Origin of the sequence: Sulfitobacter sp. AS92 (assembly GCF_038900015.1) — a bacterium.
Lineage (GTDB): Bacteria > Pseudomonadota > Alphaproteobacteria > Rhodobacterales > Rhodobacteraceae > Sulfitobacter.
In genome coordinates, this window is sequence record NZ_JBBMQL010000019.1 from 1 (window position 1) to 52,816 (window position 52,816).

General features: G+C 58.1%; 47 protein-coding genes. 37 read left to right on the top strand and 10 right to left on the bottom strand.

Annotation, left to right across the window (positions count from 1 at the left end):
- Together WNY61_RS18905 and WNY61_RS18910 are read left to right on the top strand one after the other, a co-directional pair.
- A partial coding sequence (locus WNY61_RS18905; protein ID WP_342852992.1) for a transposase occupies positions 1 to 194 on the top strand: 194 nt, incomplete at its 5' end.
- A gap of 731 nt (positions 195 to 925) precedes the next feature.
- Positions 926 to 1,114: a hypothetical protein gene (locus WNY61_RS18910; RefSeq protein ID WP_342852993.1), complete on the top strand. Its 189-nt coding sequence runs from the start codon at positions 926 to 928 to the stop codon at positions 1,112 to 1,114.
- 44 nt (positions 1,115 to 1,158) lie between these two features.
- Here the strand turns inward: WNY61_RS18910 and hydA are convergent, their stop codons facing one another.
- Positions 1,159 to 2,595 (bottom strand): dihydropyrimidinase, encoded by a 1,437-nt coding sequence (gene hydA / locus WNY61_RS18915; protein WP_342852994.1) that lies wholly within the window; start codon positions 2,593 to 2,595, stop codon positions 1,159 to 1,161.
- An 80-nt stretch (positions 2,596 to 2,675) separates the two neighbouring features.
- On the opposite strand from hydA, the gene WNY61_RS18920 reads away from it, so the two are divergent.
- The 27 genes from WNY61_RS18920 (at position 2,676) to urtE (ending at position 34,836) form a co-directional block, all read left to right on the top strand.
- On the top strand, positions 2,676 to 3,323 hold the full coding sequence (locus WNY61_RS18920) for a GntR family transcriptional regulator (RefSeq protein WP_342852995.1): 648 nt from the start codon (positions 2,676 to 2,678) through the stop codon (positions 3,321 to 3,323).
- Positions 3,324 to 3,417: 94 nt separating this feature from the next.
- A complete protein-coding gene (locus tag WNY61_RS18925; RefSeq protein WP_342852996.1) occupies positions 3,418 to 3,810 on the top strand; it encodes a VOC family protein in 393 nt (130 codons plus the stop codon).
- Between the two features lie 73 nt (positions 3,811 to 3,883).
- Positions 3,884 to 5,443 carry an ABC transporter substrate-binding protein gene (locus tag WNY61_RS18930; protein ID WP_342852997.1) on the top strand — a complete coding sequence of 520 codons (1,560 nt, stop codon included), beginning with the start codon at positions 3,884 to 3,886 and terminating at the stop codon, positions 5,441 to 5,443.
- A gap of 76 nt (positions 5,444 to 5,519) precedes the next feature.
- A complete protein-coding gene (locus WNY61_RS18935) occupies positions 5,520 to 6,485 on the top strand; it encodes an ABC transporter permease (RefSeq protein WP_342852998.1) in 966 nt (321 codons plus the stop codon).
- A gap of 12 nt (positions 6,486 to 6,497) precedes the next feature.
- On the top strand, positions 6,498 to 7,370 hold the full coding sequence (locus tag WNY61_RS18940) for an ABC transporter permease (protein ID WP_342852999.1): 873 nt from the start codon (positions 6,498 to 6,500) through the stop codon (positions 7,368 to 7,370).
- Entirely contained in the window at positions 7,370 to 8,365 is a 996-nt protein-coding gene (locus WNY61_RS18945; RefSeq protein WP_342853000.1) for an ABC transporter ATP-binding protein, read from the top strand. Before WNY61_RS18940 ends, WNY61_RS18945 begins: the two co-directional genes overlap by 1 nt.
- A complete protein-coding gene (locus tag WNY61_RS18950) occupies positions 8,362 to 9,396 on the top strand; it encodes a dipeptide ABC transporter ATP-binding protein (RefSeq protein ID WP_342853001.1) in 1,035 nt (344 codons plus the stop codon). The genes WNY61_RS18945 and WNY61_RS18950 overlap by 4 nt, the downstream gene beginning before the upstream one ends.
- The gene (locus WNY61_RS18955; protein WP_342853002.1) at positions 9,393 to 10,835 is read left to right on the top strand and encodes an ABC transporter substrate-binding protein; all 1,443 of its coding nucleotides are present in this window, start codon (positions 9,393 to 9,395) and stop codon (positions 10,833 to 10,835) included. The genes WNY61_RS18950 and WNY61_RS18955 overlap by 4 nt, the downstream gene beginning before the upstream one ends.
- Positions 10,825 to 12,270, top strand: coding sequence for an amidohydrolase family protein (locus WNY61_RS18960; protein ID WP_342853003.1), 1,446 nt, complete (start codon positions 10,825 to 10,827; stop codon positions 12,268 to 12,270). The genes WNY61_RS18955 and WNY61_RS18960 overlap by 11 nt, the downstream gene beginning before the upstream one ends.
- Positions 12,267 to 12,926: an aspartate/glutamate racemase family protein gene (locus WNY61_RS18965; protein WP_342853004.1), complete on the top strand. Its 660-nt coding sequence runs from the start codon at positions 12,267 to 12,269 to the stop codon at positions 12,924 to 12,926. Before WNY61_RS18960 ends, WNY61_RS18965 begins: the two co-directional genes overlap by 4 nt.
- 8 nt (positions 12,927 to 12,934) lie before the next feature.
- Positions 12,935 to 13,858: a dihydrodipicolinate synthase family protein gene (locus WNY61_RS18970; RefSeq protein ID WP_342853005.1), complete on the top strand. Its 924-nt coding sequence runs from the start codon at positions 12,935 to 12,937 to the stop codon at positions 13,856 to 13,858.
- Entirely contained in the window at positions 13,858 to 14,628 is a 771-nt protein-coding gene (locus WNY61_RS18975; protein ID WP_342853006.1) for an SDR family oxidoreductase, read from the top strand. Before WNY61_RS18970 ends, WNY61_RS18975 begins: the two co-directional genes overlap by 1 nt.
- Positions 14,629 to 14,961: 333 nt before the next feature.
- The gene (ggt, locus tag WNY61_RS18980) at positions 14,962 to 16,686 is read left to right on the top strand and encodes a gamma-glutamyltransferase (protein WP_342853007.1); all 1,725 of its coding nucleotides are present in this window, start codon (positions 14,962 to 14,964) and stop codon (positions 16,684 to 16,686) included.
- A 227-nt stretch (positions 16,687 to 16,913) separates the two neighbouring features.
- Positions 16,914 to 18,473 carry a hypothetical protein gene (locus WNY61_RS18985; RefSeq protein ID WP_342853008.1) on the top strand — a complete coding sequence of 520 codons (1,560 nt, stop codon included), beginning with the start codon at positions 16,914 to 16,916 and terminating at the stop codon, positions 18,471 to 18,473.
- Between the two features lie 345 nt (positions 18,474 to 18,818).
- Positions 18,819 to 19,868 (top strand): LacI family DNA-binding transcriptional regulator, encoded by a 1,050-nt coding sequence (locus WNY61_RS18990; protein ID WP_342853009.1) that lies wholly within the window; start codon positions 18,819 to 18,821, stop codon positions 19,866 to 19,868.
- Between the two features lie 5 nt (positions 19,869 to 19,873).
- Positions 19,874 to 21,169, top strand: a complete 1,296-nt coding sequence (gene xylA, locus WNY61_RS18995) for a xylose isomerase (RefSeq protein WP_342853010.1) — start codon at positions 19,874 to 19,876, stop codon at positions 21,167 to 21,169.
- 22 nt (positions 21,170 to 21,191) lie between these two features.
- Positions 21,192 to 22,247, top strand: a complete 1,056-nt coding sequence (locus WNY61_RS19000; protein ID WP_342853011.1) for a sugar phosphate isomerase/epimerase — start codon at positions 21,192 to 21,194, stop codon at positions 22,245 to 22,247.
- Positions 22,247 to 23,383: a Gfo/Idh/MocA family oxidoreductase gene (locus WNY61_RS19005; protein ID WP_342853012.1), complete on the top strand. Its 1,137-nt coding sequence runs from the start codon at positions 22,247 to 22,249 to the stop codon at positions 23,381 to 23,383. The genes WNY61_RS19000 and WNY61_RS19005 overlap by 1 nt, the downstream gene beginning before the upstream one ends.
- A complete protein-coding gene (locus tag WNY61_RS19010) occupies positions 23,380 to 24,897 on the top strand; it encodes a sugar ABC transporter ATP-binding protein (RefSeq protein WP_342853013.1) in 1,518 nt (505 codons plus the stop codon). The genes WNY61_RS19005 and WNY61_RS19010 overlap by 4 nt, the downstream gene beginning before the upstream one ends.
- A gap of 11 nt (positions 24,898 to 24,908) precedes the next feature.
- Complete coding sequence (locus WNY61_RS19015) at positions 24,909 to 25,907, top strand: ABC transporter permease (protein ID WP_342853014.1); 999 nt, start codon at positions 24,909 to 24,911, stop codon at positions 25,905 to 25,907.
- A gap of 33 nt (positions 25,908 to 25,940) precedes the next feature.
- The gene (locus WNY61_RS19020; RefSeq protein ID WP_342853015.1) at positions 25,941 to 26,888 is read left to right on the top strand and encodes an ABC transporter substrate-binding protein; all 948 of its coding nucleotides are present in this window, start codon (positions 25,941 to 25,943) and stop codon (positions 26,886 to 26,888) included.
- Between the two features lie 62 nt (positions 26,889 to 26,950).
- On the top strand, positions 26,951 to 28,426 hold the full coding sequence (xylB, locus tag WNY61_RS19025) for a xylulokinase (RefSeq protein ID WP_342853016.1): 1,476 nt from the start codon (positions 26,951 to 26,953) through the stop codon (positions 28,424 to 28,426).
- Positions 28,427 to 28,923: 497 nt separating this feature from the next.
- On the top strand, positions 28,924 to 30,210 hold the full coding sequence (urtA, locus tag WNY61_RS19030) for an urea ABC transporter substrate-binding protein (protein ID WP_342853017.1): 1,287 nt from the start codon (positions 28,924 to 28,926) through the stop codon (positions 30,208 to 30,210).
- A 78-nt stretch (positions 30,211 to 30,288) separates the two neighbouring features.
- On the top strand, positions 30,289 to 32,217 hold the full coding sequence (urtB, locus tag WNY61_RS19035) for an urea ABC transporter permease subunit UrtB (RefSeq protein ID WP_342853018.1): 1,929 nt from the start codon (positions 30,289 to 30,291) through the stop codon (positions 32,215 to 32,217).
- Between the two features lie 3 nt (positions 32,218 to 32,220).
- Positions 32,221 to 33,402, top strand: coding sequence for an urea ABC transporter permease subunit UrtC (urtC, locus tag WNY61_RS19040; protein WP_342853019.1), 1,182 nt, complete (start codon positions 32,221 to 32,223; stop codon positions 33,400 to 33,402).
- The gene (gene urtD / locus WNY61_RS19045; protein ID WP_342853020.1) at positions 33,399 to 34,154 is read left to right on the top strand and encodes an urea ABC transporter ATP-binding protein UrtD; all 756 of its coding nucleotides are present in this window, start codon (positions 33,399 to 33,401) and stop codon (positions 34,152 to 34,154) included. The genes urtC and urtD overlap by 4 nt, the downstream gene beginning before the upstream one ends.
- Positions 34,141 to 34,836, top strand: a complete 696-nt coding sequence (gene urtE, locus WNY61_RS19050) for an urea ABC transporter ATP-binding subunit UrtE (protein WP_342853021.1) — start codon at positions 34,141 to 34,143, stop codon at positions 34,834 to 34,836. Before urtD ends, urtE begins: the two co-directional genes overlap by 14 nt.
- 22 nt (positions 34,837 to 34,858) lie before the next feature.
- Here urtE and WNY61_RS19055 read toward each other — a convergent pair whose 3' ends face one another.
- From WNY61_RS19055 to WNY61_RS19065, 3 genes are all read right to left on the bottom strand, one after another.
- The gene (locus WNY61_RS19055; RefSeq protein ID WP_342853022.1) at positions 34,859 to 35,794 is read right to left on the bottom strand and encodes a dihydrodipicolinate synthase family protein; all 936 of its coding nucleotides are present in this window, start codon (positions 35,792 to 35,794) and stop codon (positions 34,859 to 34,861) included.
- A 67-nt stretch (positions 35,795 to 35,861) separates the two neighbouring features.
- Positions 35,862 to 37,376, bottom strand: a complete 1,515-nt coding sequence (locus tag WNY61_RS19060) for a malonyl-CoA synthase (protein ID WP_342853023.1) — start codon at positions 37,374 to 37,376, stop codon at positions 35,862 to 35,864.
- Positions 37,377 to 37,391: 15 nt separating this feature from the next.
- On the bottom strand, positions 37,392 to 38,120 hold the full coding sequence (locus WNY61_RS19065) for a GntR family transcriptional regulator (RefSeq protein WP_342853024.1): 729 nt from the start codon (positions 38,118 to 38,120) through the stop codon (positions 37,392 to 37,394).
- Between the two features lie 131 nt (positions 38,121 to 38,251).
- Here WNY61_RS19065 and WNY61_RS19070 point away from each other — a divergent pair, with 131 nt between their 5' ends.
- The 3 genes from WNY61_RS19070 to WNY61_RS19080 are packed head-to-tail and all read left to right on the top strand — an operon-like array spanning position 38,252 to position 40,728.
- Positions 38,252 to 39,457 (top strand): CoA transferase, encoded by a 1,206-nt coding sequence (locus tag WNY61_RS19070; RefSeq protein ID WP_342853036.1) that lies wholly within the window; start codon positions 38,252 to 38,254, stop codon positions 39,455 to 39,457.
- Positions 39,458 to 39,472: 15 nt separating this feature from the next.
- Positions 39,473 to 40,258 (top strand): enoyl-CoA hydratase, encoded by a 786-nt coding sequence (locus WNY61_RS19075; RefSeq protein ID WP_342853025.1) that lies wholly within the window; start codon positions 39,473 to 39,475, stop codon positions 40,256 to 40,258.
- Positions 40,255 to 40,728 (top strand): PaaI family thioesterase, encoded by a 474-nt coding sequence (locus WNY61_RS19080; RefSeq protein WP_342853026.1) that lies wholly within the window; start codon positions 40,255 to 40,257, stop codon positions 40,726 to 40,728. Before WNY61_RS19075 ends, WNY61_RS19080 begins: the two co-directional genes overlap by 4 nt.
- 359 nt (positions 40,729 to 41,087) lie before the next feature.
- On the opposite strand, the gene WNY61_RS19085 is transcribed toward WNY61_RS19080, so the two are convergent.
- The 4 genes from WNY61_RS19085 to WNY61_RS19100 are packed head-to-tail and all read right to left on the bottom strand — an operon-like array spanning position 41,088 to position 45,206.
- On the bottom strand, positions 41,088 to 42,110 hold the full coding sequence (locus WNY61_RS19085) for an Ldh family oxidoreductase (protein WP_342853027.1): 1,023 nt from the start codon (positions 42,108 to 42,110) through the stop codon (positions 41,088 to 41,090).
- Positions 42,111 to 42,117: 7 nt separating this feature from the next.
- Positions 42,118 to 43,647 (bottom strand): tripartite tricarboxylate transporter permease, encoded by a 1,530-nt coding sequence (locus WNY61_RS19090; protein ID WP_342853028.1) that lies wholly within the window; start codon positions 43,645 to 43,647, stop codon positions 42,118 to 42,120.
- 48 nt (positions 43,648 to 43,695) lie between these two features.
- Positions 43,696 to 44,205, bottom strand: coding sequence for a tripartite tricarboxylate transporter TctB family protein (locus tag WNY61_RS19095; protein ID WP_342853029.1), 510 nt, complete (start codon positions 44,203 to 44,205; stop codon positions 43,696 to 43,698).
- An 11-nt stretch (positions 44,206 to 44,216) separates the two neighbouring features.
- Positions 44,217 to 45,206 carry a tripartite tricarboxylate transporter substrate-binding protein gene (locus WNY61_RS19100; RefSeq protein WP_342853030.1) on the bottom strand — a complete coding sequence of 330 codons (990 nt, stop codon included), beginning with the start codon at positions 45,204 to 45,206 and terminating at the stop codon, positions 44,217 to 44,219.
- A 381-nt stretch (positions 45,207 to 45,587) separates the two neighbouring features.
- Here WNY61_RS19100 and WNY61_RS19105 point away from each other — a divergent pair, with 381 nt between their 5' ends.
- Genes WNY61_RS19105 through WNY61_RS19120 form a run of 4 tightly spaced genes read left to right on the top strand, consistent with a single transcriptional unit; the run spans position 45,588 to position 49,675 of the window.
- A complete protein-coding gene (locus tag WNY61_RS19105; RefSeq protein WP_342853037.1) occupies positions 45,588 to 46,316 on the top strand; it encodes an SDR family oxidoreductase in 729 nt (242 codons plus the stop codon).
- 40 nt (positions 46,317 to 46,356) lie between these two features.
- Positions 46,357 to 47,439: an AbrB family transcriptional regulator gene (locus WNY61_RS19110; RefSeq protein WP_342853031.1), complete on the top strand. Its 1,083-nt coding sequence runs from the start codon at positions 46,357 to 46,359 to the stop codon at positions 47,437 to 47,439.
- Entirely contained in the window at positions 47,436 to 48,551 is a 1,116-nt protein-coding gene (locus WNY61_RS19115; RefSeq protein WP_342853032.1) for an enolase C-terminal domain-like protein, read from the top strand. The genes WNY61_RS19110 and WNY61_RS19115 overlap by 4 nt, the downstream gene beginning before the upstream one ends.
- Complete coding sequence (locus WNY61_RS19120) at positions 48,548 to 49,675, top strand: NAD(P)/FAD-dependent oxidoreductase (RefSeq protein WP_342853033.1); 1,128 nt, start codon at positions 48,548 to 48,550, stop codon at positions 49,673 to 49,675. The genes WNY61_RS19115 and WNY61_RS19120 overlap by 4 nt, the downstream gene beginning before the upstream one ends.
- A 30-nt stretch (positions 49,676 to 49,705) precedes the next feature.
- Here WNY61_RS19120 and WNY61_RS19125 read toward each other — a convergent pair whose 3' ends face one another.
- The gene (locus WNY61_RS19125; protein ID WP_342853034.1) at positions 49,706 to 49,966 is read right to left on the bottom strand and encodes a helix-turn-helix domain-containing protein; all 261 of its coding nucleotides are present in this window, start codon (positions 49,964 to 49,966) and stop codon (positions 49,706 to 49,708) included.
- Positions 49,967 to 51,242: 1,276 nt separating this feature from the next.
- The gene (locus tag WNY61_RS19130; RefSeq protein WP_342853035.1) at positions 51,243 to 51,740 is read right to left on the bottom strand and encodes an acyloxyacyl hydrolase; all 498 of its coding nucleotides are present in this window, start codon (positions 51,738 to 51,740) and stop codon (positions 51,243 to 51,245) included.
- A gap of 552 nt (positions 51,741 to 52,292) precedes the next feature.
- On the opposite strand from WNY61_RS19130, the gene WNY61_RS19135 reads away from it, so the two are divergent.
- Positions 52,293 to 52,418, top strand: coding sequence for a type II toxin-antitoxin system CcdA family antitoxin (locus tag WNY61_RS19135; RefSeq protein WP_342853038.1), 126 nt, complete (start codon positions 52,293 to 52,295; stop codon positions 52,416 to 52,418).
- Positions 52,419 to 52,816: the final 398 nt, after the last annotated feature.

Sequence of the window (52,816 nt, forward strand, 5' to 3'; positions counted from 1 at the left end):
CCTGCATCCCCGGACGAAAACAGCGGAAGGCGACGGTGAAGTATGACAAGCGCAGATACAAACGCCGCAATCGGATCGAGATCATGTTCGGCAGACTCAAGGACTGGCGGCGCGTTGCCACCCGCTACGACCGATGCCCAAAGGTCTTCCTCTCAGCCATCGCTCTCGCCGCCACTGTCATCTACTGGCTATGAGTCCTGAGCCTAGACAGGATGAGGAATTGTTCTCGATGGCCGAAAGCCTGAAGGACGATGAGTTTCTTTCGGATATCGCTCGCTTCCTAATCCGTTCTAGCCCGGTGCGGCCGGTTGCCTTGCGAAAAACCATGGCTACGCTTACACGGTATCGCCGCGATGCCGAAAGTGCGCATCGGTCAGCATTACGCGCTTGGATCAAGATCAGATTATAGTTTTCCTGGATCAAACCCAACTACAACCCAGGGCTGATCTTTAGATGAACGCCGGTGCACAAGCACATGAAAAACTTGATATAAATCTATCAGGGGTGCTTTGCGGCAGACTCAAATTTTCGATAACGTGCACCATTGTGGCCTAGAGTTGATAGTGGGGCTAACGGGACACCAGCCTCAATGCCGGTTCGTTCAACTGCGCTGTCGCGACTGTTCAAGCGCCGGGCTCCTTCTTGCTCTCGCATGGGATCACGCACACAAACACGCTGGCTATGGGCCACTACCACGCTGGTTTCGAGTGGGGCTATCACCAACATTCAGGCAGGGACTGTTCGAAGAGTTGCGCAGTGGTTTGTTTGACCAAGTGGCATCCTCCCTCGCCAACACTGGGTTGAGTTCGACAGGCACGTTGAGAAAGCGGTTTCCTGTGCCAAAAAGGGTGGCATAGAAATCTTTGAGCCAGATTAAGCTCTGAAGGGTTCACTCGCAAAATTCGTAAATGCGGATGAAGCTGTATTGGCCGAGAACGCCAAGGGCTGTCGGATCGGGAACCCCGAAGTGCTGCTAGAAGACTACAAACGCGTCATTGATCGCGGGGCCGATCTGCTGGCCGATGTGGCTCCCACCGACACGGATGGGTTGGCCGCGGTGGCGAAGGCAGAAATCTATGACAAGCCGAGCCATGCAAACTACGACATGAACTAAGATTGGAAATGATAAAGAGGGTAGGGGGTGCTGCGAAGGCATCCCTATTCGGCCCTCATCGGCAGCCAGCGCCCTTGGGGTGCCTCTGATACAATCTCCCGATCACGCACCAGCATGGTCCCGCGGGAGAAGACATGGCGCGGCATGCCTTTGACCGTCGTGCCCTCGAACGGGTTATACCCTGTATTGTCATGCAGATCATTCGCGCCATAGGTATAGCGCGCCTTTGGGTCCCAGATCGCGAGATCTGCGTCGAGCCCTTGGGCAATTGCTCCCTTGCTGTCCAAACCAAAGGCACGCGCAGGGGCCGTAGCAGTTAGATGAGCAAATGCCTCAAGCCCCATACGCCCTTCGTTGACCATGGCGTTGAACATCAGCGGCAGGCGCGTTTCTAGCCCCGGCATCCCATTGGCAATCTGGTTGAAGGGCGCATCCTCGCCATGGGCAAACTTTCCGCTCGAATCGAGCCGGTAGGGCGCGTGGTCTGAAGTGACGAGCTCAATCGTGCCATCGGCCATCGCGTCCCAAAGCGCCTCTTGATCGTCGCGGCTGCGTTGTGGCGGGGAACACATGAAGCGGGCCGGGTTTTCGCGCTCTAGAATGTCGACGGTCATGAACAGGTAATGCGGGCAGGTTTCGGCCTGTACCTTCACGCCTCGGGCGCGCGCCTGTCGGACGATTTCGGCCCCTTCGCGGGTCGAGACGTGAAAGATCATGATCCGCGCACCGGTGAACTCGGCAAAGCGGCACATCCGGTCGATCGCTTCGATCTCTGCTGCGCGCGGGTGCGACTCTGCGTGATACTTTGGCGCGGTCTTGCCTTCGGCTAGAAGCATTTCGGTCATATGGCCAATCAGCCCATCATTCTCCGCATGGAAACAGACCAACGCCCCCGCGTCTCGGGCCAGTGCGAGGATGTCGAGGATTGATTTATCGTCTTGGCGTACTTTGGCGTAAGTGGTGAAAATTTTAATCGAACGATGCCCCTCGGCGATCAGTTCGGGAATGTCCTCGGTTAAGTTGCCATTGCCGGTATCGGCGACAATCATGTGAAAGGCGTGGTCGATCACCGCCCCTTTCTTGGCGAGCACAGCATAGTCCTCCACCACCTGCCGCATCTTCTGACCCGCGTGTTGGGCCGCAAATGAGACGGTCGTCGTCGTCCCGCCGATCGCGGCAGAGCGTGTGGCTGTGCGGAACGTGTCGGCATTCATCAACCCGGCGCCGGACATCTGCTCGATATGGCAATGGGTGTCTACGCCGCCGGGCAGGACAAGCAACCCGCGGGCATCAATCTCTGTCGGGGCGGAAGATACAACGGCCTCGCCCAACTTTGCGATCTTACCCTTGGAAATGACGATGTCCTGCACCGCAGTGCCAGATGGCATAACGACAGTGCCACCTCGGATGATGGTATCAATCTGTTTGCTTTGCATGGCGACCTCGACGATATGCAATATCACGGTTTGAAAAATATTCATACCATACGTATACTGTATGGTATACCTCTGAAAAACAAATTGCGGAGGAGGCGGACCATTGGCCGCCTAGGGGAGGGGACATGACCGATAAGATAGAGACGCTTGGAGATACAACCTTTAAACAGCTAAAGTCGATGATATTGGACGGAACGCTAGAACCGGGCACCCGTTTGAGTGAGAAGAAATTCGCCGACCATTTGGGCGTGTCGCGCACCCCGATACGCGAAGCGATTGGGCAATTGGTCAGCGAAGGGCTAGCCAAGCGCAGCGCAGGCAGTGCGCCGGTGGTCTCAAGCGTGTCATTGAATGACATTATGGAGATCCTTCATGTAAGAAGTTTGCTTGAATGCGAAGCGGCGCGCAAAGCTGCAGCTTCTAACAAGTCTACCGCAGAACTGGTGGAAATTAGGGCAAAAATGCAAGCGTTCATAAATGGTTCGCGCCCCTCTGCAGCAGAGCATTCGGCCCTAGATATGCGCCTACACTTCATTCTTGCAGAAATGGCGGGCTCCAAACTGTTGCTGGAGTTGGTCGAAGGGTTGAAGATCAAGACCGGCATGTATGATCAAGGCTCGATCCCCGACCGTTTGGTGCCGGGCTGTGAGGAGCATATTGCCCTGATTGATGCTGTCGTCGCACAGGAGCCAGAAGCCGCCAGCGCGGCGATGAAGCTGCATCTGAGCAATGTCCGCGAATCCATCATCTCGCACATTTATCACCCCTTTTGATCCTCGCCGATGCCCACACCGCCGCAAAGGTGGTTGACTCAGCATTCCGAGTGTATACCATCTGGATACCAAATTAGAGCTCAGTGAGGATTTCATGCAAGCGCAACGACCCGAGGGCGGTATCGTTCTGGCGATCACCTTTCAGTACTACCGCGATCTGCCGACAGCGATGCGCTTTTACGAAGATGTTCTGGGTCTGACCCTCGCCATCGATCAAGGTTGGTCAAAAATCTACCGCATCGACGGGCAAGCGCATGTCGGTCTCGTGGACGAGACTCGCGGCATGCAGAAGTGGCAGGAGAAAAAGACTGTGCAGCTCTGCATGCGGGTGCCGGATGTCGATGCTTGGTATGCCTGGGCCGAGGCAAAAGACGTCTCTGGTTTGACCAAGATGTTCGATAGTGATGAGCTTGGCATTCGCGCCTTCGCGATGAACGACCCCGAAGGCTACCAGATCGAGGTGCAGACCGCCCGCCCCGGTCATTGATCCATTCCATAACAAAATCGAATGAGGGTCGAACAAGCGGCCCCGTCACCCATCCAACAGTGGAGAACTTACAATGAAATACCTCAGTGAAACTGCACTGCGCACCAGTGCGTTCGGTCTTGCCCTGATGGCGACGACGGCGGGCGCGGCGCTGGCCGAGAAATCGGTGACCATCGGCCTGACGGCAGACCCCAGCCACCTCTACCCCTTGGCGGGGGAGGAGCTGTCGTCCAACATCATGTATTATCACCTCTATGATCCGCTGGTGAAACGCAGTGCTGATCTGACCTTTGGCCCCGGCCTTGCCGAAAGCTGGGAAAACGTCGATGACACCACGTGGCGTTTTAAACTGCGCGCAGGCGTGAAGTTCCATAACGGCAATGATTTCACCGCCGAAGATGTGGTCTTTACCGTTGAGAAGGCCCGCGAGTCGATCCGACCCGATCTGGTCGCGAATATCGCCTCGATCACAGCCGTAGATGACCTCACGGTCGAGATCACGACGCCAAAGCCCTATGCCGTCCTGCCTAATGATCTTGCAGAATTGCTGATCCTCGACAGCGACTACACGACTGAAACTGGCGATGAAAAAATGGATCTCGAGCCGATGGGCACCGGACCCTATATGCTCGGTGAGTGGATAAAGGAAGAGAAGCTGACTCTTAACGCTTTTGACGGTTACTGGGCTGGCAAGCCTAAGATCGACACGGTTATTTTCCGCCCGATCACCAACCCGGCGACCCGCACGGCTGCACTGCTGACTGGTGAAGTCGACGTCATTCAAGATCTCGCCGTGCGTGATGTAGACCGTGTGAAGCGCGAAGAGGGTTTCGAGGTCGTCACCCGCCCAAGCCTCTTGAACGTCGTGCTTGCGATGGACACCCGTGCCAAATCGCCTACCATCGAAGGTGATAACCCGATGGTTGATCAGCGCGTGCGCGAAGCTATCGCCCGCGCCATCGACACCGATGCGATCAACAAAATCGTCATGAACGGTCTCGCCATGCCGAGCGACCAATTCGTCCCGGAATCGCACATCGGCTATGCCGATGGGATAAGCTTCCGCGAGATGTATCCGGTGGACATCGACGCGGCGAAAGAACTGATGGCTGATGCGGGTTATCCCGATGGTTTTACCATGACGCTGGACGCCACCAACAACCGCTACGTCAACGACGCGCAGATCGCGCAGGCGCTGGCGTCGATGCTGGCCAAGATCAACATCGACCTGCAGCTGAACATCATGCCCAAGTCGAACTTCTGGGGCTACATTCGCGTGCCGACGGAGCAGTCGAGCTTCATCATGTCGGGCTGGGATGTGCCAGCGGGGGATGCGGGCTCGATGTATGGCGCGCTGTTCTACACTCGCGACAAGAAAGAAGGCTACGGGCAGGTCAATCGGGGTTCTTACTCCAACCCGGAGCTAGATGCCTTAATCGATCAGGCCGATGCCACCCCGAGCATCGAAGAGCGTGACCGTCTGCTTCAGGAAGCCTCCAAGCTGCTGCTCGCCGACATCCCGATGATTCCCGTTCATTACGAGCAGGACATCTACGCCGTGCGCGATGGGGTGAGCCTATCGCCGCGCGTCGATAAGTTCATCTGGGCCTATGACATGGACGTGGCCGAGTAAGCCACGCCGCGCGACCCCGGCGGCGCGTCGTCGCCGGGGCCACCCTTTTCCCGCCAGCGAAAGACTGTAGCCGCCGATGTTCGGATATCTGCTGAAACGCCTGATTCAAATGAGCCTTGTGCTCTGGGTCGTCTCTGTGATCGTCTTCTTGATGATGAGTTTCACCGGCGACCCGGTGTTCATGGTCGTGCCGATTGACGCAACCGATGCCGAAATCGCGCAGGCGCGGCGCATTCTGGGACTCGATCAGTCTCTACTCGTGCAATATTGGCGCTTCACCTCGAGCCTCGTGCAGGGGGATTTCGGGAATTCCTACGTCTTCCGCCAGCCCGCCATGACGCTGATCCTTGAACGCCTGCCCGCCACCGTCGAGATGGTGCTGGTCGCCATGGCACTCGCGCTGGCCGTCGCAATTCCGCTCGGTGTCTATGCTGGCGCCAATCCGAACAGCCGGATTAGCCGCACCATCATGGCAGGCTCGCTCTTGGGTATTTCGCTTCCGGGATTCTGGGTTGGCATGGTGCTGATCTTTCTCTTTGCCGTACATTGGGGGATCTTTCCTTCCTCAGGCCGGGGCGACACCGCCGAGATCTTTGGTTTGCGCATCAGCCTGCTAACCGCCGACGGCTGGCATCACATCATTCTACCTGCCGTGACCCTATCGCTCGCGACAATGGCGATCCTGTTGCGCATGACCCGCGCCGGCATGATGGAGGTCGGGCGGCAGGACTTTATGAAATTCGCCCGCGCCAAAGGGGCGACGCGGCGGGATGTCCTTTATAAGCACGGGCTGAAAAATGCGCTGATCCCGGTTATCACCATTTTTGGCCTGCAACTGGGTGACCTCATCGCCTTTGCCACCATCACCGAAACGATTTTCTCATGGCCCGGCATGGGCAAGCTGCTGATCGACAGCATCTACCGCGCCGACCGGCCTGTGATCGTCGTCTATCTGATGCTGGTCGCGCTGATCTTTGTCATCATCAATTTCCTTGTCGATATCGTCTACACGCTGATCGACCCGCGTATCACATTGAAATGAGAGGGCGGTGACATGACGGCATTCTTCCATTCCGAATTCTTTTACAACTACCGCCGCAGCTCCTCGGCGATGATCGGCAGTGCGCTGATGGTGTTTTTTGCATTGGCGGTTCTGGTCGGCCCCTTTGTGGTGAGCCAGAACCCTTATGACATCGCGGCCCTGAACCTGATGGACAGCTACAAACCCCCGGTTTGGCTCGAGGGGGGCGACCCGCAATTCTGGCTTGGCACCGACGGGCAGGGGCGCGATGTCTGGGCGTCGATCCTGTATGGCGCGCGGATCTCATTGTTTATCGGTCTGGTAGCCATGGTGGCATCCTGTGTCATCGGCACGCTGCTGGGGCTGATCGCTGGGTTTTATGGCGGTCTCGTTGACAGCATCATCATGCGGGTTGCCGACATCCAACTGTCCTTCCCGTCGATCCTGATTGCGCTTTTCTTGATGTCCGCAGTGGGCACCGGTGTCGATAAGGTGCTGATTGCACTGACGGCGGTGGGTTGGGTTGTCTATGCTCGGACCGTGCGCGGCTCGACCCTGTCGGAGATCGAAAAAGAATATGTGCAGGCGGCCAAGGTGGCGGGGCTGCCCAATGCGAAGATCATCCGCAAACATGTGCTGCCCAATGTACTGACGCCGCTCATCGTCATCGCAACCATTCAGGTGGGCACCTTCGTGTTGATCGAAGCCTCGCTTTCCTTCCTCGGTGTCGGCGTGCCGATCACCCAGCCGTCGCTGGGGCTGCTCATCAAAAACGGGTTTGATGTTCTCTTCTCGGGCCTATGGTGGACCAGCGTTTTCCCGGGCTTCGCGATTATGATGTTGGTCTTTGGCATCAATCTGTTTGGCGACTTCCTACGTGACGAATTGAACCCGAGGCTGAAATGATGGCGGATACAGCACAATCTAAGCTGCTTGAAGTGCGCGATCTGCGGACATATTTCCACACGTTCGCGGGCACGGTGAAGGCCGTGAACGGCGTCAGTTTCGACGTCGCAGCGGGCGAAGTCATGGGGCTGGTCGGTGAAAGCGGTGGTGGCAAGTCCGTCGCCGGCTTTTCAATACTTGGCTTGATCGACAGCCCTGGCAAGATCGAGGGCGGGGAGATCCTGCTCGATGGCGAAGACCTCGTGAAAGCTGGCGAAGCGCGGCTGCGTGAGATCCGGGGGCGGGATATCTCGATGGTGTTCCAAGACCCGATGACATCGCTTAATCCGCTGCACAGTGTCGGTCGCCAGATGGACGAAGTGCTGCGCTTGCACAGCGATCTTGACGCAAGGGCACGCCATGCCGCCTGCGTCGAAATGTTGGAGAGCGTCGGCATTAGTCAAGCCGAAGAGCGCCTTAAAGCCTATCCGCATCAGTTCTCGGGTGGGATGCGCCAACGAGTCGTCATCGCCATCGCACTTCTGGCGCGGCCCCGGCTGATCATCGCTGATGAGCCGACCACCGCGCTTGATGTGACAATCCAAAGCCAGATCCTGAAACTCATGCGCCGCCAGATTTCTGAAAAAGGCGCGTCGATGATCCTTGTCACGCACGATCTTGCCGTGGTGTCGGAAATGGCGGATCACATCACCGTTCTTTACTGTGGCAACGTGGTTGAGCGCGGGCGCACCCGTGAGTTGATCGAAGCCCCCGCGCATCCCTATACCCGCGGGCTGATCGACAGCATCCCTGATCTGTCAAACCGGCACGAGCGGCTGCAACAGATCCCCGGCACAGTGCCGGACATCCGCAACCTGCCCAAAGGCTGCAATTTCCGCGACCGTTGCCCCCGCGCGCAAGCGCTTTGCGCCGAGTTTGAGCCAAGCCTCACTGCGCAGCGGGGATCGCTTTCCGCCGCCTGCCACTTCCCCTTGAGCCCTGGAGATTCCGCATGACCGACGCCACCGCACCGATGCTCGAGGTGCGCAATCTCGAGATGCATTTCTCCCTCGGTGGCTCTGTCCTTGACCGGCTACGCTTTGGCAAAAAGGGGCCGCGGCTCAACCGTCCGGTTGTGCGTGCGGTGAACGGGGTCAACTTTAGCATCGCGCGTGGGGAGATCATGGCGTTGGTCGGCGAAAGCGGCTGCGGGAAGTCGACCGTCGCCAAGACCATCGCGCGGATTTACAAGCCCACAGGCGGTGAGCTGTGGATCGATGGCGAAGAAGTGGCCGACCATGACTTCGCGCAGATGCTGCCCGTCCGTGCCAAGATGCAGATGATCTTCCAAGACCCATATGCCTCGTTGAACCCGCGCCAAAAGGTACGCGATATCGTGGCTGAACCTCTACTTCAGCAGACAGCCACCGCCGCCGAGCGGCGCGCGGTTCCCGCGAAGATCGAAGCGCTTCTGGCGCGGGTTGGCCTGAACGCCGAACACGCAGCGCGTTATCCACACCAGTTCTCGGGCGGGCAGCGGCAACGGATCGGCATCGCCCGCGCGCTGTCGGTCACACCGGGGCTGATCGTCGCAGATGAGCCGGTCTCCGCGCTGGATGTGTCGATTCAGGCGCAAATTCTCAACTTGATGAAAGACCTCCGCGATGAGTTCGGGCTGGCCTATCTGTTCATCAGCCACGACCTCTCGGTGGTGCATCATATCGCAGACAAGATTGGCGTGATGTATTTGGGCTTCATGGTCGAGAACGCCCCGCGCGATGTGCTCTTCTCGCGCCCGCGCCATCCCTACACCCGCGCACTGCTCTCTGCCGCGCCGAGCATCAAAGAAAAACGCGATACGGAAGAGATCGAGCTTACGGGCGAGGTGCCCTCGGCGCTTTCGCTGCCGTCGGGCTGTTGTTTCCGCACCCGCTGCCCCTTTGCATGGGACCGCTGTGCCGCAGAGCGGCCTGCCTTGCGCGATGTGGGCGAAGGGCAAACTGTCGCCTGTCACCTGATCGATGAGCCGGAAAGGGATGTCACATGACCATTATCGCACAGGCCCGACTGGGGCTGCATGATCCGCATGATTGTACTGATGCGAATGATGAACTGACGGTGCTACACGCGGTTTACGACACGCTGGTGAAACGCGAAGGGCAGGGGTTTGTCCCGGCGCTTGCACGAAAGTGGTCGGTGTCCGACGATGCGCGTAGTTGGGAGTTCACCTTGCAGTCAGGTGTGCAGTTCCACGATGGTACCCCCTGCGATGCGACCGCCGTGGCTGCCTCGCTTGAGCGCATGGCACGGGAGGACAAAGGCTATACCCTTGGCGCGCCCGCCGTCTGGCGGCAGTTCTTGGGTGGGGCAAGGCTTGAAGTGCTGGACCCTACGCAACTGCGGGTCACCTTGACTGCGCCGATGGCGGACTTGCTGGATGTGCTGGAGCAGGGCTTTATCGTCGCCCCCTCGGCCTTTGCCGCACTGGATGCAGGCGACCACGGCGCCCAGATCGGCAGCGGCCCTTACCGGATCACGCAGATCTCGCCAGAACGCATTAGCGCCACCCGCGTCGCGGGGCATTTTTCCGGCACCCCCGCTAATGCCGAAATCACTTGGCTGTTGGAGCCGGATGCAGCGCGACGTCAGGCGATGCTGGCGGAGGGCGCGGTTCAGTTCGCCAATGGGTTGGACTTCGACGCTTCACGCGCACTCGGCACCATGCGGCATGAGTTTCTCTCTCCCGTGGCGATCATCTACCTGCTTAACGCAGCAAAGGGCCCACTCGCCGATGCGCGGGTCCGCCGGGCGCTGAGCCTAGCTGTTGACCGCGAAGCGATTGTCGAAACGGTCATGCAAGGCGCCGCGCGCCCTCTGCGTGGTTTCGTCAGCCCTAACCATTTTGGTGCGGGGCAGGGGGCGGGCGCACAGATGGACCGCGAAACAGCCCGCGCTTTGCTAGCTGAGGCTGGCCATGGCAACGGTCTCAGACTTGAGGTGGATTGCCCGACACGCCTGCCCGATGAGGCTGAACTTCTGACCGCCGCTCTTGGCGCGCAGCTCGCCGAAGTAGGAATCACGCTCAACGTGCACATCCACCCTGAGCGCGAAGACTACGCCCATATGGTGCGGCGCAAGGAAATCCGCGATCTTTGCGTTTTTGATAGCAGCCCGATGAGCACCTACCGCGTGCTTTATGAGAAAATCGACAGCCGCATCGCGGGGTCTTGGTGGCAGGGCTATGCCAACCCCCAGATCGAAGCGCTGATCGACGAGGGCCGCCTCACGACCAGCCGCGCCGCTCGGGCCGAAATCTGGCGGCAAGCCTATGCGCTGCTCCAGTCGGACCCAGCTTGGCTGACGCTCTATAACCCACTGCGGGCGATCGGGATCGTGGGGGAGCATCCAGACTTCACCATGCCCGCCGACGGGGTGATCGACGTGACGCAACTGCCGCTGTTGGAGGAGACCGCCCATGCAGGCTGATACGCTTCTGACCGGCGGGGCCGTCATCACGATGGACCCGGCGCGCCGGGTAGTTGAGAACGGCGCGGTGGCCGTATCGGAGGGCGTCATCACCGCCATTGGCACGGCGGCGGAACTGGGCGAACAGATGCAGGCAGCAGAGGTGATCGACACCACCGGCCATATTGTCTTTCCCGGTTTGATCGACGTCCATGCACATGCCGGCCACGGGTTGATCAAAACGATGGGCATGCATGGGGGCAACCGGTGGGAGGACATCTGCGGCGAGGTCTATACCCAAATTTCACCCCCCGAATTCTGGCACGCCGAGGCGCGGCTGGCAGCGTTAGAGCGGCTGCGTTTCGGCGTGACCACGGGCGTTTCTCTGCTGGGCGGCGGTGACACGATCATGCGCAGCGACCACCCCGATTATGCCGCTGCTCATTGCCAAGGCGTGCTGGAAGTCGGCACCCGCACGGTTGTCGCCATCGGACCCACACGCGCGCCGCATCCGATTATCTACGCTGAATGGCAGGATGGCGGACCGCGGCCCTATCAGGTCAGCTTTGAGCAACAGTTCGACACGAGCAAAGCCGTTGCCGAGGACTGGCACGATACCCACGCGGGCCGGATCAACATCGCCATGCTCTACCCCGTCCTGCGCGATGAACATGAGCGCGAAATGGCGGCCCAAGACTATTCCGACGCCTGCGACCAAAGCCGCGCCGTGCGCGCCTATGCGCGCGACAAGGGGCTGGTTTTCACCCAGGACGGCCATTGGCGGGGCTCCATCCGCCGGGCGCAGGCGCTTGGGCTTTTGGGGCCCGACGCTCTGCTGTCACATTGCATTGATCTGCATGACGATGAGATCGCTTTGACGGCAGAAACCGATACCAAAATCGCGCATAATCCCTCGGCCAATGCATCTATCACAGGCCGCTGCCCGGCGACTGAAATGATGGAGATTGGCGTCTGTGTGGCGCTTGGGTCTGATGCCACGGCACCGGATCGCTCAGGCGATATGTTTCGGCACATGCAGCAGGCGATGCACTACCACCGTCGGCACTTCCGTGACGCCGATGTGCTGCCCATCGGCAGAGTGCTACAGATGTGTACCGTCGACGGGGCCAAAGCGCTCGGGATGGACGAGCGCATCGGGTCTTTGGAAGTCGGCAAGGCTGCGGATATCGTTACGCTTGACCTTGCGCGACCACATCTACAGCCGGGCAATATGCCTGTGCATCGGCTGGTCTGCTTTGCCAATGGTAATGATGTGAGCAACGTCATGGTCGGCGGCGAAATGGTGCTGCGCGATGCCCGCGCCACACGGCTGGATGAGGCCGAAGTGCTACGCGATGCCGCCGGAGAGGCCGCGTTGATGATTGAGCGGATGGGTGGCGCGCAGGATCTTGCGCTGCCTTCTGATTTTTGGGGCCAGAGGGAAGGGCAGCTATGACGATTTACATCATCAACCCCAACAGCAGCCAGCATGTGACACAAGGCATCGACCGCGCCATTGATCCGATGCGCGCCGCCAGCCCTGTGCCGATCACCGCCCGCACACTGGCCGAAGGCCCGCCGGGGATCGAAACGCAGACGCATGTTGATGGCGTCGTGGGGCCCATGCTCGCGCATTGTGCCGCGTTGGAAGATCAGGCCAGCGCCTTTGTCGTCGCTTGTTTCTCTGACCCCGGGCTTGCCGCCCTTCGCGAACAATCCAACCGCCCGGTTCTGGGCATTGCCGAAGCCGCGGTGCTGACGGCCATGACCCTCGGCCAGCGTTTTGGCATCCTGTCGATCCTGCGCCGCTCAATCCCGCGCCATATGCGCTATCTCGGTGCGATGGGCGTCATGGACCGGCTCGCCGGTGACGAACCGCTGGGACTGGGCGTGCTGGAACTGGCCGATGAGACCCGCACTTTTGAGCGGCTCAAGGCCGTGGGCACCAGCCTGCGCGATGGGGCCGGTGCCGATGTGCTGATCCTCGGCTGCGCTGGCATGACCGCCTTTCGTGGTGACCTCGAAACCGAACTTGGCATTCCGGTGGTTGAACCCTGCCAAGCCGCGACGGCCATGGCCATTGGCCGGGTCGCCTTACAACAGTCACGATAGGAGAGAACATGTCCGCACTCACAGCAGACGCAAAAGGCGTCTTTGTCATTGCCGTCACCCCCTTCCACCCCGATGGCCGGATCGACATGGATAGCTGCGACCGGATGGTCGACTTCTATCTTGAGGCCGGAGCCACGGGGCTCACCGTACTGGGCATGATGGGCGAAGCACCCAAGCTCACGGTCGAGGAATCTCGCGAGGTCGTGGCGCGTATCTTGGCCCGCGTGGGTGGCCGCGTGCCGGTCGTGGTTGGCGTCTCTGCCCCCGGCTTTGCACAGATTGATACGCTCACCCGCGCGGCAATGGATATGGGTGCGGCCGGCGTCATGATCGCCCCGCCCGGCGGCCTGCGCACCGACGATCAAATCGTTAACTACTACACCCAAGTCGCCGAGCTTCTGGGCGATGTGCCTTTTGTCTTGCAGGACTTTCCGCTGGTTACAGGCGTGCAGATCGCCCCAAAGGTGATTACCCAGATCGCCAATGATCTGCCCACATGTGTTTGCCTCAAACACGAAGATTGGCCCGGTTTGGAAAAGATCAGCACCCTGCGTGTGGAAGGGGCGCTCAAGCGTCCTCTGTCGATCCTTTGCGGCAATGGCGGGTTGTTCCTGCCCGAAGAAATGGCCCGCGGTGCCGATGGGGCGATGACTGGCTTTGCCTATCCTGAAATGATGGTTCAGGTGGTCGATCTCTATTCGAACGGAGAGGCCAGCCGCGCCCAAGATATTTTTGATGCCTATCTGCCGCTGGCTCGTTTTGAACAGCAGCCAGGGCTGGGCCTCGCTATCCGCAAATACACGCTCGCAAGGCGCGGCATCATCGCCCATGACACCCTGCGCCGCCCCGGGGCGCAGCTGACCGATGCCACCCGCGCGGAGGTCGACAGGCTGATTGCGCGGCAAGAAAAACGACTGAAGGAATTGAACTGATGGATCTGCAAATCACCGGCAAACGCGCGCTTGTTCTGGGGGCCAGCCGTGGCCTTGGCATGGCCATCGCAAAATCACTCGCCGCCGAGGGCGTCACCGTTTTCGCCGCCGCACGCAGCCGCGACAAGATTGCGAAATGGGCCGAAGGCATCGAGAATGTGCAACCTGTTGAATGCGACCTGTCGGACTTCGCGCAGGTGGACGCCTTGGTTGACAGCCTGCTCTCTGACGGCGGCGCTGATATCATCGTCAACAACGGCGGCGGCCCGCCTCCCGGAACGGCGCAGGCCGCAGAGCGCAGCCAATGGCTTGCGCATTTTGAGGCGATGGCGGCCAATCTATTCCACCTCAACACGCGTCTCCTGCCAGCGATGAAAGAGCGGGGCTGGGGCCGGATTATCTCGATCACCTCTTCCGGCGTTGAACAACCGATCCCGAACCTAGCGCTCAGCAACGGCATTCGTTCCGCCGTGGTGGGGTGGTCAAAGACCTTGGCGAGCGAAGTGGCGGGCGATGGGATCACGGTCAATGTGGTGATGCCCGGGCGCATCCATACCCAACGTGTCGACGAACTCGACGCCGGAGCCGCCAAACGCACCCAAAGCAATGTGGCCGATGTCGCCGCAAAATCCCGCGCCACGATCCCGGCTGGGCGCTATGGCAAACCTGAGGAATTCGCGGATGTGGTGACGTTCCTCGCCTCTACCCGCGCGAGCTATGTGACTGGGTCACGTATTCGGATTGATGGGGGCGCGATTAAGGGGATCTAACCCAGCATCCCTGGCAGAGCAATCTTGCGCCAGACCAGATACGCGCCGCCGAGACGCGAGAAGGTCGACAAGCCCTGATCTGTTATTTCCAGGCTGCAAACAAATCCCTGAATGCACGCTTAAGGTTCACCATAGCTTAGGTGCTGGTGGGCGATCGTAAGGTTTTTGGGCTCTAACTTAGAATGCCACGGCTCTGGCTTTTCTTCTAATCAATGTTTTGCGCGGAACAACTGGGGGTTAGGAGGCAGCACCTGACATCGGTGCCCCAACAGTTGCACTTTTTACGAGAAACAGCGAGCCTTGAACCACGCAAACGCAAATGGGAGGACTAAAATGAGACAGCTTATTACTGGCGCAGTATGCCTGACGATGTCAGCAGCCCCTGCGCTTTATGCCCAAGAAGCAGCGATTTTTTCCGGCGATGACCGTGTTCACCCCGTCTACGCCGAGAACGGTATGGTGTCGGCCCAGGAAGCTGTGGCGGCCCAAATCGGGCTTGATATTCTCGAAGCGGGCGGCAATGCCATTGACGCGGGCGTGGCAGTGGCTTTCGCATTGGCTGTAACCTTGCCGCGCGCAGGCAATATCGGCGGCGGCGGGTTCATGATCGTCCATGACGCAGAGACCGGCGAGACCAAGGCCATAGACTACCGCGAAATGGCCCCCTCATCCGCCGACCGCGATATGTACCTCGATGATGAAGGCAACGCCGACAGCGAGCTTTCGCGCTTTACAGGGCTTGCGGTCGGGGTGCCGGGAACCGTGGCAGGCATGCAGATGGCGTTGCAAAATTACGGTAGCATGACCCTTGCCGAAGTGATTGAACCGGCCATCGCCCTTGCGCGTGATGGTATCGCCGTCACGCCCGGCCTTGCTGACAGCCTCAAAGGACTTGAGGACCGGCTGAAGAAATGGCCGACGTCTGAGAGCATCTTTTACAAAGAAGGCGGAGGTTTCTATGAGCCCGGCGAGACCCTTATGCAGGCGGATCTTGCAAATACCTTGCAAAAGATCGCTACTGAAGGGCCTGACGGATTTTACAAAGGTGAGACAGCAACAAAGATTGCTGATGCAGTACAGGCTGCTGGAGGGCGCATCACAGTTGAGGATATGGCGAACTACAAGCCGGTCCTACGCGACCCGGTGCGCGGCACTTACCGAGGCTATGAGATCGTATCAATGCCACCGCCCAGCTCTGGCGGGGCGCATATCATCCAGATCCTGAACGTTCTAGAAGACTACCCGATCTCGTTTCTTGGTCATAACACGGCTGACACGATCCATCTCATGGCCGAAGCGATGAAACGGGCCTATGCGGATCGCTCAGAATATCTTGGCGATAGTGATTTCGTTGATGTACCGTTGAGCGAGATCACGTCTAAGGCCTACGCTGAGGATATTCGCGGAAAAATCAGCCTCAATGTAGCGACACCGTCGAGCAGTATTAAGCCGGGTGAGCTTGCCCCTTACGAGTCTGACCAAACCACGCATTTTTCGATCGTGGACAAGGATGGCAACGCCGTTTCCAACACCTATACGATCAACTTTTCCTATGGGTCTGGAATGGTCGCTGACGGCACCGGTATTCTTATGAACAATGAGATGGATGATTTCGCGGCCAAGCCCGGTGTGCCTAATGCCTATGGTCTAATCGGCGGCGATGCCAATGCGGTAGAGGGTGGTAAACGCCCGCTTTCTTCTATGTCGCCAACAATTGTGATGAAGGACGGAGAAGTCTTCATGGTCACCGGTTCACCCGGCGGCTCGCGCATTATCACCACCACGTTGCAAGTCATCATGAATGTCATCGACCACGGGATGAACATTGCCGAGGCTTCCTTCGCGCCGCGCATCCACCACCAGTGGCTGCCCGATGAAATTCGGATTGAAGAGGGGGTCAATCTCGACACGGTGGGCCTACTTGAGCAACGAGGCCATAAGGTCAGTGAGAAGTCAGTGATGGGATCAACGCAGTCGATCCTCGTGGATCGTGAAAGCGGCTTTTTGTTTGGTGCGTCAGACCCACGGCGCGTCGACGCCGCGACCCTTGGGCACTAATCACCAAAAAGCCAGCCTCGGCGTACGTGCCGGGGCACTCCCCGGGGATTTTCGAAACAAAAGTCCAATATACTCTCGATCCCCTTTTGAGTTCAGGTAGAGAGGGCGCGCAAATCTAATAATCAAACACAGCGGCTGCCTGAAAATTTGAAGTAAGATCCACAACAAAAGGGGGTGACATCACGCGGCCTTGAACTAGCTTCAAGACCAGAATGGGAGTTACGTCTATGGCCGATGATTTGGATCAAACTGGAACGAATGATAGCAAAAAGAATGGCGCAAACCGCTCTGGTCTTATTGCCCTTGCCGTGATCGCGGTGCTTGGTTGGGGTTGGGGTATCTACGGCGCTACGAACCGCTCTTCGCTTGAGGATGAAATGGCACGCCAGGTCGAGGCTGCGACCCTTCAGCGCGATGAAGTGGCAGCCTCACTTGCCGCATTGAAGACGGCGTCAGGAGAACTGACCGATATTCAGGCGCGTATCAAGAGCTCAAGCGGTGACCTTGCGGGACTTGACGAGCGGCGAGAGTCGGCGATGGCGGAGTTTGATAAGGAATTGGCAGCATTGGCAGAGCAGCGCACAGACGCGGAAACAGCTCTGTCTACTGAACTGACCGGGATGACGGCGCAGATCGAAGCGGCGCGTCAGGACTTTGAAAACGAACTTGCGGCGCTGGCCGAACGCCGTGATGTCGCATTGACCGAAGCCGAAAATGTCGAAGCATCCCTAAACGACGCGAACAATCAGCTAGAGCAGTCGACGGCTCAACTTGAAAGCCAGCGCTCTACCCTGAGCGGCATAGATCAAGAGATCGCAAATCGGGAAGCAAGACGTGAAGAGACGCAGACGGCGCTGACTGAAGTCATGAAAGAGGTTGAGACGGTAGGCGCGCGCTTGAAAGAAGCGCGAGACCAAGAAAGCACCCTTCGCGAAACGCTGAGTGCCTTGCAGGCGGAAGCAGCAACCCTGTCGAAAGAGCTGGCAGAGGCGGAAACACGTATCCAACAAGCCCGCAGCATAGAAGCGCAAGCTCAAGAAAAGTCGGCGGAAATTTCAAACAATATCGCGGAGCTTGAAGACCGGAAGCAACAGTTGGTAAGTGAACTCTCTGAGCTTGATTTGCGGAGTTCTGACCTACAATCCGATGTCTCCGCTGCCGAAGAGCAGCGCACAAATGTGCAAACGGAACTTAAGGACATGACCGCCCTTCTTCAGACGCGTTCTGATGAACTGTTGAAGGTTGAGCAGCGCATCATTGAACAGCAGGACGCAGCTGACAGCGCGACGGCTGAACCGGCGGAAACTCCAAGCGGCGATCCCGAAGCTTCTAGTACCACTGAGGAACAGAATGCTGCTCCGCAGGTAGAAGACAGCGACACATCCGATGAGGGCGCTGTTGAAGCGACAACCTCTGGCTCAGACGCTGCGTCACCTGACCAAGCCGAGCGACTACAATCGGACCGCCCTGACGCTGAACAAAGCACGAAGGCCGCTATTGTACCCGGCACCTACCGCACGGGCGATATCCTGGCCCGCTTCGAATCCGACGGAACATTTAACATGCGTAACGGGCAGAGCGGCGATAACGTGGCTGGCGAATATTCCCTCGACGCTGAGGTGTTGACGCTGTCCAACCCCGTGGGTGCTTTGCGTCAAGGCGTCAACTTTCCGCTGCGCTGCGTGGTAGAGCCGGACGGCGAGGCCTTTATCCTTCGCGCTTCTGGTCCCGAGGGGCTTGCATGTGGTCCTCTTACTGATGCGGCCTATGAACAGGCTCCGCAGTAGAGAATAAATAAAGCGAAGATTAGCGAGAGTGGCTCCTGAGGAGCGCCTCTCGTCAGCGACCACGTAAGCAAACCGTCTTCCACTGGTGACCTGTTTGGAAGGCGGTTTATACATGATTTCCCCGGTACGGCTGGGATGTGAAATTCTTCTAATCCGGCGATACATTCTTTTTCGCATGAATTGACACAACAGAACCTTCAAGTTTGGCTTCTATAATCGCCGACAGTCTGTTCTGAGCGCCTAAAATGATCGACGTCTGTCAAAAAATGATTGACGTCGATCAAAACTCCTTCTAAATGGTCATAAGTAGTGTCGACTGGGAGGTTCGGCGCGGGGGGAGTGTTCATGCCAAGTCCAACGTTAAGCGATGTCGCCCGTGCTGCTGGCGTGAGCTATGCCACCGCCGACCGGGTTATCAATAACCGTGGCAACGTGGCTGAGAAGTCTTCCGAAAAGGTGCGCAAGGCTGTGGCCGCGCTTGGGTATGTACGCAACATCGCGGCTGCCAATCTGTCCCGAGGTCGCATCTATAAGCTCGCCTTCTTGATCCCGCAGGGCTCCAATGCATTCTTCAATCGCATCCATCAGCACATTATCCATACCGCCGAACATCAGCAGCGTGAGGGCGTCACGGTCGAAGTGATCAAGGTCGCGGCCTTTGCTGTGGAGGGGCTTCAGGAAAGTCTCCTGGCCCTGCTCGGCCGTGACATTGACGGTATCGCTATCGTTGGTTTGCAAAGCACCGCGCTTGAGAAGTCTTTGGCTCAGTTGCGTGCGCGAGGGGTGGCCGTGGTGGGCCTTGTCTCGGACCTGCCGCAGACCTCGCGCGCGGCCTATATTGGCATCGACAATATCGCAGCCGGACGCACGGCAGCGCGCACTGTTGGCCTGTCGCATGGCGGTCATAGCGGATGTGTTCAGACCTTTGCAGGCTCAATGGAAGCCCGCGACCACGCCGAGCGGCTCTCAGGGTTTCGTGAGGTGCTGGAAGCTGACTTCCCTTTCATAGACGTGCTCGACCCGATCATGACCAAAGATGACCCGATTGTGCTGCAAGCGCAGGCACGGGAACTGCTGTCACATCCCGGTTTTACCGCGCTTTACAACGTGGGAGCAGGCAACAGCGGTCTTATCGCGGCCCTTCAGGAAGCCAAAGGCAAGCGGCCCTTCTGCGTTGTGCACGAACTTGTCGCCCATTCGCGCCAAGCGCTGCTTGAGCGGCATATTGATCTGGTGATTGACCAGCGTCCAGACGTCGAGATTAACCGCGCCTTCACCGTGTTGCGCGCCCTGATTGACGAAAAGGATTTGCCGCCGATGCCGGACCTCGTGCCGACAATTTATGTGCGGGACAATCTGCCCGCCGATGCTTTGACCGATAAGATGAAGGCCTAAGATACATGAGTGATTTCTTCAAAGATATTAAGCCACTTTCCTATGATCCAGACGGGTCTGACCTGGGCTTTCGCCATTACAACCCCGACGAAGTGTTTATGGGCAAGCGGATGGAAGACCATCTGCGTTTTGCCGTGGCCTACTGGCATTCCTTCGCATGGCCCGGCGGTGACCCCTTTGGGGGGCAGACTTTTGACCGCCCATGGTTCGGCGAGACGATGGACATGGCGCGCCTCAAGGCCGATGTGGCCTTTGAGATGTTCGAATTGCTGAACGCGCCCTACTACTGCTGGCACGACGCCGACATTCGCCCCGAGGGCGACACCTTTGCCGAGAGCCTGCGCAATTTCGAAGAGATCATTGATTATCTCGGCACCAAGATGGAAAGTTCCAAGACCAAACTACTCTGGGGCACCGCGAACCTCTTTGGTCACCGCCGTTTCATGTCGGGTGCGGCCACCAACCCCGACCCCGAGGTGTTTGCGTGGTCGGCGGCGACGGTCAAAGCCTGCATGGATGCGACCCACAAGCTGGACGGTCAGAACTATGTGCTCTGGGGCGGGCGCGAGGGCTATGAAACCTTGCTGAACACCGACCTGAAACGCGAACGCCAGCAGGCCGGGCGTTTCTTGCAGATGGCCGTGGAATATAAACACAAGATTGGCTTCAAAGGTGCCATTCTGGTGGAGCCGAAGCCGCAGGAGCCGACCAAACACCAGTATGATTTCGATGTTGCGACCGTCTATGGTTTCCTCAAGGAGTTCGGGCTGGAGGGCGAGGTTCAGATGAACATCGAACAGGGCCACGCGATCCTTGCGGGCCACTCGTTCGAGCATGAACTGGCGCTGGCGTCCTCATTGGGGATTTTCGGCTCCATCGATATGAACCGCAACGACTACCAATCGGGCTGGGACACGGACCAGTTCCCCAATAATGTGCCCGAGGTCGCGCTGGCCTATTACGAGGTGCTCAAAGCAGGCGGGTTCACCACCGGCGGCACCAACTTTGACGCCAAGCTGCGGCGGCAATCGCTTGACCCGGTTGATCTGGTCGCGGCCCATGCAGGCGCGATGGACGTCAGCGCGCGGGGCTTCAAAGCCGCCGCCGCGATGCTGGAGGATGGCACGCTCGATGCCATGCGCGATGAGCGCTACGCGGGCTGGGCGACACCCGCGGCAAAGGCGATGCTGGAGGGGGATCTGGCCACTATCGCGGCGCAGGTTGCCAAGGACGGCATCAACCCACAGCCCCGCTCGGGCCGGCAGGAAATTCTGGAGAATATCGTGAACCGGTTCGTTTGAGCCGGGGAGAGGGAGGACCACCATGAAAACGATCAAGGGACCAGCGCTGTTTCTAGCGCAGTTTGCAGGCGACGAAGCACCGTTTAATTCTTGGGACAGCATTACCAAATGGGCGGCCGATTGCGGCTATAAGGGTGTGCAGGTGCCCAGTTGGGACGCGCGGCTGATCGACTTGGCCAAAGCGGCGTCGAGCAAGGACTACTGCGACGAATTCAAGGGGAAGGCAGTTGAGAACGGCGTAGAGGTCACCGAACTTTCGACCCACCTTCAGGGGCAACTCGTCGCCGTGCACCCTGCCTATGACACCGCTTTTGATGGTTTTGCCGCCCCCGAAGTGCGCGGCAATCCGAAGGCGCGTCAGGAATGGGCGGTTGAGCAGGTCAAAATGGCCCTCTCGGCGTCGAAAAACATGGGGATCGGCGCGCATGCGACCTTCTCTGGTGCCTTGGCTTGGCCTTACGTCTACCCCTGGCCGCAGCGCCCTGCGGGGCTGATTGAGACGGCTTTTGACGAGTTGGCCGCGCGTTGGCTTCCGATCCTGAACCACGCCGAAGACTGCGGTGTTGATGTCTGCTATGAAATTCACCCCGGCGAAGACCTGCATGACGGCATCACCTATGAGATGTTCTTGGAGCGCACAGGCAATCACGCACGCGCCAATATGCTTTATGATCCCAGCCATTACGTTCTGCAGTGCCTTGATCACATTGATAACATCGATATCTACAAAGACCGGATCAAGATGTTCCACGTCAAGGATGCGGAGTTTAATCCGACCGGGCGGCAGGGGGTCTATTCGGGCTATCAAAGCTGGACGGAACGTGCCGGACGGTTCCGGTCTTTGGGCGATGGTCAGGTTGATTTCGGCGCTGTCTTTTCCAAAATGGCCGCCAATGATTTTGATGGTTGGGCCGTGGTGGAGTGGGAATGCTGTCTGAAACACCCCGAAGACGGCGCGCGCGAAGGGGCGCAGTTCGTCACGGATCACATCATCCGCGTGACCGACAAGGCCTTTGATGACTTCGCCGATGGCGGCACCGATGAGGCGGCAAACCGCAAAATGCTGGGGATCGACTGATGGCACGTATTCGACTTGGCATGGTGGGCGGCGGCAATGATGCCTTTATCGGCGGGGTGCACCGTATCGCCTCGCGCATCGACGACCGGTTCGATCTGGTCGCGGGCGCGCTGTCTTCGACCCCCGAGAAATCCGCCGCCAGTGCAGAGGCTCTGGGCATTCCGCGTTCATACGGCAGTTTCGAAGAGATGGCCGAGGCCGAGGCCGCCCGCGAAGACGGGATCGAGGCGGTCTCGATTGTCACTCCCAACCACGTCCATGCCGCCGCCGCCAAGGCATTCTTGGCCAAGGGCATTCATGTGATTTGCGACAAGCCGCTTACCTCCACGCTGGAGGATGCAGAGGCGCTGGAAACCACGGTGGCCGAGGCCGACGCGCTCTTCATTCTCACCCATAACTACACTGGCTACCCCATGATCCGCCAAGCGCGGGCAATGGTCGAAGCGGGCGATCTGGGCGATATTCGCATTGTCCGAGCAGAGTACCCGCAGGATTGGCTAACCGCGCCCATGGAGAACAATGGCGTCAAACAAGCCGAATGGCGGACCGATCCCGCACGCTCTGGTGCGGGCGGCTCGGTGGGCGACATCGGCACTCATGCGCATAACCTTGCGTGCTTTGTAAGCGGCTTGCAGGTCGAAAGCATCGCCGCCGATCTGCAAAGCTGGGGCACAGGGCGCAAGCTCGACGACAATGCGCATATGATGCTGCGCTTTGCTGGCGGCGCGCGCGGTATGCTGTGGTCAAGCCAAGTGGCCCCCGGCAATGAAAACGCGCTGAAGCTGCGGGTCTATGGGGAAAAGGGCGGTCTGGAATGGTCGCAGGAGGATCCCAACTACCTGTGGTTTACGCCGCTCGGCGAACCCAAACGTCTGATCACCCGCAACGGGGCCGGGGCGTCGGAAGAGTCGCAGTCGGTGAGCCGTATTCCCGGTGGCCACCCCGAAGGATACCTCGAAGGATTCGCTACAATCTATAACGAAGCCGCCGATGCGATCCGCGCGGTGCAGGGCGGGGCGACCCGCGAAAACGCCATGGGCGTGCTGCCCGGTATCGCGGCGGGAATGGACGGAATGCGGTTCATCAATGCCTGCGTGACGTCTTCGGCCAACGACGCGGCGTGGACCAAGCTATGACACCCAACCCCGTTCTTGCCCTGCGCAACGTGAGCAAAAGCTTCGGCTCGATCGAGGTGTTGCATGGTGTGACCCTCGCGCTGGAGCCGGGCACCGTTCACGCGCTCATCGGTGAAAACGGGGCGGGCAAATCCACCACGATGAAGATCATGGCGGGCTATCAACTGCCCACGCAAGGGGATGTACAATTGGACGGCGCGCCCGCCCGGTTCGACAGCCTGCACGATGGCGAGGTGGCCGGGATCGTGATGATCCACCAAGAGTTCAATTTGGCCGAACAGTTGACGGTTGAGCAGAATATCTTTTTGGGCCGAGAGCTAAAGCGTGGGCCACTGCTTGATAAAGCCGAGATGCGGCGCCTTACGCGTGACTATCTTGACCGCGTGGCCTGCGATGTTTCCCCCGATGCGCGCGTATCCACCCTGTCGAACTCCGACAAACAGATGGTGGAAATCGCCAAAGCCCTGTCGCGCGATGCGCGGGTGTTGATCATGGACGAGCCGACGGCGGTGCTGACCAAACGTGAGACGGACGTGTTGTTCAAGCAGGTCGCGGCGCTGCGTGCAGCGGGTACGGCGGTTCTGTTTACGTCACATAAACTTGATGAGGTCGCTGAGATCTCGGACCATGTCACCATCATGCGTGATGGCGAAGTGGTGCAATCCAGCCCCACGGCAGAGATCACCGAAGATGAGATGGCGACCGCCATGGTGGGCCGCGATGTGTCTGACCTTTACCCGCCAAAACCCGGCGTCCCCGCAGACGCGCCGGTGGTGCTTTCTGTCGAAAACTTGAACGTGTCCGGCTACGCCAGCAACGTGTCCTTTTCGCTCCGGCAAGGCGAGATACTGGGGATTGGCGGGCTAATCGGCTCGGGCCGGACGGAATTGATGGAGGGGCTGGCGGGCTTGAGGGCTGCGCGCATCGATCGCGTGACACTCTTTGGCGAGCAGGTTCATTTTAAACAACCTAGCGACGCGCAGCGGGCCGGGCTTTGCTACCTCACCGAAGACCGCAAGTTGCGGGGGCTGCTGTTGGAACGCGGGATGCGCGAGAACCTGACGCTGCAGAACTTGCATAAGTTTGGTGCGTTTATGATCGACCGGGGTGCTGAGGAAACGGCGCTGACCCATGCGATTAAAGAATTCGACATTCGCGCGGGCAGCCGCGATGTGCGGGTCGGCAATATGTCGGGCGGCAACCAGCAAAAGCTACTGCTGGCCAAGATCATGCTCTCTGAACCGCGTATCCTGATCGTGGATGAGCCGACCCGCGGCATCGACATCGGCACAAAACAGCAAATCTATGCCTTCTTGCGCAACTTGGCCGATCAGGGCCATGCGATCGTCGTGATTACCTCTGAAATGCCCGAACTTATCGGCCTTGCCGACCGTGTGATGGTCATGCGCTTGGGCGAAGTGAGCGGCACGTTGGCGCCGCATGAGATCACGGAAGACGCGATTGTGCGCCTCTCGATGGGGCTGCGCGCCGAACAAATGCCGATGACGGCCTAAGGAAACCGAAGATGACAGATGTAACCACACCTCACACCAAAAGCCTTCGGATGCCGTCGATGTCCGTCCTCGGGCCGATTATCGCCTTGGTCGTTTTGCTGCTGATTGGCGCGCTGATGAACTCAAACTTCCTGAGTGCGGCGAACATCACCAACGTCTTGGCGCGGTCTGCCTTTATCGGCATCATTGCGGTGGGCATGACCTTTGTGATCACGGCGGGGGGCCTCGATCTTTCGGTTGGCTCAATGGCGGCCTTTATCGCAGGGCTGATGATTTTGGTGATGAATGCGGCGTTGCCCAGTCTGAGCATCGGCGTGCCTATTATTCTGCTGGGGATGCTCACCGCCATTGTCGCGGGGCTGCTGGCGGGGCTGTTGAATGGCTTTTTAATCACCACTCTCGGGATCGAAGCCTTTATCGTCACGCTGGGGTCGATGGGGATTTATCGGTCGTTGGTGACATGGCTTGCCGATGGAGGCACGCTGTCGCTCGACTTTGGTTTGCGGACCTTTTACCGGCCCGTCTACTTCGACGGCATCCTCGGGATCAGTTGGCCAATTATCGTCTTTGCGCTGGTCGTGATTATCGGTGAGATCATCATGTCGCGATCCGTTTACGGGCGCCATTGTGCGGCCACCGGATCGAACGAGAATGTCGCGCATTATTCAAATGTGAACGTAAAACGCACGCGGCTGATCTCTTACGCGGCCTTGGGCATCTTGGTCGGCGTTGCGACGATCATGTATGTGCCACGGCTCGGCTCGGCTTCGGCCTCGACCGGGGTGCTGTGGGAGCTTGAGGCCATCGCCGCGGTTATCATCGGCGGCACGGTGTTGAAGGGCGGTTTCGGTCGGGTCTGGGGCACAGTCATTGGCGTGCTCATCCTGAGCCTGATCGGCAATATCCTGAACCTTACTGATTTCGTGTCGCCATATCTCAATGGGGCGATCCAAGGGATTATCATCATTCTCGCTGTGATCCTACAGCGCGAAAGGAAGACGGCGCTTTGAGCCGTAGTTGAACGCTTCATGGGAGGAGCAAAAATGACATTTACCAAAACATTCATTGCCACTGCGCTGGCCACGGCTGTCGGTACGGGCGCCTTTGCCCAAGAGACCAAGGTTATCGGCGTCTCGATCCCGGCGGCGACCCACGGCTGGGCGGGGGGCATGAACTTCCACGCCAAGGAAACCGTCGAGCGTCTGGAAGAGGTCTATCCCGATCTCGACTTCGTGCTCGCCACCGCGTCGGACCCCGGCAAACAGGTGAACGACATCGAAGACATGGTTGCCACACGCAACATTGACGCGCTGGTGGTACTGCCGTTCGAATCCGATCCGCTGACCCCGCCGGTGCAAGCCGTGGCAGACAGCGGCGCATGGGTGACCGTGGTTGACCGTGGCCTGTCGGTCGAGGGGATCCAAGACCTCTATGTCGCGGGCGACAACAGCGGCTTTGGCAAGGTCTCGGGTGAGTTTATGGCTCAACAAATGCCCGATGGCGGCGATATCGTCGTGCTGCGCGGCATCCCCACCACCATCGACAACGAGCGTGTTGAGGGGTTCAATGCGGCGATTGAAGGCTCTGGCATCACCGTGTTGGATATGGAACATGGCAACTGGAACCGCGACGACAGCTTTACCGTGATGCAGGATTTCTTGTCGAAATATCCCAACATCGACGCGGTTTGGGCGTCTGACGATGATATGGCGATTGGTGTTCTGGCCGCGATTGAGGCCGCAGGCCGTGACGATGTGAAATTCGTGCTTGGCGGTGCTGGTATGAAAGAAATGATCAAGCGCACAGCCGATGGCGATGCGATGATCCCGGCCAACGTCACCTACCCGCCGTCGATGATCGCCACCGCGATTGAGCTGACCGCCGTGGGCCTCACCTCCAACGCGCCGGTGTCGGGCACTTTCGTGATCGGCTCGGTTCTGGTGACCCAAGAGAACGCGATGGATTTCTACTATCCTGACAGCCCGTTCTGATTAATGCCGCCACCGGCACTCTGCCGGTGGCCTTTCTCCCTTTGTGAAGTAACGAGTACTGCATGACCTATCTTGGCTTGGACCTAGGCACCTCGGGCGTCAAAGCGCTTTTAATCGGCGAAGGCCAAACGGCCTTGGCCGAAGGTCATGCACCGTTAAAGGTTCAGCGCGCCCATCCGATGTGGAGCGAACAAGACCCTCACTCATGGATCACCGCCTGCGAGAGTGCGATTGCGCAGGTCCGTGCGGCCGCCCCCGCCGAATTCGCAGCGCTGCGCGGCATCGCTGTGTCAGGTCAGATGCACGGGGCCACGCTGCTTGATGCGGACGATCGGCCTTTGCGTCCGGCAATCCTGTGGAACGATGGGCGCGCCCATGCCGAATGCGCGAAGTTGGAAGGTCTGGCTGATTTTCGCGGCATTGGCGGCAACATCGTCATGGCAGGCTTTACCGCGCCCAAACTACGGTGGGTTCAAAAGCATGAGCCTGAGATTTTTGCGCAGGTTCGCAAAGTCTTGCTGCCTAAGGATTACGTCGGTTTTTGGCTGACGGGCGAACATGTGTCTGAGATGTCAGACGCGGCGGGCACGCTTTGGCTGGATGTGGCAAAACGCGATTGGTCTGATGAATTGCTCGCCGCTACGGACCTCACCCGCGATCACATGCCGCGATTGGTCGAAGGCAGCGCGCGGGCGGGCGGGCTTCGGGCTGATCTGGCTGCGAAGTGGGGTGTCAGCAACGTCGCGGTCGCAGGCGGTGCGGGCGACAATGCGGCCACCGCCGTGGGGCTGGGATTGGTGCAACCGGGGCAGGGGTTCTTGTCGCTCGGCACCTCAGGGGTGCTCTTCTCGGTCACTGACCGTTTTGAGAGCAACACCGAAAGTGCTGTGCATAGTTTTTGCCACGCGGTGCCCGACACTTGGCATCAGATGGGCGTGATCCTGTCGGCCACGGATGTGCTGGCATGGCTGGGGCAGATCACTGGGCAAAAGCCCGCAGCACTTGCGGGGATGGTTCGGGGCGTGACGCAGCCCTCGCCGATCACCTTTTTGCCCTATCTTTCGGGCGAACGGACCCCACATAACGCGCCGGATGCCACCGGTGCCTTCCACGGGCTGCGCCGCGCACATGAGTTGCCCGATATGGTCCAAGCCGTGATGGAGGGGGTTGGCTTTGCCTTTGCCGATTGTTGTCGCGCGCTTGAGCAATGCGGCTCTTTGCCAGAACGGGTTTGCGTGGCGGGGGGTGGCAGCCAGTCTGAAACATGGTTGCAAATGATCGCCGATATTACGGGCCTCACGCTTGATGTGCCAGAAAGTGGCGCACAGGGGGCTGCTTTGGGGGCCGCCCGGCTGGCGATACTGGGCAGCGAAGACGGCGGGGCGGCGGAGGTGATCCGCACGCCGAAGATCAGCAAAAGCATCGCCCCAAACCCCGCGCTTACGGACGCCTATGTAGAAAGCCTCGAGATTTTTCGCGCCGCTTGGGAATTATCCGCGCGCGGAATGGATAGCTTGGCGGGAATTTACCGGGCATGAGTTCTGGATCTCGCGCAGACTAAAGTCGCCGCAAAGGCCTCGGATCAATACGGCACGGCCAGCACCTTCGGGGCATGTTTACTCCGTGTGTACTGCCCATCTAGTTAACGCTTTATTCGGTAGCCGGTCGGCAGGCCACGGCATTCTCAGCCGTTCAATACCCGAAAGCCCACATAAACACCCCGCGCTAACGCTGCTTTGCAGAGAGAAAAGGGGGCGTGTTTTCTGCGTCTAGCGCCTAATATTTGGCGGTTCGGCTGCAAACTGCACATCTTTAAGGCATTTTTGCTGCAGTGCAGAAACTCTTGGCAGCTTGGGGCTTGCCGGCTCGTCTATCTAAATTGACGTTGTAACAGCTTCGGTATGGAGCGCCGCGAACGGGATAGTCTTGCAGGAACCTAACCATTTGCAGCTACAGCAAACGCTGTGTGGAAAAGCATTGGCTCATTGGGATGTTTGCGTCTCCGCTCTTCCGCACACCAAACGGGGATACCGTCATGAGAATTTCCACCAAACGAACACTTACCGCGACCGCTGCCCTTTTGATCGCAGGTTCAGCAGTCAGCGCGGAATGCGAGGACCCGATCAAGGTTGGCGTGTTGCACTCTTTGTCCGGCACAATGGCCATTTCCGAGACGACATTGAAGGACACGATGGAGCTGTTGATCGACCAACAAAACGCCGCAGGCGGCTTGTTGGGTTGCGAAATCGAAGCTGTTGTCGTTGATCCCGCTTCCGATTGGCCCCTGTTCGCTGAAAAGGCGCGTGAACTTCTCACTGTGTCTGAGGTTGATGTCATCTTCGGTTCTTGGACGTCTGTTTCGCGCAAATCCGCATTGCCTGTTCTGGAAGAATTGAACGGCCTGATGTTCTACCCGGTTCAGTATGAGGGCGAAGAAAGCTCGCGCAATGTGTTCTATACAGGTGCCGCCCCGAATCAGCAGGCGATCCCTGCCACCGATTATTTCCTGGAGGAATTGGGCGTCGAGAAATTTGCTCTGCTCGGCACAGACTATGTCTATCCCAGAACCACCAACAACATCCTTGAGCAATACCTTGTGGATAAGGGCATCCCCGAAGAAAACATCTTCGTAAACTACACACCTTTCGGTCATTCCGACTGGTCTACCATTGTAGCGGATGTGGTTGAACTGGGCGCAGATGGCTCTCAGGTGGGCGTGGTCTCTACTATCAACGGCGATGCGAATATCGGCTTCTACAAAGAGCTGGCCGCCGCCGGTATCTCGGCTGACGACATCCCAGTCGTCGCGTTCTCGGTCGGTGAAGAAGAGCTGTCCGGCCTTGATACGTCCGACCTTGTCGGTCACCTCGCCGCGTGGAACTACTTCCAGTCTGCAGAATCCGAGTTAAACGACGAGTGGGTCGCCGCCTGGAAAGAGGCAATGGGCGATGACCGCGTGACCAATGACCCGATGGAAGCCCATTACATTGGCTTCAACATGTGGGTGAATGCGGTCACCGATGCAGGCACCACGGAGGTGGATGCGGTGCGCACGACGATGTACGGGCAGGAATTCCCGAACCTCACCGGCGGGACGGCTGTGATGCTACCTAACCACCACCTCGCCAAACCCGTTTTGATCGGTGAAATCACCGCGGACGGCCAGTTCGATATCATCAGCCAGACCAAAGAGGTTCCGGGTGACGCATGGACGGACTTTCTGCTTGAATCTGCCGTTTTGGTCTCCGATTGGAAAGAACTCGAGTGCGGCATGTACAATACCGAAACCGAGACCTGCGTTCAGCTGACCTCAAACTACTAATACTGACAGTCGGGCGCGCCATTGAACGTGCCCGACACCTTCTCTGAACACTCCTCCTGACCGAAAGTCCCATACACAATGGTTCGTATTCTGCTCAGCCTGTTGTGCTTGCTGACTTCTGTCGGGTTCGCCTCAGCCCAAGACCTTCAGTCCATCTTGCAGACCCATAGCGACGAAGTGGCCAAGCCATCGCGCAACTCAGTCGGAGTAATGTTGGACGACTTGGTGACCTCCGGCCTGCCGCAGGTACCTGTATTTCTAGAACGATGGGCCGACCGAAGCATCTGGAAAGACGACACAACGGGCCTGTTCTATATCGCGACCGAAGCCGACGATACGCTCACGCTGCGCAACGTTGATACGGGCGAAGAAACAACCGCATCATCAGATGATTTCAGCCAGATGCGCCCCAATGGCGGCGTGCGGCGTGTCATCGGTACGGCGTTGGTACAGTTCCAACTGTCCGACACCAATCCCGAACGCCGCCAAGCAGCGCTTGAAAGTATCGCGCGACGGAGTGATGCCAGCCAGCTTGAGCCGCTCATGGCGTCACTTGATGGGGAAGAAGACCCAACCTTGCGCGCCCGCAAGGAGCAACTGATCAACTTTTTGACTGCCCGATTTGGAGAGGTGCCCGAAGAACGTATCAAGGCCATTGAGAGCCTTTCGTCCGACACGTCCGTCGAAGCCCGCGCGGTGCTGAACCAGATCCTCTCTGTGACGACTGCGGTGGCGACGGAGCAGCCCGAGGGCAACATCGCCAGCATTCTTGATCCCATGGCGGACCCATCCGCAAGCTACGAAAAACTTGTTGGCGCCGATCTAGCGCCTGCAATCGTGTCTTACAGTGATATTCGCGCAGCACTTGAAGCCAACATCGTTGAAGGTCGCGTCGGCGGCATCCCTTTGGCGCAATTGGACGACCAAGAAACGCGGAGTGACGCATATCGCGTGCTCGCCGACGCTGGCACAGTGCCGCCTTTAGTGACGCCGGATGATATCACCACCGCTGTGCAGGATGCCGTCTTCTATGAGCTCTACGACGAGGACGACGTTGCTATCACCGACGCTGCCCGCGCCACGCTTGACGAGGTCGAAACGCGTGTCGGATGGGCGCAAACCTTGGATTTGGCGTTGGACGGTTTGTCACTGGCCTCGATCTATTTTCTTGCCGCGATTGGGCTTGCGATAACATTCGGGCAAATGGGGGTCATCAATATGGCTCATGGCGAGTTCATCATGATGGGTGCCTACACAGGCTACGTCGTGCAACTCATCATCCCCGACTACACCGTATCGCTACTTGTCGCGCTGCCGCTTGCTTTTGCGATCACTTTTGGTGCGGGTGTCGCGATGGAGCGGCTGGTGATCCGGCATCTCTATCATCGCCCGCTTGAGACTTTGCTGGCGACTTTTGGCATCTCGATTGCCTTGCAACAAATCGCCAAGAACATCTTTGGCACGCAGGCCCGTCCTCTGACATCTCCGGACTGGCTCGGTGGTGCGCTCGTGATCTCGGATGTGATTCAAATCAGTTACATCCGCATTGCGATCTTCGTGCTGGCGCTCATGTTTCTCTTCATTTTGCTGTATATTCTTAAGCGTACCCGCCTTGGGTTGGAGGTGCGCGCGGTCACACAGAATCCGGGCATGGCAGCCTCGATGGGCATCAACCCTGGTCGCATCAATATGATGACATTTGGACTGGGGTCTGGAATTGCAGGTGTCGCTGGCGTCGGCATCGGCCTTTATGCGCAGGTCACGTCAGAGATGGGCGCGAACTACATCGTGCAAAGCTTCATGACCGTCGTGGTGGGGGGTGTTGGGTCGGTCTTTGGCACGTTGGCTGGGGCGGGGCTGATCGGTTTCCTGCAAAAGGGGATTGAGTGGCTGAACCCGTCCAACACGCTGGCGGCACAAACCTATATGATCCTTTTCATCATCTTGTTCATTCAATTCCGGCCTAAGGGCATTGTTGCCCCCAAAGGCCGGGCAGCGGCGGATTGAGCCATGACCCAGACGCACAAACAAGGAAGGTCTTTCATCGGACGCAATCCTTCGGTTCTCTACTTTCTTGCCGCTTTAGGCCTGTTCACCGCCATTGCGACAGTGATGTCCGAAGCCGCTGGCGCGGGCCTCATCTCAACTTCATTCATCAAAACACTGGGCAAAACCCTGTGCCTTTGCCTTGTTGCCATCGCGATGGATGTCGTCTGGGGCTATTGCGGCATCCTTAGCCTTGGTCATTTCGCTTTTTTCGGGATCGGTGGCTATGCCGTTGGTATGTGGCTTATGTATGCCCGTACTGAAATCATCGTCGCCGAAAGCCTCGCAGGTCAGGTCATCCCACCGACACCGCAGGAGATATCAGACGCAATAGGAAACCAGATTTTCGGCGTTGTCGGATCGTCAGAATTCCCCATGATTTGGGCCTTTGCTGATAATCTGTTTATCCAATTGGCGTTCGTCGTGCTGATCCCCGGCGCCCTCGCGCTGGTCTTTGGTTGGCTGGCGTTTCGAAGCCGTGTCACCGGCGTTTATCTGTCGATACTCACTCAAGCCATGACACTGGCGCTTGCGCTTTATTTGTTCCAGAACGACAGCGGGTTACGTGGCAACAACGGCCTCTCGGGCCTGCAAAATATTCCGGGCTTCGCCGAAAGTGGTCAGGACGTCGTCTCCATCGTCTTTTTCCTTGCTTCAGCCTTGGCACTTGGGCTGGGCTATTTGTTTTTTGCTTGGGTCACCGACAGCAAGCTGGGCAACATCATCCAAGCCATCCGCGACGATGAATCCCGCGTCCGCTTTCTGGGCTATCATGTGGAAAGCTACAAACTCTTCGTCTTCACCATTACGGCCATCGTCGCGGGCATCGCTGGTGCGCTTTATTACCCCCAAGCGGGCATCATCAATCCGGCAGAAATCGCCCCCATCGCGTCGATCTATCTGGCGGTATGGGTCGCCATCGGCGGGCGCGGCCGGCTTTACGGCGCGGTCATTGGCGCGGCAGTGGTATCGCTTCTGTCCAGTTGGTTCACGGGTGGCGGCGCACCTAACATCGACCTTGGGGTCTATACGATCCAATGGGTCGATTGGTGGTTGGTGCTGCTGGGCCTTAGCTTTGTACTTATCACGCTATTTGCACCTAAGGGCATCGGTGGCCTCTTTGATAAACTGGTACGCAAATCATGAGTTCTCTTTTGGAAATGTCCGGAATCTCTAAGTCCTTCGACGGATTTCAGGCGATCAAGAACCTCAGCCTACAGATCGGTGAGCCGGAACTGCGGGCCGTGATCGGCCCCAATGGGGCGGGCAAGACGACCTTTATGGACATCATCACCGGCAAGACAAAGCCAGATGAGGGGCACATTCTGTTCGGCGATGATAGCCGCTCTCTTATTGGCATGTCCGAAAGCCAGATCGCCATGCTTGGCATCGGGCGCAAATTTCAGAAGCCCACGGTGTTTGAGGCGCAAACCGTGCGCGAAAATCTCGCTATGGCGCTAAAGAACCCGCGTGGAGCCTTCTCGGTCCTTTTCTATCGCAAGAACGCCGAGAGCGCTGCGCGACTTGAAAAAGTCGCCGACGAAATCAACCTGACCAACCATCTAACCCGCCCCGCCGGAGAACTAAGCCATGGGCAAAAACAATGGCTTGAGATCGGGATGCTGCTTGCGCAATCGCCCCGCTTGCTGTTGGTCGATGAACCCGCCGCTGGCATGACAGCACATGAACGCGAACACACCACCGATATCTTGAAGAAGGCCGCCGAGACCCGTGCCGTGATCGTGGTGGAACATGACATGGAATTCGTGCGGCGTCTGAACTGCAAGGTGACTGTGCTGCACGAAGGGTCTGTGCTGGCCGAAGGGTCGCTGGATCATGTGACCAAGAACCAGACTGTTGTAGACGTTTATTTGGGGCGCACCGATGCTGGAGATTGAGAATTTAGACCTGAAATACGGGCAGTCCCAGATACTTCATAATATCACATTTAACGCGCCTGTGGGCCAAGTTACCTGTGTAACGGGCACAAACGGGGTCGGCAAAACGAGCCTGCTGAAAGCCATCGCTGGGCGGCACCCATTCTCAGGCGGGACAATCACGCTTAACGGGGAAGAGCTACACTCAGGCCGTGCGGCCTTGTCGGCCAAAGCGGGCATCGGATACGTGCCGCAGGGGCGGGAAATATTTCCCCTCATGACCGTTGAAGAGAACCTTGAAACGGGCTTTGCCTGCCTTCCTAAATCTGATCGTAAGATTCCGGATGACATCTTCGACCTTTTCCCAGTCCTCGCAGTAATGAAGGCCCGGCGTGGCGGTGACTTGTCCGGTGGTCAACAACAACAGCTTTCCATTGCCCGAGCGCTCATCGCCCGCCCCAAAGTGTTGTTGTTGGATGAACCAACTGAAGGCATCCAGCCCAATATCATCCAGATGATTGGCCGCACCATTCGGCTTCTGCGCGCTCGCGGTGAACTGGCCATCATTTTGGTCGAGCAAAACTTCGAATTCGCTTACCTCAACTCCGACCATTTCCACATCATGCAACGCGGACAAATCACGAAATCCATCCCAAAGTCCCAAGCGCAAAGGGACGCACTCTTGGACGCCCTCGCGCTATAAGAGACAGGATCAGCTGCATCCATCAGTCCATTGAAAGGATATCGAGGCCGACTTCGCTGCGCAGGCGATCGGCAAGTTCGCGGCCGCGTGCCTCGCTCAGAGGTTCGAGCGGAGGGCGGACATTGGCCCACCGGGCATCACCACTTTGGAGTGCCAGGAGCCGTTTTTGGGCCGGGATCGGAGCGTATTCTTGGACAGTCAGCCGTAGTGTGCGAACCTTTTCAAAAGCGCTGCGCGCGGCTTCGGTCTCGCCGTTCCGGTGCAGCTCGACCACCTTCGCGATAGCCGATGTATTGACGTTCGCAGTTGCAGTGATACAGCCCGGGCCGCCGAGGTCGAGCGCTTCAAAAAGCGGTAACTCTGACCCTGGATAGACCGTCAGTCCCGAGATCCCGAACAGGGCTTTGGTGTTTTCCCAATCTCCGGAGGAATCCTTGATGCCGACGATATGTCCTGGAAAGTCTGTCTTTAGGCGACGTACCAGCTCAATACTAAGCGGCACGCCAGAGACTTGAGGGATGTGGTAGAGGTAAATCGCGAGGTCGTCCCGCGCTACTCGTTCAATTAGGCGCGCATAATAGGCGTGGAGCCCATCGTCGCTTACCCCTTTGTAGTAGAACGGCGGAAGGATCATCGCGCCTGCACACCCCATGTCGACCACACGTCGGGTGAGGTCAGCGGTCTCAGGAAGGTTGCTTAGCCCGGTTCCGGGGATCAGCCGTTTTGGGTCGATGCCATTGGACGTGAGGTGCTTTAGCATCTCAAGCCGTTCGGCAGTCGAAACCGAGAGCGCCTCGCCAGTGGTGCCGAACGGGGCCAACGCGACACAACCGTCCTCTAGCAGCCGGCGAACATTGTCGAGATAAAGGTCTCGGGCAATAGAAAGGTCATCCTCAAACGGGGTCAGATTTGGCGCAATAACGCCAGGCTTAATGGCATGATGAATGGTGTAGGACATAATCGGTTCCTTCTGGATCGACCCGTAGGAAATTAAATGAGGGGGGGGCGTGCAGAGACTTATCAAGTTACTGGCTGAAAGCTTTCTCGAAGGTCTTTCGCAGCTCGTTCTTTTGCACTTTTCCCATGGTATTGCGGGGTAAGGCGTCAACGATCTCGAATTTGCGGGGGCGCTTGAACCCGGCCAGTTCGCGCCGAGCGGTTGCTTCGATTGCATCCAGATCGACAGTGACGCCGGCCTCAGGGACCAGCACCGCCACGACGCTTTCGCCGAAATCGGGGTGGGGCGCGCCGATCACGGCACTTTCCGAGACCCCGGGCTGATCGTCGAGGAACAGTTCGATCTCTTTGGGATAGATGTTGTAGCCGCCTGAAATGATCAAGTCCTTGCCACGTCCAACAATGTGGACATAGCCGTCAGCATCGATCCGAGCGAGATCGCCGGTGATGAAATAGCCATCGGGAAGCAGTTCCTCGCGGGTTTTTTCCGGCATGTTCCAGTATCCGACGAAGACGTTCGGCCCGCGCACATGTAGCACGCCGATCTCACCCTGCGGCAGTTCGGTGTGTGTTTCAGGGGCGCAGACCCGAACCTCTACCCCGGGTAACGGAAAGCCCACGGTCCCGGCGCGACGCTCTGCGTCGTAAGGGTTTGAGGTGTTCATGCTCGTTTCAGTCATGCCGTAGCGCTCTAGGATGCGGTGACCTGTCCGCGCCTGAAAGCGCTCATGTGTCTCGGCCAATAGCGGCGCCGAACCCGACACAAAAAGCCGCATATGGGCGGTCAACTGGCGGGTAAAACGCGGGTCGTCGAGGAGCCGGGTATAGAATGTCGGGACACCCATCATCACGGTCGCCTTCGGCAGGGTTGCGATCACGGTGTCAGGATCGAATTTTGGCAAAAAGATCATCGACCCGCCCGCCATCAGAGACACATTCGAAGCCACGAACAGCCCGTGGGCGTGGAAGATCGGCAGCGCGTGCAGGAGAACGTCATCGGGGGTGAACTGCCAAGCGTCAACCAACGCGCGCGCGTTCGACAGCAAGTTCTCTTGAGTTAGCATCGCGCCCTTAGAACGCCCGGTGGTGCCCGAGGTGTAGAGGAAGGCAGCAAGGTCGTCCTTGGTACGGTCCACCGCGTTGAATTTCTCCGACTGGTCTGCCGCTGCCTGAGCGAAGCTGCCCTGTCCGTCGCTGCCGAGCGTCAGCACCTTGCAGCCGTGCGCCTTTGCGATTGGTTCCATCTCAGATAGTTCGCCCGGATCGCAGACGAACAGGGCCGCGCCGCTGTCGCCGACGAAGTAGTCAAGCTCTGGAGGGGTGTAGGCGATGTTGAGGGGTAAGAAGATCACCCCCGCCTTAACGCAAGCCGCGTAAAGTGCCAGCGCCTCGGGCGACTTTTGCACATGGACCGCAACGCGATCACCAGCCGCGATGCCCGCTGACACCATCGCGTTTGCCATCTGTGCAGCGGTTGACAGAAACGCCCGCCGGCTGATCGAGCTGCCATCAGCTAGGTGTAAGAAAGGGGCATCGCTGGCCTCGTGGGGGGCGAACAATGTGTCATAGAGTGGATTTGCCATCGTGTCTTTGGTTCCTTAACGGGGAAGGGCACTGCTCGACGGTCCGTCCGCCCTCTCGATCATTTTGAGGTAACGGGCCATGCCGGTGGTGATGTGGGTGTGCGCCGCCTGCCATGCCGCATCCGGATCGCCCCGGGCGACCGCTGCAGTGATTGCTTCGTGCTCCTCGATTGAGCGCGCAATGTTGGAAGAGATCGACAAGCCCCGGCGGCGGAACAGGTGCATTTCGCGCACGAGATTATCGTAGATAGTCTTGGCCTTGGGGTTGCCGGCCCCTTCGAGCAGCATGTCGTGAAAAGCAATGTTGAGATCGTAGTAAAGCGCTGGTTCCACTTCGCTCTCGGTCCGGCGCATCTGGGCAAGGTTGTCTTTAAGTTGCTCGACCAGCGTCGTCTCAATGCCTTCATCCACGCGGCGGGCCGCAGCCGCGCAGCCCATTGCGAAGATCGCACCCCGAACGTCGTAAAGATTGTGGACCTCTTGCAATGTCACTTCATGGACAAAGGCACCACGGTTCGCGAAGAGATCGATCAAACCGGTATCAACGAGCGACCGTATAGCCTCGCGCACGGTGCCGCGGCTAACGCCCAATATCTCGGAAATGCGAAGTTCGTTAAGTTTTTCGCCGGCTGCAAGTTCACCATCAACGATCATTCGCTCGATCTCTGAGCGGACCTCAACAGCGAGTGTAGCCCGCCGACTGCCGATATTGCGCACATTTGTATCCATACTGCTTCCTCTCATCGCAATTATGTTTTGTCAACAATTAACATTTATATTGCTAAACGCTAATTATCAGCATAATCATACAGGGAAGATTACATCGGTTGGAGGATAAAATGGGCCAAAGCGCAAATGACGAGGCGACCGGTTGTTTGGATACGCCCGACTCCGCCAAAACGGGAGGGCCGGCCAGCCAAGCGCTTAACGGCCTTCGGGTGCTTGATCTAACTCGGGTTAGGTCTGGACCGACTTGCGTGCGCCAGCTTGCCGATTGGGGGGCTGATGTCATCAAAATTGAAGCGCCAGACGACAAGGCACAGCTTGGAGGCCCGCGTTCTGGTGCAGACTTTCAGAACCTACACCGCAACAAGCGTAGCCTGACGCTGAACCTTAAGTCCGAGGAGGGCGTCGAGGCCTTTCGCCGACTTGCGGATACAGCCGATGTGATTGTGGAGAATTTTCGGCCCGCCGTGAAGAAGCGTCTTGGCATCGACTACGAGACACTGGCGGCGTCCAACCCGCGTCTGGTTTACGCGTCTATCTCTGGTTTTGGTCAGGATGGTCCGTTGGCTGGGCGTCCCGGTTTTGACCAAATCGCTCAGGGCATGGGGGGGCTCATGTCGATCACCGGCAAGCCCGGTGAGGGGCCGATGCGTGTGGGCATTCCGATTGCTGACCTCTGCGCCGGGCTTTTTGCCGCTCAGGCGGTCCTAATAGCGCTGTTCGAGCGTCAACAGTCCGGGCAGGGGCAGTGGGTGCAAACCTCGCTGTTGCAAGCGCAGGTCTTCATGCTCGACTTCCAAGCGGCGCGCTTCTTGGTGGATGGCGACGTGCCAAAACAAGCGGGCAATAACCACCCAACTTCGATCCCCACCGGGGTGTTCAAGACTAGCGACGGGTACATGAACCTGGCAGTGGCCGGACAGGAAATTTGGAAACGCTTGGCACAGGCAGTTGAGCGGACGGAGTGGCTTGAAGATGCGCGCTTTGCCACACCTCCTGCGCGGTCGGACAACCGCGATGCGCTCAATGCGGAAATCGAAAAGATCACCGTGACCCGCACGACGGAGGAATGGATCGAGGCAATGAATGAGGCTGGAGTGCCTGCCGGTGAAATCAATGACATCGGTCAAGTGTTCGATAACCCTCAGGTTCATCATCTCGGGCTCGTACAGCCAACGACCAGCCAAGAGCGCGGTGAGACACGCCTTGTTGGTCAGCCGATCCTGATGAGCCGCACCCCTAGTCGCATTGCATCGCCGCCACCTTTGGCGGGTCAGCACTCCGAGCAGATATTGCGCGAAATCGGCTACTCGGACGCCAGTATCGCCACACTGAAAGCCCAAGGCATTACCTGAATCAAAGGACCAACCATGACTGACAAGATCATTACCGAAAAATCTGGCGACATCGCCCGGATCATCTTTAACCAGCCCGAAAAGCGGAACGCTGTATCGCTGGAGATGTGGGAAGCCGTTGAGGCTGCAGTAACCCGCTTTGAGGCTGATGATTCGGTCCGTATCCTGATCTTATCTGGGGCGGGCGGAAAAGCCTTCGTTTCGGGCGCCGACATCTCGAAATTCGAGAGTGAACGCGCCAGCGAAGAGGCGGTGGCCCATTACAACGCGACGACCAAACGGGTCTACGACATGGTTGAAGCATTTCCAAAGCCCACTATCGCCCAAATCGATGGTTTCTGTGTCGGCGGTGGCGTGGCCTTGTCGCTGAGCTGCGATATGCGCATCTGTGGTCAGGGATCGCAGTTCGCCATTCCTGCGGCGAAGCTCGGCCTTGGGTATGGCTTCCCGGGGATCAACCGTTTGGTAAATCTGGTTGGCCCTTCGTTTGCCAAAGAGATTTTCTTCACCGCCCGTCGCTTTGACGCTGAAGAAGCCCGTGTCATGGGGTTGGTAAACCGCGTTGTGCCTGACGACGAGGTTGCCACGACAGCAGAAGAAACCGCCCGCATGATCGCCGCCAATGCACCGATGACCGTGGAATCGGTCAAGTATATCGCAGGCGAAACCTTGAAGGACGAAAGCGTCCGCGATCTTGCCGAATGCGAACGTCGGGTTAAGGCCTGCTTTGATAGCCAAGACTACGTTGAGGGCCGCCGCGCCTTTCTTGAGAAGCGCAAACCAAAATTCGTCAACGCATGATTTCCGAGCATTCAGCGAAGCGGATCGACGAAGCTGCCGCGCGAGAGCATTTCGATACCGCTGTGGCAACGCATGAGCAGGCGTTCGAGTCGTTCTTCTTCGCACGCTTCCTCGGTCTGTCCTTCGAGTATCTTCCCGAGGCCGTCAATGATGCCGACAAAGAGGTTTGCCGGCTGACCTTCCCGCTTACTGACATGCTGCGAAATCCTCAGGGATCGCTGCACGGCGGTGCTATGGCGTCGGCCATGGACATCTCCATGGGGCATCTCGTCAACAAAATTTCAGGCCCCGGTGCCACCGTCGAGCTAAAGGTGCAGTTCATGCGCCCTGTGATGGAAGGCCCGGTGACATGCGAAGGAAGTTTCATCAAGAAGGGGCGGACCATGTCGTTCATGGAAAGTCGCCTTATGGGCCCGGACGGAAAACTTGCCGCTTACGCCACCGCAACATGGAAGATGCCCTCTTCGTGACGCCCCCTCTGTATTAGCGCTGGCTTGCTTGCCGAGATACGCAGCCACTTTGCCCATGTCGAGATGACCGTCGGGCCCGCATCGTCACCGCGGGCGTGACGATCATCGGCGGTGTTGACTCCCTCCCGGCGAGAAGGGCTAGTGTCGAGCGCGGTCGATTGCAAGCCACCGACAGAGGTAGTTACAAAACCGAACAAGCGAGGCATCCGGACCCATACCCGCAAGGCCGATCACTACTCGCGCAACATTCTAGACCCGATTGGCTTGGGCTCGGCTGTGCGCGTGTCGCTGTGTCACTACAACACGCAGACTGAGGTTGCGTAGTTCTTGGACGCGCTGCGCGAGCTTATCGAAGCGGCCTAGGCCCCGGCCAGATCCTGAAGCCGAGCGTATAGCTTTGTTTCGATCTCTACACCTTCGGACCGCGCCTGCGCCAACTTTTCCAGCGCGCGCGTGCCGGGCATGCGGGGTGGGGCGGCGGCGTTTTCTGCAGCACCGCGTGACAGCATTTCCCTAGCGTCCCCAAGCCGTTCTGATAGCGCCGCAGGAGGCATTAGCCGCGCGGCATCGATGACCAGAAACAGATGGCCGACGTTGGCCACCGCCTGGGTATCGAGGTTGGCGTTTGGGATTTCCGACAGCATTGCCGCGCCTGACAATCCGCCTACCAATAGGTCCAGACAAAGCGCTAAGTTCGCACCCTTGGTCCCGCCGATTGCCTGCATCATGCCCTGCATCGCCGCTGCCGCGTCGGTGGTGGGATTGCCTGCGGCATCCGTTGCCCAACTTTCCGGGATGGCGTCGCCGCGGGCCGCGGCCTGCCGCACCCTGGAACGCGCCACCACCGACATCGCAATATCTAGGATGACATGCCAGCCACTTTGGTCGGGCAAAGCGATGCCGAGGGGTGTGTTGCCTATCACCGGTCGCTGCCCGCCGGGCGGAGCGATCATCGGTGAGGTGTTGGTGCAAAAGAAGGCGGCGAATTCGGCCTCCGCGGCCAAAAGTAGTTGCGGCGCAAGCGCCCCTAAGTGTGACGATCCGCGGCAGAAGGCGGCTCCCAGACCGACTTCGCGCGCCGCTTGCATGGCGGCTTGCGTCGCTCGGAGCGCGACCGCGGCGCCCAGTCCGTTTTGCCCATCGACCTGACGCAGTGCTGGAGCAGGCGCGGTGATGATAGGCAGCGCCGCAGGATTTACACCACCGTCGCGCAGCCGTGTCGCATAGGGTTCGACTCGCGTCAGGCCGTGTGTGCGGATGCCCATCATCTCGGTTGTCACCAACACTCCGGCTGCGTCCCGTGCCATATCTGAACGCATACCGGTCCGTTCAAATACGTGGCAGACTAGGTCGATGAGCGTGGTTTCGTTAACCTTTGGCATGGTCGCCTTACGTCCCAGAGTTTTCCGCCGCCTTAAACCGGGACTTCCGGCCCACCCAATTTAGCATCGGTAGAAGCAACAAAAGAGCAACCGTTACGGCAATGATTATCAGCGAAGGCGTACGGTCAATGAAGATCATGAACGACCCGCGTGAGATTGTCAGGGTTTGCCTCAGGGCCTCTTCGGCTAGTGGTCCAAGAACCAGTGCCAGCACCAACGCTGCGGGGGAGAAGCCATAGAGCCGCATGAAGAAGCCTACGATCCCCGCCGCAAACATCAAATAGGTCTCAACAAAGCTGGCATGCACGCTGAACGTGCCGAGCGCGCAAATCACCACAATGCATGGCCCCAACACCCGATAAGGCACCTTGATCATCATCACGAACAGCGGGATGGCAAAGATCGAAATTGCCAAAAGCGCCATATTGCCGAGGTACATTGAAGCGATCAGGCCCCATGCGAATTCTGGGTTCTGCTCCATGAACAGGGGCCCCGGACGCAGACCCCAAAGCAAGAAGGCGGCCAACAGCACGGCGGTTGACGCTGAGCCAGGAATGCCAAGTGTCAGCAGCGGGATCATAGCCCCCGAAGAAGCGGCGTTGTTTGCGGTTTCCGGTGCCACCAGCCCGGCCATCTCGCCTTTGCCAAAATTCTCGGGTGTCTTCGACAGGGAGCGTTCGGTGGAATAGGCCATGAGCGATGCAATCGTGGCACCAGCACCGGGAATGACGCCCACCACAAATCCAAGCAGGGAGCAGCGTACCATTGTCATTCGGGTCGAGAGCCAGTCATGCGCAGTGGGCCAGAAGCGTTCTTCGGTATCGTATTGCACGATAGATCCTGTCCCGCTCCTATGGAGGCCTACAAAGAAGGCGTAGAACAGTTCGCCCAGTCCGAACAGGCCGATGGCGATGGGGATGAAGTAGATACCACCAATCAATTCTGCAGAACCAAAGGTATACCGCCCCCGGCCTGTCTCAAGATCAACGCCCACAGTGCCAAGGGCGAAACCAATCAGCGCAGAGATTACTCCGAGCTTCCAGTCTGTTCCGAGCATCACCAAAAGCGTTAACATGCCCATCAGTGCTAGCAAAAAGTACTCAGGCGGGCCGAAACTTCGGGAAACCTGGGCGAACATCGGCGCGAGGATCGTGATCAAGATCACCCCGACAGTACCACCAACAAACGAGGCAGCAGCCTGCATCACCAGCGCCGGCCCTGCACGCCCGTTCTTTGCGAGAGGGAAACCATCGAAGGTAGAGGCGACGGTGGCGCTTTCACCCGGCGTATTGAGCAGGATTGAGGTGATCGTGCCGCCGTACATGGCACCATAGTAGATCGCCGCCAACATCATGATGGCCCCAATCGGGTCCATGCCGAAGGTGACAGGCAAAAGGATCGCCAGACCGGCGGAAGGGCCGAACCCCGGGATGACACCGACGATCATCCCGACCATCGAGCCGATCAAGAGGTAGACGATGTTGATCGGGGTTATTGCGACCGAAAGCCCCATCAGCAGATCGGAAAAGATGTCCATAAAGGTCTCCCGAAGACACGGCAGACCGACTGGCCTGCCTTCAGATATTCAGATTGGAAGTTCGAAAAGCGCGGGAGGCATGCTCGCATTCAGCAGCTTGTCGAACAAAAGGTAGACGCATGTCGGGACGAGGACCGCAGTCACGGCGTTCCTGACGTACCGACCGCGGTCGAAATAGCTTAGGGCGATCCCTAAGAAGATCACTGTGGCCGGAAAACCGCCGAACAGACGCATCAGAACGCCATAGCCGAGGGCGAGCACAATGAGGACCACGACATCGCGCGTTTGCGGATGGTGTTCGTCGTCGTGGCTGTTTCGCAGCTCTTCGATCAGGGTCCACAGGGTAATGACAACTGCAGAAACCGCGATCACGCGCGGAAAGAACCCTGCGGCGAGACGCCCGGTGCGTGTCATGAATGGCAGATCTACGAAGGCCACGTAGCCGTAAAAAAGTGCTCCGGCCAAGATAACAAAGAGGAAGGCGATGCGCATGGTGCGAGGTGTCCTGTTGCCGCCGACACCGGCCGCGATGCACGCAGCGCGACCGGCAAGGTTCATGAGGCAGATTATCAGTCGATTGCGCCAACGTTTTTCAGCACCGTTTCGAAACCGTTCTTGGTGTTGGTAAGGAACTCACCGAACTCGTCCCCATACTTCACAGTTGGTGTGAGCGTATTGGACGTGATGTATTCCTCCCACTCGGGTGTCTCGACGACCTTTTTCATGGTCTCAATCCACCAATCTTGAGCCTCCTTTGGAGCGTTCGGCGGCAGGATAAGCCCCCGGGGCATCGAGACGCCGATATCAAAGCCAATGTCGGCCATGGTTGGCACGTCCCCGAGTGCGGCTGGTGTGCTTTGACCCGAGAAAACCAGCGGCCGCAGATCACCGGAGTCAATCAAGCCGAGGATTTCCCCGGGATTACCCACCATGGCGTCAAGCGCGTTCGACAGGAGCGCCGTCGTCTGCTCGGACATTGAGTTGAACGACACGTAGTCAAATTCGAACCCAGCCTTCTCCGCGAACAGCGTCGGCACGATGAAGTCCACGTTCACCGATCCGGTACCGCCGATATTAACGGGGTTTTCTTTGGCGTTGGCGATGAACTGGTCGATGGTTTCGATCTCGGATGAACCATTTACCACGAGAACCAGATCGTCGGTCGCGAGCAGCGCGACGGGGGTAAAGTCTTCAGGCTGCCAAGGCGTGTCGGCCTGCAGTGGTGTGGTCACGAAACTGCCCGAGGTGGTGGAAATGCCATAGCCTTCGCCATCTTGGCCATAAAGATAGCCCCAGCCTACTGCGCCGGACCCCCCGGCGCGGTTCTCGGCGGAAATGTCGCCCGGATACAAGTCGTGGGTTCTGAGAATTTCAATGATACTGCGGGCCATGATGTCATTGCCGCCGCCAGGTCCAAAAGCGATGGTCCAGTCAAGCGTTTCATCCGCGGATGGGTAGCTCTGCGCAGATGCCGGCGTGGCAAAAGTCAGTGACGTGGTTACGATGGCAGCCAGCGTTGTTGCGCCGACCCCTTTAATCTGAGTGATAGTGGTTTTCATATCCGACCTCCCTAGTCTCGGCTGAAAAATTCTGGCCCGCCGTCTCCTTCGGATTGGGCCGCTCACGTGGTTCCTTATTGATTGATGCGTCCGCTACGCCCCGCATTGTGCCAGAAGCGTTGCGCTACTGCCCTCCTCCCGTAAGGTAGAGATCCGTATCGCTGATACGCTACTAAAATCTCATCTCCCCCAACTTCAAAACACGACGCGGATTGCCAATTGTCAACATTATTTTGTTGAATGATGATAATTCAGGCAGTATTTGGAGATGGCGGGATACTCAGATGCCGGTTGTGAGCACCATCGCAAGACACTGTTCCCGTCACGGCGTCGTGTTTTGAAAACAGTAACTTGGAGGATAGGTGTTTGCACAATCAAAGGGTGCTGTCAGACCGTACTGCGTTCGTTTCAGGATCGGGAAAGAATATTGGGCGTGCCGTTGCGATCCGGCTCGCTGAGGCCGGAGCGAACGTTATCGTCAACGGCTCAACAGATCGAGACTCTTGTGAAAAGACCGCTGAGATGATCCGCGAAACTGGGGCCGAAGCGCTGGTTGTTATGGGCGATATGGGAACTGCGGCGGACGTTGAGCGGCTTTCTGTCGCCGCACTGGAGCGATTCGGGCGGGTGGACATCCTCGTTAACAACGCCGCGCGGCGGCCTCATAAGCCGTTCCTCGAATTGACCGACGACGACTGGAACCACGTGGTGGATGTATCGCTTACCGGCGCGTTCAGAACCGCGCGCGCATTTTTGCCGGGCATGGTCGAGGACGGCTGGGGGCGGATAATAAACTTTGCCGGGATGAAAGCGATGCGCGGCTATTTTGAGGGCGCACCGATCTCAGCGGCCAAGCACGGGGTCTGGGGTCTGACCAAAGCGCTGTCACGGGAATTCGCTGACAAGGGCATTACGGCGAATGTCATTTCGCCCGGTCAAATTCGCAACGACAGTGCCACAGAGGATGACACAGAACGTACCGCTTCAATCCCCGCCAGAATTATGGGGCGCCCGACGGATATTGCCGCCACCGTTGGCTTTCTCGCCTCGCCAGACGCGGCCTTTATCACCGGCCAGATGTTCGCCGTGAACGGCGGGGAAGAGACCTAAACCCGGTGGGGGATAGGCTGCCTGTTGGGTAAGGGGACCGATGAACGAAATTCCAGAAAGCGCACGCAAGATTGCAACGGTCCTCCTGGGCCTCATCGGCGCGGTCGCATTTTGGACAATCGGGCTACCGCTGCCGTTTTTGTTCGGGCCGCTCGTGGTATGCCTCGTGGCCGCGCTGGCACGGTTGCCCATCTCAAGCCCGAAGTTTCTGGGCAAAATCATGCGCAATGTGCTCGGCGTGGCAATCGGTGCGTCAATCACGCCTGAGGTTATCGACCGGCTACCGCAGATGGCCGCGTCCCTAGCGCTCGTACCAGTCTCTGTGATCGTTACCGCGATGATCGGCGTGCCCTTCTTTCGCCGTGTCTTTGGCTTTGATGCGGTGACTGCATGGTACGCGTCGATGCCCGGGGGCCTGCAAGAGATGGTGACATTTGGCGAGGAGGCGGGCGGGAACGTCCGCGCGCTCACACTGATCCATGCAACGCGGTTGCTTCTTATTGTGCTGATCGCACCGGCGGTGCTGACGCAACTGTTCGGAGCCGAACTCGATCGACCGATTGGCGACCCTGCCGCCAAACTGCCTCTTCAAGAGATGGTGATAATGGCGATTGCAGCCGTTGCTGGCTGGCAGATCGCTGAACGCATCGGCATGTTCGGAGCGTCGATCCTTGGCCCGATGCTGCTCGCGGCCGCCCTGTCGCTGGGTGGCGTGCTTAACCACCGCCCACCGGCTGAGGCCATTTTGGCCGCACAGATGTTTATCGGTATCGCTCTCGGTGCGGGCTATGTCGGGGTTACCATAGCCGAGCTCCGCAAAGTCGTTTTGGCCGGGTTGATTTTCGTCGTGATCGTCGCCGGGGTCGCCACTGCCTTCGCGGAAACGGTGATCTTTTTTAATCTTGCGCCGCCGCAAGATGGGTTTCTCGCTTTTGCACCTGCCGGGCAGGCTGAGATGGCGGTGATTGCCATCGTTGTGGGTGCCGATCTGGGCTACGTGGTCATCCATCACTTGACCAGGGTGTTCTTGGTCATCATCGGCGCACCCATCGCATCGCGGCTCTTGGGGGTCGAGGGCCGCGATGGGGCAAAGGCCACCCCCCGCAGGGGCAAGCGGAAATGAGCGGTTCGGTGGACATTCAGGCGACGGTACATAGCCCTGAGGCTATGCCAGGCGACCCATTGCCCTATGCCGGGCCCGATAGTTTTACATTTGTGCGGGTCGTCATCAGAGACGAGACCGGATTGCACGGCGAAGGTTTCACTGGCCGCTTCCTTGCACAGGAAGTAGCGCATTTCCTTAACAACAGCGTTGCCGAGGCGCTCTCTGCCGGGGCCCCGTGCGATCCCGCTGCGTTGATGCGGCGTTTCAACCCACGCAACATGACCGGCGTGGTGGTATCCGCGTTCTCTGCGCTTGAGATCGCGTTCACTGACCTTGAGGCCAAACGACAGGGGGTTAGCGTTGCGCGGCTGCTGGGTGGCGCACGCACGGCCGCGCCTGTGCATGTGACTTGCGGCTTTCCTGCCCTCGACACCGACGCGCTTGTTGCAGCCTGCGCGAGTGAGGTCGCCGCCGGTGCGCCGGGGGTGAAGGTCTTGATCGCTGCAAAAGGGCGGTCTGTGGCTGAGGACGTGGCGCGGCTGCGCGCGGTGCGCGAGGCCATTGGAAGCGCCGAGCTGATCGCAGATGCCAACTGCGGCATGGATGAGGCGACCGCCCGGGCCTTTGTGCGAACCGCCGCTGACCTCGACCTTGCTTGGCTGGAAGAGCCGGTACGCGGCAATGACCGGCGCGCACTTGCTCGGCTTGCGGCGCTCAATATCATGCCCATCGGGGCCGGCCAGATGGAGCAGGACGCAGACCGCTTTGCTCTATTGGCCGAGGCCGGTGTCACAGTATTGCAGCCTAATGCGGTCTTTGCCGGGGGCCTCCGGGCTGCAGCCATGCTGGCGGAGAATGGCAGAAGATTAGGTTGCGCAATTAGCCCCGCTGGGGGGTGGGACCTGGTTAACCTGCATTGGATGTGTGGCGCGTCGTCCACTGGCGCGGTGGAACTTCACCGTGCGCAGTCGCGCATCGCTCGGCTGCTGCTCGGTGCGCCGCCGGTTCTTTCCAACGGAGCGCTTCACGTTCCTGATCGCCCGGGGCTAGGGCTAAACCCAGACGAAGAAGCGCTTGAGCGCTGCCAGCTTCTACTGCCGGGTAACGAAAGTAGAAGGAGTGCGCCATGACAAACTGGGATTTTGACACAGTGGTGATTGGTGCCGGTGTTATCGGCATATCAGTGGCCGCTGCCATAGCGGCCCGAGGGCAATCAGTTCTGGTGATGGAAGCGGGTAACCACCCTGGCGAGGAAACCTCGGCGCGCAACAGCGAGGTGATCCATGCGGGGCTCTACTACCCGACCGGTTCCCTTAAGCACCGTTTTTGCACTGCTGGACGGCGGATGCTTTACGATTACATGGACCGCTCGGGGATCGCCTACATGAAAAGCGGCAAGCTTATTGTCGCGACTTCCGACGCCGAGGAGGAGCAACTCACCGCAATTCTGGCCCTTGGCACGGTCAATGAAGTTGAGGGGTTAGAAAGGATTTCCGGCGCCCAAATGGCCCGTTTAGAACCAGCGCTTTTGGCTCAGTCCGCTCTAAGGTCTCGCGAAACAGGAATATTTGACAGTCACGGCTTTCTGCAATGCCAACTCGCCGTACTTGAGGCCCACGGTGGCCTTCTGGTTCTGCGTACGCCTTTCGAGGCCGCCGAAGCCCTTGCTTCAGGCTTCCGCGTGCGAACAGGCGGCAGCGATCCGACAGCGTTTACGACGCGCCGATTGGTGAATGCCGCTGGCCTTTGGGCGCCGGATATCGCCCACAGCATCGAGGGTATGCCGAAAGAAGCCGTGCCCGAACAATGGCTTGCAAAAGGTTCCTACTTTCGCCTCACCGGACGCGCTCCGTTTTCACATCTGATCTACCCGGTGCCAGTCGACGGCGGACTTGGCGTGCATGCAACTTTTGATCTTGGCGGGGCGGTGCGGTTTGGGCCTGATGTTGAGTGGCTCCCGCGTGGAACAAAGCCTAGTGAAGTGAACTATAACGTCGACCTGATGCGTAAAGAGGCGTTTGAGGTCGCCATCCGCCGCTATTGGCCGGACCTGCCCCCGGGCCGGCTGGAGCCAGACTACAGCGGAGTTCGACCAAAGTTAAGAGGCCCGGACGAAGGGTTCTATGACTTCGATCTGCAGACCGAAGAGACGCATGGCATCTCTGGCCTAGTGAACCTTTTCGGGTTTGAGAGCCCCGGTTTGACATCGTCTCTGGCTATTGCCGATGCGGTCGCAATCGATATGATGCCGTAGCGAGAAAGAACGAAGACGGAAAACAAAGGCTTAGGTATTCGATCGTTTGGCTTGATGATGCGACCCCTTTTTATCAGGCTTAGAAGGTAGCGTTATGGACGCCACAACGCCAAAATAACCGACAACTTCTGGCATCTCAGCATCTGTGAAATGATTGCGCCGGAGTTCGCGGAAAATGGTTGATCTGTTACGCCCAAGGCGCTCTGCGATCACATCAACGCTGACTTTGGCTGCGCGCCACGTCCCGATCTTGCGTCTTTCTTCTAGGTCCAGCTGCTTGTAAGGTCTCATTGTTCTATTTCCTTTTGAGTGCCAACAGGCTGTTATCACTCAAAAGTCGTAAGTCAGGGTAGCGCGAACCTCTCCTAGTTTCTGGTTTTTAGCCACAAAGAAACCCACCCACCTTTACCTATAAGACTGCGGTGCCGGGCGGCCACCTGTCAGGAGACATGAAGCCGCCGCGGTACGCAAGCGTCCGACCTGAGTCAAGCTCACGGCGTTCCTGGAGGGTCGCATCAGACACACGCGGGCGGCGGCGCGAAACAGGGGCTGATGCCTCCTCTGGAACTGGCTCGTCCAGTTGACGACCACGTTTGACTTCGGATTTCAGGACCTCCAGCGCCTTCTGTCCTATCTGGCGTTCAGGCTCCCGGACAGCCCTACGTTTTCATTCTGGTCCTATATCTGTTGCACGCCTTGCGCGGTAAGCTGTTAGATGGTTGTCGCGTACAATTTTCGACATGCTTTCGAACGCGCGCCAATTATTGGTAGACATACCTCCGCGGGTAACGGCTTTCACCTCATCGCCGATCTCCGCTAACCTTGCGAGAAGCGGCGAAGCCTTTTCCGTGACCTGGACCATTCTGATGCGCCGGTCATTTGGGTTGGGACTTCGACATACTAACTCTGCAGCTTCAAGATTTCCCAAGACCCTTGTAACGCTCATTGGGCCAAAGCCACTGATATCGGCTAGATCGTTCTGGCTCAGAGGGCCAAAGCGCGCAATATTCGCCAACGTTCGTGCCTCGCCTGGGGTAATACCTAGCGCTGCATCGCTTACTCTGTGCTCAAACTCTGCGCGTAACAAGCGGCCGATATCGAGCAGGAGGAAGAAGGAGGTGTCGGAATCTATAGGTTGCTGCACGTGTCGCCCTTATCTGTTTAAGGAGGTTTGTACTAAGCCAAGTTTAACAGTTCAAGCTGCTGGCTTCGCGTCACCTTCTGAAGGCAATTTGAATATTTTGGGATGGAGAGGGCGGTGGACCGTTCATCGGTAAAGTCGACGCGAGTGCTTTGGCTGGCGCCCGGAACAGATTACGCTGCGCTTAAAACTGGGTTTGCCTCTAAATCCGCCCTTGAAGACGCGACCACGTCAAACTCTGGGGCGGAAAACACCGCATTAAGCTCTCGCCCAGCTGATCAACAGGATATCCATGAACGCGTTGCGGCGACCGGTTCAATCTGACGCAGCTGACATCGCAACGTTTCAGATAGACCTCGACCGTCCTGTCCGGGCGCTTTGCGGACGGGTTCCATGCCGCACCGTCGGTGGGCACTTTTGCGTCATTTAGAAGCTCCGCGCATAACGGAGCATGATAGATTCTTTGCCGGGGCGCTCATTTTTCAGATCGCCATCCAGGAGGTGGTCGATTGTTATGGAAATGCGGTTGCCGTTTTTGAGCGTGACGCCACCCCCGAGACTGGACCGAAACAGGACAGGGTCAGCTTTTTTGCCAAGAAGCGTCCCCTGGTGGTATCCGCCGACCGCAAAGCTGGCTTCCAAGAAGGCTTTTTTATTGTTTAATGGTGCAAATGCATGCACCCCAAAGCCGATAAAATGATTGTTGGTTGTATCGAGCTTGGCGGTTGCCATCCAGGAAAACTGGCTCCAGTTTTGCGTATGGAACGGGTCGGAGTGATACTCGAGCAGTACGGCCGCGGCTTCTTTGCGGACATTGTCCAGCAGGTCAGCGCCGCCAAGGCCGAATACCCATTCGTCGGCGGCCGCCGCCTGGGTGCTCCCAAGAGATGTGAAACATGCAAAAAATAGGGGTCTCAGGACCATACTAAATACTTTCTCAGCGTAAAATTAACATCATATTTAATACCGCATTGTGATAGGCGGGACGGTGGGACCCTATATCCTTCCTGGCGCGGAATAGTCGAGACTTCTATGGAATTGACTCTCACGGTTGGTCTTGAAGGTGCCTTGTTAGGGTGCGGGAACTGACTGCGGTGCCTGGGTCGGCGCTCGCTGACCTGGTTGGGTTTTTGAGTGGAGATCGAGACGCAATGAAGCGGGCCTTTGGTCTCCGCAGGAGCGGCGTTTCGGGCGCTGATCCACGCGCGGGGGATGGAGGATATGGCGGTGTTGCGGGCTTGTTGGGGATGTGTTGTGCGCCTTGGCGGCCGTGGCTTATAGACGGTAGGACGGATCATCAGTGCGCATAGATCATGCCCATAATTGACGCACATACCGTCAAGGCGTACTCTGTCTTTAGGAGGCCGACCCATGACTTGGCCTACACGAAAGCCAACAACTCTGTTGTAGGACGGTAATTTACTTACTCAAGCTAAAGCATTGAAGGTGAACCTATCTCGCGCAGCAGAGGATGGCGTGCGAGCAGCGGTATCTGTTGCCAAAGCAAATCAATGGAAAGCTGAGAATACTGCGGCAATTCGAAGTTCCAATGAATATGTCGACAAACATGGGCTGGCGCTCGACAGATACCGTCAATTTTGATGGCAAAGTATGACGTCTTTCCCAACCCGTCTGGGGATGGTTATCTTTTGGATGTGCAAACGGTTCTTTTGAGCGATCTCAACACCAGGGACGTCATACCTTTGCTGCCTTAGGCTAGGGCACCAAAACCTGCAACCAGGCTTAGCCCGGTTTTTGCTTTTGAAGATCAACCAGTCGTTATGGTAACGATAGTTTATGGCGGCGGTACCAAGTGGCATTCTCAAGGTCTCAGTTGGAAAACTCGATGAAGAGTTTGAGCAGATCACATCTGCGATTGATATTCTTAGTTTTTGAGCGATCGACCTATAATTTTCGGCCCTTATATACCATAAGACTGATTATTGGTTTTTCTTTTGTAGCCGGGCGCGCGCTATCCCCAAGTGCGAATTCTGTATTAA

What these genes read in the sequence shown, in the direction of transcription:
- hydA (WP_342852994.1), bottom strand. Translation starts at nt 2,595, where the DNA reads ATGAATATTTTTCAAACCGTGATATTGCATATCGTCGAGGTCGCCATG.
- WNY61_RS18920 (WP_342852995.1), top strand. Translation starts at nt 2,676, where the DNA reads ATGACCGATAAGATAGAGACGCTTGGAGATACAACCTTTAAACAGCTA.
- WNY61_RS18925 (WP_342852996.1), top strand. Translation starts at nt 3,418, where the DNA reads ATGCAAGCGCAACGACCCGAGGGCGGTATCGTTCTGGCGATCACCTTT.
- WNY61_RS18930 (WP_342852997.1), top strand. Translation starts at nt 3,884, where the DNA reads ATGAAATACCTCAGTGAAACTGCACTGCGCACCAGTGCGTTCGGTCTT.
- WNY61_RS18935 (WP_342852998.1), top strand. Translation starts at nt 5,520, where the DNA reads ATGTTCGGATATCTGCTGAAACGCCTGATTCAAATGAGCCTTGTGCTC.
- WNY61_RS18940 (WP_342852999.1), top strand. Translation starts at nt 6,498, where the DNA reads ATGACGGCATTCTTCCATTCCGAATTCTTTTACAACTACCGCCGCAGC.
- WNY61_RS18945 (WP_342853000.1), top strand. Translation starts at nt 7,370, where the DNA reads ATGGCGGATACAGCACAATCTAAGCTGCTTGAAGTGCGCGATCTGCGG.
- WNY61_RS18950 (WP_342853001.1), top strand. Translation starts at nt 8,362, where the DNA reads ATGACCGACGCCACCGCACCGATGCTCGAGGTGCGCAATCTCGAGATG.
- WNY61_RS18955 (WP_342853002.1), top strand. Translation starts at nt 9,393, where the DNA reads ATGACCATTATCGCACAGGCCCGACTGGGGCTGCATGATCCGCATGAT.
- WNY61_RS18960 (WP_342853003.1), top strand. Translation starts at nt 10,825, where the DNA reads ATGCAGGCTGATACGCTTCTGACCGGCGGGGCCGTCATCACGATGGAC.
- WNY61_RS18965 (WP_342853004.1), top strand. Translation starts at nt 12,267, where the DNA reads ATGACGATTTACATCATCAACCCCAACAGCAGCCAGCATGTGACACAA.
- WNY61_RS18970 (WP_342853005.1), top strand. Translation starts at nt 12,935, where the DNA reads ATGTCCGCACTCACAGCAGACGCAAAAGGCGTCTTTGTCATTGCCGTC.
- WNY61_RS18975 (WP_342853006.1), top strand. Translation starts at nt 13,858, where the DNA reads ATGGATCTGCAAATCACCGGCAAACGCGCGCTTGTTCTGGGGGCCAGC.
- ggt (WP_342853007.1), top strand. Translation starts at nt 14,962, where the DNA reads ATGAGACAGCTTATTACTGGCGCAGTATGCCTGACGATGTCAGCAGCC.
- WNY61_RS18985 (WP_342853008.1), top strand. Translation starts at nt 16,914, where the DNA reads ATGGCCGATGATTTGGATCAAACTGGAACGAATGATAGCAAAAAGAAT.
- WNY61_RS18990 (WP_342853009.1), top strand. Translation starts at nt 18,819, where the DNA reads ATGCCAAGTCCAACGTTAAGCGATGTCGCCCGTGCTGCTGGCGTGAGC.
- xylA (WP_342853010.1), top strand. Translation starts at nt 19,874, where the DNA reads ATGAGTGATTTCTTCAAAGATATTAAGCCACTTTCCTATGATCCAGAC.
- WNY61_RS19000 (WP_342853011.1), top strand. Translation starts at nt 21,192, where the DNA reads ATGAAAACGATCAAGGGACCAGCGCTGTTTCTAGCGCAGTTTGCAGGC.
- WNY61_RS19005 (WP_342853012.1), top strand. Translation starts at nt 22,247, where the DNA reads ATGGCACGTATTCGACTTGGCATGGTGGGCGGCGGCAATGATGCCTTT.
- WNY61_RS19010 (WP_342853013.1), top strand. Translation starts at nt 23,380, where the DNA reads ATGACACCCAACCCCGTTCTTGCCCTGCGCAACGTGAGCAAAAGCTTC.
- WNY61_RS19015 (WP_342853014.1), top strand. Translation starts at nt 24,909, where the DNA reads ATGACAGATGTAACCACACCTCACACCAAAAGCCTTCGGATGCCGTCG.
- WNY61_RS19020 (WP_342853015.1), top strand. Translation starts at nt 25,941, where the DNA reads ATGACATTTACCAAAACATTCATTGCCACTGCGCTGGCCACGGCTGTC.
- xylB (WP_342853016.1), top strand. Translation starts at nt 26,951, where the DNA reads ATGACCTATCTTGGCTTGGACCTAGGCACCTCGGGCGTCAAAGCGCTT.
- urtA (WP_342853017.1), top strand. Translation starts at nt 28,924, where the DNA reads ATGAGAATTTCCACCAAACGAACACTTACCGCGACCGCTGCCCTTTTG.
- urtB (WP_342853018.1), top strand. Translation starts at nt 30,289, where the DNA reads ATGGTTCGTATTCTGCTCAGCCTGTTGTGCTTGCTGACTTCTGTCGGG.
- urtC (WP_342853019.1), top strand. Translation starts at nt 32,221, where the DNA reads ATGACCCAGACGCACAAACAAGGAAGGTCTTTCATCGGACGCAATCCT.
- urtD (WP_342853020.1), top strand. Translation starts at nt 33,399, where the DNA reads ATGAGTTCTCTTTTGGAAATGTCCGGAATCTCTAAGTCCTTCGACGGA.
- urtE (WP_342853021.1), top strand. Translation starts at nt 34,141, where the DNA reads ATGCTGGAGATTGAGAATTTAGACCTGAAATACGGGCAGTCCCAGATA.
- WNY61_RS19055 (WP_342853022.1), bottom strand. Translation starts at nt 35,794, where the DNA reads ATGTCCTACACCATTCATCATGCCATTAAGCCTGGCGTTATTGCGCCA.
- WNY61_RS19060 (WP_342853023.1), bottom strand. Translation starts at nt 37,376, where the DNA reads ATGGCAAATCCACTCTATGACACATTGTTCGCCCCCCACGAGGCCAGC.
- WNY61_RS19065 (WP_342853024.1), bottom strand. Translation starts at nt 38,120, where the DNA reads ATGAGAGGAAGCAGTATGGATACAAATGTGCGCAATATCGGCAGTCGG.
- WNY61_RS19075 (WP_342853025.1), top strand. Translation starts at nt 39,473, where the DNA reads ATGACTGACAAGATCATTACCGAAAAATCTGGCGACATCGCCCGGATC.
- WNY61_RS19080 (WP_342853026.1), top strand. Translation starts at nt 40,255, where the DNA reads ATGATTTCCGAGCATTCAGCGAAGCGGATCGACGAAGCTGCCGCGCGA.
- WNY61_RS19085 (WP_342853027.1), bottom strand. Translation starts at nt 42,110, where the DNA reads ATGCCAAAGGTTAACGAAACCACGCTCATCGACCTAGTCTGCCACGTA.
- WNY61_RS19090 (WP_342853028.1), bottom strand. Translation starts at nt 43,647, where the DNA reads ATGGACATCTTTTCCGATCTGCTGATGGGGCTTTCGGTCGCAATAACC.
- WNY61_RS19095 (WP_342853029.1), bottom strand. Translation starts at nt 44,205, where the DNA reads ATGAACCTTGCCGGTCGCGCTGCGTGCATCGCGGCCGGTGTCGGCGGC.
- WNY61_RS19100 (WP_342853030.1), bottom strand. Translation starts at nt 45,206, where the DNA reads ATGAAAACCACTATCACTCAGATTAAAGGGGTCGGCGCAACAACGCTG.
- WNY61_RS19110 (WP_342853031.1), top strand. Translation starts at nt 46,357, where the DNA reads ATGAACGAAATTCCAGAAAGCGCACGCAAGATTGCAACGGTCCTCCTG.
- WNY61_RS19115 (WP_342853032.1), top strand. Translation starts at nt 47,436, where the DNA reads ATGAGCGGTTCGGTGGACATTCAGGCGACGGTACATAGCCCTGAGGCT.
- WNY61_RS19120 (WP_342853033.1), top strand. Translation starts at nt 48,548, where the DNA reads ATGACAAACTGGGATTTTGACACAGTGGTGATTGGTGCCGGTGTTATC.
- WNY61_RS19125 (WP_342853034.1), bottom strand. Translation starts at nt 49,966, where the DNA reads ATGAGACCTTACAAGCAGCTGGACCTAGAAGAAAGACGCAAGATCGGG.
- WNY61_RS19130 (WP_342853035.1), bottom strand. Translation starts at nt 51,740, where the DNA reads ATGGTCCTGAGACCCCTATTTTTTGCATGTTTCACATCTCTTGGGAGC.